General features: G+C 59.6%; 49 protein-coding genes. 10 read left to right on the top strand and 39 right to left on the bottom strand.

What is annotated here, in order from left to right; genetic code table 11:
- Window positions 1–198: 198 nt before the first annotated feature.
- From B9Z47_RS17820 to B9Z47_RS17690, 28 genes are all read right to left on the bottom strand, one after another.
- A protein-coding gene (locus B9Z47_RS17820; protein WP_108332555.1) for an IS5 family transposase occupies window positions 199–1,066 on the bottom strand; the annotation gives its coding sequence in 2 pieces (ribosomal slippage) (window positions 199–646 and window positions 645–1,066; 870 coding nt in all).
- Between the two features lie 134 nt (window positions 1,067–1,200).
- Window positions 1,201–1,950, bottom strand: a complete 750-nt coding sequence (locus B9Z47_RS17815) for a hypothetical protein (RefSeq protein ID WP_108332554.1) — start codon at window positions 1,948–1,950, stop codon at window positions 1,201–1,203.
- A 131-nt stretch (window positions 1,951–2,081) separates the two neighbouring features.
- On the bottom strand, window positions 2,082–2,510 hold the full coding sequence (locus B9Z47_RS19240) for a surface-adhesin E family protein (RefSeq protein WP_369912600.1): 429 nt from the start codon (window positions 2,508–2,510) through the stop codon (window positions 2,082–2,084).
- A gap of 82 nt (window positions 2,511–2,592) precedes the next feature.
- Entirely contained in the window at window positions 2,593–3,045 is a 453-nt protein-coding gene (locus tag B9Z47_RS17810; protein ID WP_108332553.1) for a hypothetical protein, read from the bottom strand.
- 350 nt (window positions 3,046–3,395) lie between these two features.
- A complete protein-coding gene (locus B9Z47_RS17805) occupies window positions 3,396–4,850 on the bottom strand; it encodes a transposase (RefSeq protein ID WP_233253871.1) in 1,455 nt (484 codons plus the stop codon).
- A gap of 408 nt (window positions 4,851–5,258) precedes the next feature.
- The gene (gene hisF, locus B9Z47_RS17800) at window positions 5,259–6,059 is read right to left on the bottom strand and encodes an imidazole glycerol phosphate synthase subunit HisF (protein WP_108332552.1); all 801 of its coding nucleotides are present in this window, start codon (window positions 6,057–6,059) and stop codon (window positions 5,259–5,261) included.
- 20 nt (window positions 6,060–6,079) lie between these two features.
- Complete coding sequence (locus B9Z47_RS17795; protein ID WP_108332551.1) at window positions 6,080–6,949, bottom strand: D-hexose-6-phosphate mutarotase; 870 nt, start codon at window positions 6,947–6,949, stop codon at window positions 6,080–6,082.
- Window positions 6,950–6,968: 19 nt separating this feature from the next.
- Complete coding sequence (gene hisA, locus B9Z47_RS17790) at window positions 6,969–7,709, bottom strand: 1-(5-phosphoribosyl)-5-[(5-phosphoribosylamino)methylideneamino]imidazole-4-carboxamide isomerase (protein WP_108332550.1); 741 nt, start codon at window positions 7,707–7,709, stop codon at window positions 6,969–6,971.
- A gap of 48 nt (window positions 7,710–7,757) precedes the next feature.
- A complete protein-coding gene (gene hisH, locus B9Z47_RS17785) occupies window positions 7,758–8,414 on the bottom strand; it encodes an imidazole glycerol phosphate synthase subunit HisH (RefSeq protein ID WP_369912596.1) in 657 nt (218 codons plus the stop codon).
- A 2-nt stretch (window positions 8,415–8,416) separates the two neighbouring features.
- Window positions 8,417–9,007, bottom strand: a complete 591-nt coding sequence (hisB, locus tag B9Z47_RS17780) for an imidazoleglycerol-phosphate dehydratase HisB (RefSeq protein WP_108332548.1) — start codon at window positions 9,005–9,007, stop codon at window positions 8,417–8,419.
- On the bottom strand, window positions 9,004–10,086 hold the full coding sequence (hisC, locus tag B9Z47_RS17775; protein ID WP_108332547.1) for a histidinol-phosphate transaminase: 1,083 nt from the start codon (window positions 10,084–10,086) through the stop codon (window positions 9,004–9,006). The genes hisB and hisC overlap by 4 nt, the downstream gene beginning before the upstream one ends.
- Window positions 10,083–11,435, bottom strand: a complete 1,353-nt coding sequence (gene hisD, locus B9Z47_RS17770; RefSeq protein WP_108332546.1) for a histidinol dehydrogenase — start codon at window positions 11,433–11,435, stop codon at window positions 10,083–10,085. The genes hisC and hisD overlap by 4 nt, the downstream gene beginning before the upstream one ends.
- Window positions 11,436–11,440: 5 nt before the next feature.
- Window positions 11,441–12,082 (bottom strand): ATP phosphoribosyltransferase, encoded by a 642-nt coding sequence (gene hisG, locus B9Z47_RS17765; protein WP_108332545.1) that lies wholly within the window; start codon window positions 12,080–12,082, stop codon window positions 11,441–11,443.
- 33 nt (window positions 12,083–12,115) lie between these two features.
- Window positions 12,116–13,381 carry a UDP-N-acetylglucosamine 1-carboxyvinyltransferase gene (gene murA / locus B9Z47_RS17760; protein WP_108332544.1) on the bottom strand — a complete coding sequence of 422 codons (1,266 nt, stop codon included), beginning with the start codon at window positions 13,379–13,381 and terminating at the stop codon, window positions 12,116–12,118.
- Between the two features lie 48 nt (window positions 13,382–13,429).
- Complete coding sequence (locus B9Z47_RS17755; RefSeq protein WP_108332543.1) at window positions 13,430–13,672, bottom strand: BolA family protein; 243 nt, start codon at window positions 13,670–13,672, stop codon at window positions 13,430–13,432.
- Window positions 13,673–13,678: 6 nt separating this feature from the next.
- Window positions 13,679–14,434, bottom strand: coding sequence for an ABC transporter permease (locus B9Z47_RS17750; protein WP_108332542.1), 756 nt, complete (start codon window positions 14,432–14,434; stop codon window positions 13,679–13,681).
- Complete coding sequence (locus B9Z47_RS17745) at window positions 14,431–15,366, bottom strand: ABC transporter ATP-binding protein (RefSeq protein ID WP_108332541.1); 936 nt, start codon at window positions 15,364–15,366, stop codon at window positions 14,431–14,433. The genes B9Z47_RS17750 and B9Z47_RS17745 overlap by 4 nt, the downstream gene beginning before the upstream one ends.
- Window positions 15,367–15,449: 83 nt before the next feature.
- On the bottom strand, window positions 15,450–15,725 hold the full coding sequence (locus B9Z47_RS17740; RefSeq protein ID WP_108332558.1) for a lipid asymmetry maintenance protein MlaB: 276 nt from the start codon (window positions 15,723–15,725) through the stop codon (window positions 15,450–15,452).
- A gap of 11 nt (window positions 15,726–15,736) precedes the next feature.
- Entirely contained in the window at window positions 15,737–16,381 is a 645-nt protein-coding gene (locus B9Z47_RS17735; protein WP_369912591.1) for a phospholipid-binding protein MlaC, read from the bottom strand.
- A 63-nt stretch (window positions 16,382–16,444) separates the two neighbouring features.
- On the bottom strand, window positions 16,445–17,182 hold the full coding sequence (locus tag B9Z47_RS17730; RefSeq protein WP_108332539.1) for a VacJ family lipoprotein: 738 nt from the start codon (window positions 17,180–17,182) through the stop codon (window positions 16,445–16,447).
- Entirely contained in the window at window positions 17,179–17,658 is a 480-nt protein-coding gene (gene mlaD, locus B9Z47_RS17725; protein WP_108332538.1) for an outer membrane lipid asymmetry maintenance protein MlaD, read from the bottom strand. The genes B9Z47_RS17730 and mlaD overlap by 4 nt, the downstream gene beginning before the upstream one ends.
- A 10-nt stretch (window positions 17,659–17,668) precedes the next feature.
- Entirely contained in the window at window positions 17,669–18,451 is a 783-nt protein-coding gene (gene mlaE, locus B9Z47_RS17720) for a lipid asymmetry maintenance ABC transporter permease subunit MlaE (protein WP_108332537.1), read from the bottom strand.
- Window positions 18,448–19,263: an ABC transporter ATP-binding protein gene (locus B9Z47_RS17715; RefSeq protein WP_108332557.1), complete on the bottom strand. Its 816-nt coding sequence runs from the start codon at window positions 19,261–19,263 to the stop codon at window positions 18,448–18,450. Before B9Z47_RS17715 ends, mlaE begins: the two co-directional genes overlap by 4 nt.
- A 105-nt stretch (window positions 19,264–19,368) precedes the next feature.
- Window positions 19,369–20,850: a glutamate synthase subunit beta gene (locus tag B9Z47_RS17710; protein ID WP_108332536.1), complete on the bottom strand. Its 1,482-nt coding sequence runs from the start codon at window positions 20,848–20,850 to the stop codon at window positions 19,369–19,371.
- Window positions 20,851–20,879: 29 nt separating this feature from the next.
- Window positions 20,880–25,625 (bottom strand): glutamate synthase-related protein, encoded by a 4,746-nt coding sequence (locus tag B9Z47_RS17705; RefSeq protein ID WP_108332535.1) that lies wholly within the window; start codon window positions 25,623–25,625, stop codon window positions 20,880–20,882.
- A gap of 133 nt (window positions 25,626–25,758) precedes the next feature.
- Window positions 25,759–26,466, bottom strand: coding sequence for a transposase (locus B9Z47_RS17700; protein ID WP_108332534.1), 708 nt, complete (start codon window positions 26,464–26,466; stop codon window positions 25,759–25,761).
- A gap of 50 nt (window positions 26,467–26,516) precedes the next feature.
- Window positions 26,517–27,383, bottom strand: coding sequence for an SAM-dependent methyltransferase (locus B9Z47_RS17695; protein WP_108332533.1), 867 nt, complete (start codon window positions 27,381–27,383; stop codon window positions 26,517–26,519).
- Window positions 27,380–27,934, bottom strand: a complete 555-nt coding sequence (locus B9Z47_RS17690) for a DUF1415 domain-containing protein (protein WP_108332532.1) — start codon at window positions 27,932–27,934, stop codon at window positions 27,380–27,382. Before B9Z47_RS17690 ends, B9Z47_RS17695 begins: the two co-directional genes overlap by 4 nt.
- Window positions 27,935–28,003: 69 nt before the next feature.
- On the opposite strand from B9Z47_RS17690, the gene B9Z47_RS17685 reads away from it, so the two are divergent.
- On the top strand, window positions 28,004–29,821 hold the full coding sequence (locus B9Z47_RS17685) for an NAD(P)/FAD-dependent oxidoreductase (RefSeq protein ID WP_108332531.1): 1,818 nt from the start codon (window positions 28,004–28,006) through the stop codon (window positions 29,819–29,821).
- Here the strand turns inward: B9Z47_RS17685 and B9Z47_RS17680 are convergent.
- Window positions 29,795–30,535 carry a Crp/Fnr family transcriptional regulator gene (locus tag B9Z47_RS17680; RefSeq protein WP_108332530.1) on the bottom strand — a complete coding sequence of 247 codons (741 nt, stop codon included), beginning with the start codon at window positions 30,533–30,535 and terminating at the stop codon, window positions 29,795–29,797. The genes B9Z47_RS17685 and B9Z47_RS17680 overlap by 27 nt on opposite strands.
- Before the next feature lie 226 nt (window positions 30,536–30,761).
- Here B9Z47_RS17680 and B9Z47_RS17675 point away from each other — a divergent pair, with 226 nt between their 5' ends.
- Both B9Z47_RS17675 and B9Z47_RS17670 read left to right on the top strand, forming a co-directional pair.
- Window positions 30,762–31,418 (top strand): Crp/Fnr family transcriptional regulator, encoded by a 657-nt coding sequence (locus B9Z47_RS17675; RefSeq protein ID WP_158271708.1) that lies wholly within the window; start codon window positions 30,762–30,764, stop codon window positions 31,416–31,418.
- Between the two features lie 153 nt (window positions 31,419–31,571).
- Window positions 31,572–32,315 (top strand): Crp/Fnr family transcriptional regulator, encoded by a 744-nt coding sequence (locus B9Z47_RS17670; protein ID WP_108332528.1) that lies wholly within the window; start codon window positions 31,572–31,574, stop codon window positions 32,313–32,315.
- On the opposite strand, the gene B9Z47_RS17665 is transcribed toward B9Z47_RS17670, so the two are convergent.
- From B9Z47_RS17665 to B9Z47_RS17645, 5 genes are all read right to left on the bottom strand, one after another.
- A complete protein-coding gene (locus B9Z47_RS17665) occupies window positions 32,297–32,941 on the bottom strand; it encodes a response regulator transcription factor (RefSeq protein WP_108332527.1) in 645 nt (214 codons plus the stop codon). The two genes, B9Z47_RS17670 and B9Z47_RS17665, sit on opposite strands and share 19 nt — an antisense overlap.
- Window positions 32,942–33,122: 181 nt before the next feature.
- Window positions 33,123–33,416, bottom strand: a complete 294-nt coding sequence (locus tag B9Z47_RS17660) for a hypothetical protein (RefSeq protein WP_108332526.1) — start codon at window positions 33,414–33,416, stop codon at window positions 33,123–33,125.
- Between the two features lie 30 nt (window positions 33,417–33,446).
- Entirely contained in the window at window positions 33,447–34,082 is a 636-nt protein-coding gene (locus tag B9Z47_RS17655) for a LuxR C-terminal-related transcriptional regulator (RefSeq protein WP_108332525.1), read from the bottom strand.
- 176 nt (window positions 34,083–34,258) lie between these two features.
- Complete coding sequence (locus B9Z47_RS17650; RefSeq protein WP_108332524.1) at window positions 34,259–36,682, bottom strand: Lon protease family protein; 2,424 nt, start codon at window positions 36,680–36,682, stop codon at window positions 34,259–34,261.
- A gap of 114 nt (window positions 36,683–36,796) precedes the next feature.
- Entirely contained in the window at window positions 36,797–37,528 is a 732-nt protein-coding gene (locus B9Z47_RS17645; protein ID WP_108332523.1) for a Crp/Fnr family transcriptional regulator, read from the bottom strand.
- A gap of 336 nt (window positions 37,529–37,864) precedes the next feature.
- Here B9Z47_RS17645 and B9Z47_RS17640 point away from each other — a divergent pair, with 336 nt between their 5' ends.
- Genes B9Z47_RS17640 through B9Z47_RS17630 form a run of 4 tightly spaced genes read left to right on the top strand, consistent with a single transcriptional unit; the run spans window position 37,865 to window position 39,045 of the window.
- A complete protein-coding gene (locus B9Z47_RS17640) occupies window positions 37,865–38,191 on the top strand; it encodes a DUF883 family protein (protein WP_108332522.1) in 327 nt (108 codons plus the stop codon).
- 13 nt (window positions 38,192–38,204) lie between these two features.
- A complete protein-coding gene (locus B9Z47_RS17635; RefSeq protein ID WP_108332521.1) occupies window positions 38,205–38,588 on the top strand; it encodes a hypothetical protein in 384 nt (127 codons plus the stop codon).
- Complete coding sequence (locus tag B9Z47_RS18605; protein WP_158271707.1) at window positions 38,585–38,755, top strand: hypothetical protein; 171 nt, start codon at window positions 38,585–38,587, stop codon at window positions 38,753–38,755. The genes B9Z47_RS17635 and B9Z47_RS18605 overlap by 4 nt, the downstream gene beginning before the upstream one ends.
- A gap of 11 nt (window positions 38,756–38,766) precedes the next feature.
- Entirely contained in the window at window positions 38,767–39,045 is a 279-nt protein-coding gene (locus B9Z47_RS17630) for a VF530 family DNA-binding protein (protein WP_108332520.1), read from the top strand.
- A 24-nt stretch (window positions 39,046–39,069) separates the two neighbouring features.
- Here B9Z47_RS17630 and B9Z47_RS17625 read toward each other — a convergent pair whose 3' ends face one another.
- From B9Z47_RS17625 to B9Z47_RS17615, 3 genes are all read right to left on the bottom strand, one after another.
- Complete coding sequence (locus tag B9Z47_RS17625) at window positions 39,070–39,540, bottom strand: SET domain-containing protein (RefSeq protein ID WP_108332519.1); 471 nt, start codon at window positions 39,538–39,540, stop codon at window positions 39,070–39,072.
- Window positions 39,541–39,548: 8 nt separating this feature from the next.
- Window positions 39,549–40,250: an amidotransferase gene (locus tag B9Z47_RS17620; RefSeq protein WP_108332518.1), complete on the bottom strand. Its 702-nt coding sequence runs from the start codon at window positions 40,248–40,250 to the stop codon at window positions 39,549–39,551.
- A gap of 139 nt (window positions 40,251–40,389) precedes the next feature.
- Entirely contained in the window at window positions 40,390–40,704 is a 315-nt protein-coding gene (locus B9Z47_RS17615; protein WP_108332517.1) for a BON domain-containing protein, read from the bottom strand.
- A 297-nt stretch (window positions 40,705–41,001) separates the two neighbouring features.
- Between B9Z47_RS17615 and B9Z47_RS17610 the strand changes: the two genes are divergently transcribed.
- Window positions 41,002–42,462 (top strand): amidase, encoded by a 1,461-nt coding sequence (locus B9Z47_RS17610; protein WP_233253870.1) that lies wholly within the window; start codon window positions 41,002–41,004, stop codon window positions 42,460–42,462.
- A gap of 176 nt (window positions 42,463–42,638) precedes the next feature.
- Here B9Z47_RS17610 and glmS read toward each other — a convergent pair whose 3' ends face one another.
- A complete protein-coding gene (gene glmS, locus B9Z47_RS17605) occupies window positions 42,639–44,501 on the bottom strand; it encodes a glutamine--fructose-6-phosphate transaminase (isomerizing) (RefSeq protein ID WP_108332515.1) in 1,863 nt (620 codons plus the stop codon).
- A gap of 147 nt (window positions 44,502–44,648) precedes the next feature.
- Here glmS and B9Z47_RS17600 point away from each other — a divergent pair, with 147 nt between their 5' ends.
- Window positions 44,649–45,146: an Lrp/AsnC family transcriptional regulator gene (locus tag B9Z47_RS17600; RefSeq protein ID WP_108332514.1), complete on the top strand. Its 498-nt coding sequence runs from the start codon at window positions 44,649–44,651 to the stop codon at window positions 45,144–45,146.
- Between the two features lie 135 nt (window positions 45,147–45,281).
- On the opposite strand, the gene glmU is transcribed toward B9Z47_RS17600, so the two are convergent.
- Entirely contained in the window at window positions 45,282–46,652 is a 1,371-nt protein-coding gene (glmU, locus tag B9Z47_RS17595) for a bifunctional UDP-N-acetylglucosamine diphosphorylase/glucosamine-1-phosphate N-acetyltransferase GlmU (protein ID WP_233253869.1), read from the bottom strand.
- Between the two features lie 264 nt (window positions 46,653–46,916).
- On the opposite strand from glmU, the gene B9Z47_RS17590 reads away from it, so the two are divergent.
- Window positions 46,917–47,744 (top strand): DUF6279 family lipoprotein, encoded by an 828-nt coding sequence (locus B9Z47_RS17590; RefSeq protein WP_233253868.1) that lies wholly within the window; start codon window positions 46,917–46,919, stop codon window positions 47,742–47,744.
- The last annotated feature ends 168 nt before the right edge of the window (window positions 47,745–47,912 follow it).

Genomic DNA, 47,912 nt, shown 5'->3' with positions numbered 1-47,912 from the left:
CCAAAGTGTAGCAAATGGCAGGTCGCATGACAACGTAACTTGCCAGCACGTATTGCACTCAATATTGCCACTACAAAAAAATCAGAAGATCAGTTGCAAGTGCTTGATTTTGTTGAGGCCGGAGGCGAAAAAGGGCGAAAAATCGGGATTTGGTGTCGAACTCGGGTGATCGGATTCTCTGCAGCAGTTGCTAAGAACTTATCCGTAAATAATATTGACGCGTAGAGAAACTTTGCGGAACGCGATGATGGCGGCGGCTAGGTGGTTGAGTGCGAGGAAACTGCGCTCAAGCTTTTCGTACCTCACGAGCAATTTGCGGAAGCGGTTGAACCAGCTATGGCAAACCTCGACCACCCAGCGCCGAGCCTTCTTCTCTGGGGTGAGTCGTTTGGCATCCGCCTCCTTACCTCGGTCGACGACGTGCGCAATATAGCCATGGCTCAAGATGATTTTCATCGCCGGCTTTCCTCGATAGCCCGCGTCGGCGCACAGATGCTTGTTGCGCCTGTGTGGCGGCGTCTTGCGCTTGACCATAATGGACTCAAGCACTGCACTGATCTGGGTGACGTCGTGCTCATTGGCCCCGGTCACGACGAGCGACAACGGGACGCCACGTCCGTCCACCAGAAGGTGTCGCTTGCTCCCTTTTTTTTCCCCGATCTGTCGGATTGCGGCCGACCGCTTCTTGCGCCAAAGGCGCCTTGAACATGGCTCCGTCTATGCTCTGCCAGCGCCACGCGATGCCTTCCATTTGGTCATACTCAGCAAGTCCGGCTTTCCAGATCGCCTCGAATACGCCAGCTTTCTCCCATTCGAGAAATCGCTTGTGGACCGCGCTGGCACTGCCGAATCGCTCCTTGGGCAAGGCCTTCCATTGGCAACCCGTTCGCAGCACATACACGACTGCCTCGAACACTTGTCGCGCAGGCTTGGGTGGGCGACCAGCGCCAGGCTTGCGCGCATACTCTTTATCAGCAGAGCGCTCACGTACAGGAATCAGCGGCTCCACCCTCTGCCAAAAATCATCAGTCACTACCCATGAGTCCACACGCTTCTTTGTGACCATCGTCTTGCCTTGCGCCGCGTCAACTAAGGCTCAGGGCAGTATTTTACTATTTACGGATAAGTTTTAAGTATTTTTTTGAAATGCTGTGGATGACGACTTCGTAACCGTGGCCTCTCAACAGGTCATGCGATGTTTCAGATTTGATGACCGCCAAGTTCAGGACTTGCTGGTTTTCGACGCAAATAGTACAGGCATACTAACGAAATTCCAGTACCAATAAGTGCAATGGCAGTCGGAACAAAGTGGATTGCTACTCCGATAGGGCTGTCGCTTGCGATCGCCTCGGATCGCCAGCCTTCCATCTCCAGCATAATTAATGTGAATAGCAGTGCAATGAGTAACGTGCAAGCCAAGTTAACGTGAAGCAGCGATCTCATTACGTCTATGGCGGGGCGATCCGCTATTGAGTAGAGCAGCGCCACAATTGGAAGCACCCACCAAAATAAGAGAATGCTACTGACGGGCACTGCGCAGATTGCAACAAACCCAGCAATCGCCAACCTGCCTGCAAGATTATCCGAAATTGCTTTGCGCGGGTTCAATCGAATTGTCGAGAGAAGGCGGCCACTTTTGCGTACTGCGGTTGATTCGGTAAGCTGCTGTGCAGCGCTTACGGCGGCTTGCTTGGCGGTGGATATTACGGCACGCCTTGCAGCGACTTCTGCAGCCTCCTGATCCGGCGTTTGCTTTAACTTTAGTACGGCAATGAGAACGACGCCAGCAAACGCCATGAAGCATCCTAGGATCAGAAATAGCTGCCGATCTGCCTGAAGTCCAAGATTGTGGATGCGGCCATAGCCAGATGAAACTGTCGTATCCATAAAAATGGCATAGAGGATCGCGAAACAGCCGATCACAATCAAAATTTTGGACACTGACTTCATTAGATAATCTTTCCGAGATGTTCGCTGTAGGACGTGTTGAAGGAATCGAATTTCGGCGGCGTGGCAGCCAACTGTGGCTTCTGCGGCCTGCAGGGACGATAAGTACCAGACAATCTTTAATTAACCCGACATTATCGACAAGCGATCTTCCACAATTCCTCTATGGAACCCAAGTTGCGGTTACGAGGTAGCCAAAAGTCTGGGCGGACTGAATTCACATTGGAGCCCTGCCCCATAGAACCATCAAAAAAATCCATTTTCAGTGAACGCGACTTGTGTTCAGCACAATCGTATTGCTCTATTGATATAGATGATAGATATGTGAATTTACTGACTACGCCGATGGTTCTTGGCGATGAAAGGTCGAGCATGTGCGTGACGGTTGTTCTGGTGCCAGCCTTCTCAGTCTTTGAGTGGTCAACATACAAAGTTCCGCTAGATTCAGTTGCTACCCGCGTCCAATTTGAGTTGCCACACGCCGTTATTAAGGACAATAGGATCGGAAGAGTCGCAAATATAAACGTGTTTTTTGCGTATCGTGAAATGCGAAATTTATACATCAAGTTTTTCATATTGAAAGGCCTAACGTTAGAGTTAACCGGAGCAGTGGGGCATGCCCCACTGCTCCGGTTGAATGAATCGTTAAGCCTCGTCTTTGGCGACTTTGGGCGAACGGTATTTCTTGTACAACGAGGCACCCGCCGAAATAGAGGCTGCACCCGCTGCAACACCCAACAAGACGGGGGCGGCCGTGACAATTGCCGGTGCGGAAACCAAACCTACTGTGACACCAAGCGCGGTTAGTCCGGTTGGAGCTGCGACAACTGCACCGGCGGCGGCAACCGTGGCCACCACCCGAGTAGCTTTAGCAGCAATATCAAGTTGCTCGGTTATCTCATCGGTCTTGGCATCCGCTCTACGTAGAAGCTCACAGGCCTTATCGCTTGCTTCCGTCATCGATTCGCCTGCGCTGCGCTGCAGCTCCTCCGCAGTTCGTTGTACGCGGGTCAACCCGGAGGCCGCCAAACCATAAATTCGCTTTGCGTGGGTTTGCCAACTCTCTTCCGATTGCTTTGGTATGTTTTTATCCTGCATATTTCTCCCTTCTTTGCAATGTACGAGCGTTGCTGCATGTGGTGCGGAACGATGCTTAACGTAATGTAAACCGCAGAACCCAGTAGATACATCCGGGCACAGTATATAAATCTTTTATATTAAAAAATGCAATACGATTAATTTATAATTTACATTTTCATGAACTTGGTTTCATACAGTTATAAATTTGCCATGAAACCCGGTGCCCCTTCCTTGCAGTCCACCCGCTTGCTTGATCAGATGCGTGAGCGGGTCAAGTCTCTCCACTATAGTCTCAAAACCGATAAAAATTACATCTATTGAATTCTTTTTTCCATTCACCGGAGTGCTATTCAGCCTAAATCCGGCAGTTACCCCACCGCCATGAGCTGATTTGGCGGTAACCCCGCAGGCGCATGTAGCGTGATTCGCGCCACAACATAGTCCAAGAACGTCTTCCAACGCTCTGTCCTCGGCAACTGCTCCGCAACAGCCCTGACATGACCCAATGCCGCTCGGATATTGGCGATCAACGCCAGCAGCTTGCCCTTGGCCCCATGCATGGGCGTCAGATACAGCGTGGTCTGTCCCGCATGTTTGACCGCCCGGCCCACACCGGCCAGCAATAACGCTCGGCTGGTGATGGCCTCCATTCGTGCCCCCGGCTTGGCCGCCCTGCAGTACCAGCTCCACCAGTTGTAGACCAATGCAACAGCGCGCGCGCTGCTCTGGCAGCGCTCAATGTCCTGGGTCGTAAAGCCTCCCCATCCCCACTGATTCTTCAGCTCGTCAAACCCGTTCTCGCAGTCGGCACGGTCACGGTAGAGTTGACCCAAGGCGTCCAGCGCGTAGGCGCTGTTGGTCACCAGCACCGCGTACTCCCAAGCCTGCACGCCCTTGTCTGGCATCAGCAACTCGATCTGCTCGCCTGGCTCATTCTTGGCCTTGCGACTCAGTGCCAAATCCGTTTTGACGGCGCGACGCAAGACAACGACCCGACGCGATTTGTACCAGCCCGAGAGTTTGAGGGTGTCTTCGACCGCGCTCCAACCTTGGTCGCTGGGGCCGGGCGTACTCCAGTCGTCACGCGCGAACTGGCGTGTCAACAACTTCTTGACCCCTACGCTTTGGCGCAGCTTGAACAGGTAGGGCTGGGCGCGATCCTCCAACTCAGCGATAAAAGGCTCGTTGCCAAAGCCGCAGTCTCCTCGGACCAAGGCAGGGCGCTGCTCGGGCGTGAGTTTGTCCAGCACGCCGATGAGACCCGGTCGCGCTTTGGCCGCGCTGTGCTCCTTGCCGGGTGAGACCACAACGTCCAGCACCAAGCGCAGGCTGCCAACCCAGTACGTGTGCAGCGCGTGGCTGGGGCGCCCGGGTTTATGGGGGTTGTAGCTGACCTGTGCGCCGCTTTGTTTGCCATACAGCGGTTTGATGGTGGTGTCGATGTCCAGTATCCACGGGGTGCTCAATGCAGCTTGCACGCTGCCCATGAGCTGGGGCCCAAGCCACTCTTGGCTTTGCTGGGCGCTCATGCGCGAGAGCGAGCGGCGCAGCGCGTCTTCACTGATGATTTTCTTCATCCCCAGAATCTGCGCACTCACCGCATCGCCTCGCAAAGCGGTAATGTGGGCGTAGCGGTTATGGCCTGCCAGTATCGCCAGTAGCCATGTACCCAGCACATCCCGTTTGCTTGGGGCGTTGGGGCTGGTGTAACTTAATGGGCAGCTATCGAGCCAGGAGTCGTACACGCCCGTGGTGGTCAAAAACTCGGCGAAGAACGCCAGTTGTGCATTGGGCGTGGCGCTGGCACCGTGGTCCCAATGCACGTGAATTCGCCCCCCCCGGGGTGTCCACCGCCATCGCCTCCAGGGCCTGCGCTTGAAGCGCAAGCTGCCGCCTTTTTGCTTCACCCATTTGGTGACCTCGCTAAGTCCGTTGAAACTGGCTCCGAGTCTAGCTTTGCGCCGATTTACGCACTGTCAACTGCCGGAAATAGGTTCAGTCCAGTGGCATGCGTCACCCACGCGAGATGGGTGTGGGCGATTTGGAAGCGTTTTTGTTCATACTGGCCAATGAGCGCAGGGTATCGACCTGCACTCACAACCAAGGGTTCAGTACTGTACTGACGGAAGACGAAGTGGTTAACCTGCTGGCACAAATGAAGGGAATGGCCGCGCTGCTGGCGGGTGGCATCGCCAGCCCTTTGAATTCACTGCATCAAGCCTTAGCAGTCCTCACAAACGCACAGGAATGCCCCGCTCGCGCATCCGAGCTTTAGCTTGCTTCACCGTGTATTCACCGTAGTGAAAAATGCTCGCCGCCAGCACCGCGTCCGCCCCGCCGATGCTCACGCCGTCGGCCAGGTGGTCGAGGTTGCCCACGCCACCCGATGCGATCACAGGCACGCTCACGGCGTCGCTCACAGCGCGGGTCAGTTGCAGGTCAAAGCCGCTTTTGGTGCCGTCGCGGTCCATGCTGGTCAGCAGGATTTCGCCCGCGCCGTATTCGGCCATTTGGGTGGCCCAGGCCACCGCGTCCAGGCCCACGTTTTTGCGGCCACCGTGGCTGTACACATCCCAGCCCGGGCCCATGGGCAGACCGTGGGTGCCGATGCGCTGCTCGTCTTCGGCGGTGCGGCGTTTGGCGTCGATGGCCACCACGATGCATTGCGCACCGTATTTGGCAGAGGCTTCGCGGATGACTTGCGGGTTGGCAATGGCGGCCGAGTTGAAGCTGGTTTTGTCGGCCCCGGCATTGAGCAAGCGGCGCACGTCTTCCACGGTGCGCACACCACCGCCTACGGTGAGCGGAATGAACACTTGCGAAGCCACGGCCTCGATGATGTGCAGGATCACGTCGCGCCCGTCGCTGGTGGCGGTGATGTCGAGGAAGGTGAGTTCGTCTGCGCCTTGCTCGTTGTAGCGGGCCGCGATTTCGACCGGGTCGCCCGCGTCACGCAGTTCGACAAAGTTGACGCCTTTGACCACGCGACCGCCGGTCACGTCAAGGCAAGGAATGATGCGTTTGGCGAGCATGGAGGTTCTCTTTTCTTATCTCAGTGGTCCAGCGCCTGCAAGCGCTGCCAGCCTTCCCACCGCCCGCCCACGGGCAAGGTGATGGGGTCATAGACTTGCGCGGCTTCGACGCACAGCATGTGCCGCCAGCCGTCGTCGGGCATGTCGGTCAGGCGCTTGCACAGGTCTTGTGCGGGGTTCCAGACCACGGTGTTGGCCCAGCTGGGGCTTTGGCTGATGCGCAGGCTCTGGTTCAGCGTCATGGGCTGCCGGGGGGTGTGGGCATCGGCGGCATAAACCCGGTCAAATTCGGCGGCAAAGCGAAGCGTGTCGGGGGCTTGTGCGTGGGTGTCGGTCAATGAATCCCATTCGGCCAGCCCGCCCATCCCTTGCAGGGTGGCCTGGGTCACATCGGGCACGGCGAAATAAGTGTGCAGCGCGCCTGAAAACGCCAGCGGCTGCGTGTCGGTGTTGTGCACGCGCAGGCTAAGGCGCAAATCGCCGGGCGTCAAATCGATCTGCAACTGCGCTTCAAAAGCCTGTGGCCACCAGCTGCGGGTCTGGGCGTTGTCGGTCAGGCACAGCGTCAGGCTGGCCGCTTGTGCGGACAACACCGGCGCATCGGCCTGCCAGGCCACGTTGCGGGCAAAGCCATGTTTGGGCAAACGGTCGGCCATCGGACCGCGCTGGTTAAACTGCGGAAAGCACACCGGCACACCGCCGCGAATGGCCCCCTGCCCGTCCATCACGCTGGTCGGGCTCAGGTACAGGCGCTCACGCCCACTGGTTTGCCAAGACAGCACATGCGCGCCGTGCAAGGCCACCACCAGGCGGTCACCTTGCGGCAAAGCCAGCTCACAAGCGGGCAAACCGGCGAACACGGTGTCGCGACAAGTCGCCTGCGCGGTCATCTGTGGGGCCCTGCGAAGTTCAGCCGTTGAGTTCGTCGGCGCGTTGCTGCGCCAGCGCAAAGTCAAGATCGCCCGAATACACAGCGCGACCGCAGATCACGCCTTCCACGCCTTCGTCTTCGACAGCGCACAGCTGCTCGATGTCGGCCATGTTGGACAGGCCGCCCGAGGCGATCACGGGAATGGTGAGGGCTTGGGCCAGCTTGACGGTGGCGTCGATGTTGATGCCGCTGAGCATGCCGTCGCGGCCGATGTCGGTGTAGATGATGGACTCGACGCCCCAGTCTTCGAACTTCTTGGCCAGGTCCACCACTTCGTGGCCGGTGAGCTTGCTCCAGCCGTCGGTGGCGACTTTGCCGTCTTTGGCGTCAAGGCCCACGATGATGTGGCCGCCAAAGGCGGTGCAGGCGTCTTTCAAGAAACCCGGATTCTTGACGGCTGCCGTGCCAATGATCACGTAACGCAGGCCGCTGTCGATGTATTTTTCGATCGTGTCCAGATCGCGGATACCGCCACCCAGCTGCACCGGGATGTCGTCGCCCACGGCCTTGAGGATGGATTTGATCGCGCCGAAGTTTTGCGGTTTGCCAGCGAAAGCGCCGTTCAGATCGACCAAGTGCAGGCGGCGTGCGCCTTTTTCGAGCCAGGTGCGGGCCATGGCAGCGGGGTCTTCACCGAAGGTCGTGGCTTGGTCCATATCGCCCTGTTTGAGGCGAACGCAGTGGCCGTCTTTGAGGTCAATGGCGGGGATCAGAATCATGGCGAATTTAAAAGAGCAGGAGGGCTAAAAAACGGCAGTGAAAACTTCTCAAGGCTGCCAGTGGAGGAAATTGCGGAACAGCGCCAGGCCTTGGGCCGCGCTCTTCTCAGGGTGAAACTGGGTGGCAAAAATGTTGTCACGGGCAATGGCGCAGGCAAAGCGGCCGCCGTAATCGGTCTGGGCCGCGCTGTGCGCCGGGTGGGCCACCTGGGCATAAAAGCTGTGCACGAAGTAATACCAGCTGCCGTCGGCAATGCCGTTCCAAAGCGGGTGCGCTGGGGCGTCTTGCCAGACTTGGTTCCAGCCCATTTGTGGCACTTTGTAGCGGGTGCCGTCGGGCTGAATTTGCCCAGCCAGCTCGAACTTGACCACGCGGCCCGGGATCAGGCCCAGGCCGGGCGTGTCGCCTTCGGCGCTGTGGTCCAGCAGCATTTGCATGCCCACACACACGCCAAACAGCGGTTTGCTGGCGGCGGCTTCGAGCACGGCGTCCATCAGGCCCGACTCGCGCAGCTCGCGCATGCAGTCGGGCATGGCGCCCTGCCCCGGCAAGACCACACGGTGCGCATTGCGCACCACTTGCGGGTCAGATGTGACGGTGACTTCGGCATGGTCCACGCTGGAGGCGGCGTGCATCACCGCCTGCGCCACGCTGCGCAGATTGCCCATGCCGTAATCGACGACAGCAACGCGGTTGGTGCTCATGTTCAGAGACTGCCTTTGGTGGAAGGGATCACACCCGCCGAGCGCGGATCAAGCTCAAGCGCGGCACGCACGGCGCGGGCGAAGGCCTTGAAAATGGTCTCGCACTGGTGGTGCGCGTTCACGCCCTTGAGGTTGTCGATGTGCAGCGTGCACAGGGCGTGGTTCACAAAGCCCTGGAAGAACTCATAAACCAGTTGCGTGTCGAGCGCGCCCAGCGAACCAGAAGTGAACTTCACGTCCATGTGCAGGCCGGGGCGGCCCGAAAAATCCACCACCACGCGGCTCAGGGCTTCGTCGAGTGGCACATAGGCGTGGCCATAACGGCGGATGCCTTTTTTGTCGCCAATGGCTTGGGCAAACGCCTGACCCAGGGTGATGCCGATGTCTTCGACGGTGTGGTGGCCGTCGATGTGCAGGTCACCTTCACAGGCTATGTCCAAGTCGATCAGACCGTGGCGGGCGATCTGATCCAGCATGTGGTCCAGAAAACCGATGCCGCTGGCCAGTTTGGCTTGGCCTGTGCCGTCCAGGTTGATGGCGACGCGGATGTTGGTCTCGGCCGTCTTGCGGGTGACTTCAGCGGTACGGTTCATAGCGATTCTTTCAGAGCGGCCAGCATCAGGTCGTTTTCTTGCGCGGTGCCCACGGTCAGGCGCAGGCAGTTGGCCAGCAATGGGTGTATTTTAGAAACGTTCTTAATCAGCACGCCGTGGGCCTTCAGGCCGTCAAAGGTTTTGGCCGCATCGGGCACGCGGGCCAGGACCATGTTGGCCTCGCTTGGGAACGGGGTCACACCGGGCAAGGCGGCCAGTGCTTGCAGCAAACGGGCACGCTGCTCACGCAGGTCTTTGGCCTGGGCGGCAAACACCTCGGCATGCTCCAGCGCAAACAGAGCACACTCGTAATTCAACACGCTGATGTTGTAGGGCGGGCGCACTTTGTCGATCTCGGCCACCAAGGCCTTGGGGCCCACCATGTAGCCCAAACGCACACCGGCCAGGCCAAACTTGCTGAGCGTGCGCATCAAGAGCACATGCGTGTGGCGCGTGATGCGGTCCATGTAGCTCTTGCTGGCAAAGGGCTGGTAGGCCTCATCCATGACCACCAAGCCGCCTTGAGCGCCTTGTGCCAGCACGATCTTTTCGATGGTGTCGTCGTTCCACAGGTTGCCCGTGGGGTTGTTGGGGTAAGCCAGGTACACGATGGACGGCTTGCGCTCGGCAATGGCGGCCAGCATAGCGGCTTCGTCGAGTTCAAAGTCGGTGGTGAGTGGCACCCCATGGAAAGCCAGACCTTGGAGCTGGGCGCTCATGGCGTACATCACGAAGCCCGGCAGCGGGGCCAGGATGCTTGCGCCGGGCACATCGCAGGCCATGGCCAGGAGCGAGATCAGCTCGTCCGAGCCATTGCCCAACATGATGTCAAAGCCTTCGGGCATGCCCGCGTGCTGGGCCAACGCAGCGCGCAGGTCGTTCACACGGCCATCGGGGTAACGGTTGAACGCCAACGCGCCCAGGCGCTCGCCCAAAGCCTTTTGCAAATCAGCGGGCAGGCGGTGCGGGTTTTCCATTGCGTCGAGCTTGACCATGCCGACCGAATCCTGGATGGCGTAAGCGTGCATGGACTGCACGTCCTGGCGGATGCGTTGCATCAGTTGTGGACTCACCGTCATTTGGACTCTCGCATAGGGGGAACAGGGTTCAAACGGAACTCGGCAGCACGGGCGTGCGCTTGCAGGCCTTCGCCATAGGCCAGCTCGGCAGCGATGCGGCCCAAGGGCTGGGCACCCGCTTCGCTGACCTCGATCAGGCTGGAGCGTTTCTGGAAGTCGTACACGCCCAAGGGCGAGGAGAAACGCGCCGTGCCGCTGGTGGGCAACACATGGTTGGGGCCTGCGCAGTAGTCGCCCAACGACTCGCTGGTGAAAGCGCCCAAAAAGATCGCGCCTGCGTGACGCAGCAATGGCTCCCAGCGGTGCGGGTCGCGGCTCGACACCTCCAGGTGCTCGGGCGCGATGCGGTTGCTGATGGCGCAGGCTTCTTCCATGTTGCGCGTGAGGATCAGCGCACCCCGGTCGTTCAGGCTCTTGGCAATGATCTCGCGACGCGGCATCTCGGGCAGCAGGCGGTCAATGGCGGCCTGCACTTCAGCGATGTAAGCCGCATCGGGGCACAGCAAAATACTTTGCGCCAGTTCGTCGTGTTCGGCCTGGCTGAACAGGTCCATCGCCACCCATTCGGCGGGCGTGGTGCCGTCGGCCAGCACCAAAATTTCTGAGGGGCCCGCGATCATGTCGATGCCCACGGTGCCGAACACGCGCTTTTTGGCGCTGGCCACATAGGCGTTGCCCGGGCCGGTGATCTTGTCCACCTTGGGGATGGTGGCGGTGCCATAAGCCAAGGCGGCCACGGCCTGCGCGCCGCCCACGGTGAAGGCGCGGCTCACACCGGCCACACAGGCAGCGGCCAACACCAGCGGGTTGCGCACGCCTTGCGGTGTGGGCACGACCATGATGATCTCTTGCACACCCGCCACATGGGCGGGGATAGCGTTCATCAGCACCGAAGAGGGGTAAGCGGCTTTGCCACCGGGCACGTAAATGCCCACGCGGTCGAGCGGCGTGACTTTTTGGCCCAGCAGCGTGCCGTCTTCGTCGCGGTAGCTCCAGCTCTCGCCAGACGCTTTTTTCTGCGCTTCGTGGTATTTGCGCACACGGGCAGCGGCGGCTTGCAGGGCTTCGCGTTGCACGGCGGGCAAGCTGTCCAGCGCCGCTTGCAACTCGGCCTGGGTGATCTCGAGTGCCTTCACGTCGGGCGCTTGCAGGCCGTCAAAACGCTGGGTGTAGTCGAGTACAGCGGCATCGCCACGCTTTTGCACATCGGCCAGGATGTCGGCCACACGCTGCTCGATGGCGGCGTCGGTGTCGGCAGACCAATGCAGGCGGGCCGCGAAGGCCGCTTCAAAACCGGCGTCTGCCGTGTTCAGTTGCAATGGTTTGGCGTGCAGGCCGATGGCGGTCATATGGGTCAGTCTTTCTTCACCGCACCGGCAAAGGCGTCGATGATGGCGCGGATCGGCGCTTGTTTGAGCTTGAGCGCGGCCTGGTTCACCACCAAGCGCGAGCTGATGTCCATGATGCGCTCCACCTCGACCAAGTGGTTGGCCTTGAGGGTGTTGCCTGTCGACACCAAATCGACGATGGCGTCGGCCAGGCCCGTGAGCGGGGCCAGCTCCATGCTGCCGTAGAGCTTGATCAGGTCGACGTGCACGCCCTTGGTGGCGAAAAAGTCACGCGCTATTGATGTGTATTTGGTCGCCACTTTCAAACGCGCACCCGTGCGCACCTGTGCGGCGTAATCGTAGTCGGCGCGCACCGCCACGCTCATGCGGCATTTGGCGATGTTCAGATCCAGCGGCTGATAGAGGCCCTGGCCGCCGTGCTCAATCAGGGTGTCCAGACCGGTCACACCCAAATCGGCACCGCCGTATTCCACATAGGTGGGCACATCGCTGGCGCGCACCAGCACCACGCGCACATTGGGCTGGTTGGTGGGCAAGATCAGCTTGCGCGATTTTTCGGGGTCTTCGAGCACCTCGATGCCTGCGGCTTTGAGCAGCGGCAGGGTTTCGTCAAAGATGCGTCCTTTGGACAGGGCCAGTGTGATCATGTGCTTTGCACCCGGGGCTTGCGCCCCCGGCTTTCAGTGAATTCGTTCGATGTCCGCGCCCACAGAGCGCAGCTTGGCTTCCATGCGGTCGTAGCCCCGGTCCAGGTGGTAGATGCGGTCCACGATGGTTTCACCATCGGCCACCAGACCGGCAATCACCAGACTGGCCGAAGCGCGCAAGTCGGTCGCCATCACGGTCGCGCCGGAGAGCTTTTCCACGCCCTCGATCACCGACACCTTGCCATCGATCTGAATGTGCGCACCCAGGCGCACCAGTTCGTTGACGTGCATGAAGCGGTTTTCAAAAATCGTTTCGGTCACTTTGCTGGCACCTTGCGAGATGCAGTTGAGCGCCATGAACTGGGCCTGCATGTCGGTCGGGAAACCCGGGTATTCGGTGGTGCGAAAACTTTGGGCCTTCAAGCGGCCTTCGGATTTGACGCGGATAAAGCCTTCTCCCGCTTCGATGGTGGCACCGGCATCGCGCAGTTTTTCGATGACCACTTCCAGATGGTCAGCGCGGCCATGGCGCAGGACCACGTCACCGCCTGTCGCAGCCACCGCGCACAAGAAAGTGCCCGCCTCGATGCGGTCAGCCACCACCTGATGTTGGCCCCCGTGCAGGCGCTCCACACCCTGGATGCGAATGCGGCGCGTGCCCTGGCCTTCGATCTTGGCACCCATCTTGATGAGCATTTCAGCCAAGTCACCAATTTCGGGCTCTTGGGCGGCGTTTTCGAGCACCGTCTCGCCTTCGGCCAGCGCAGCAGCCATCATGAAGTTTTCGGTGCCCGTCACCGTGACCATGTCGGTCGTGATGTGCGCCCCCTTCAAGCGCGTGCGGCCTGCGGGCAAGCTGGCCAACATGTAGCCGTGCTCCACCGTGATCTCGGCACCCATGGCCTGCAGACCTTTGATGTGCTGATCCACCGGACGCGAACCGATGGCGCAGCCGCCGGGCAATGAGACTTTGGCGTGGCCAAAGCGGGCCAACAAAGGGCCCAGCGCCAGCACCGAGGCGCGCATGGTTTTCACCAGCTCATAAGGGGCTTCGGGATTGTTCAGTGCGCCCGCATCGAGCGTGACGCTGCCGTCTTCGTGGTGCTCGGCCGTCACGCCCATGTTGCGGATCAGCTTGAGCATGGTCGAGACGTCTTGCAGGCGCGGCACATTGGCCAGCGTGACAGGCTCGGCGCTCAGCAAAGCAGCGCACAACTCGGGCAAAGCCGCGTTTTTGGCACCCGCCACATCCAGCGTGCCTTGCAGGCGCTTGCCGCCGCGAATTTTCAGTTTGTCCATGGGTCAGCTCAGTGTGCTTTTTGGCGAAGGCTCAAATGGGCGAAGCGTTCAGTTCACTTGCGCAGACCATTCGGCAGGCGTGTAGGTTTTCATCGACAAGGCATGCACTTCGTCGGTGTGCATTTTTTGGCCCAGCGTGGCGTACACCCGCTGATGACGCGCAATGGGGCGCATGCCAGCAAAGGCCTCTGACACCACCACGGCGCTCCAGTGGCGGCCATCGCCCTCCACGGTGAGGTGGGTGCAGTCGAGGCCTGCGGCAATGATGGCTTGAAGTTGCTCTGCGTTCATGGGGGGTCAGCTCCGAATTTTGTAGCCGGTGCGCAAAAGGTGAAGGGTCAGGCTGCTGATGAGTGCCAAAGCAGTGCCCACCACGGCCAGACTGATCCAGGGTGAGACGTCGCTTTGGCCAAAGAAACCATAACGGAACCCGTCGATCATGTAGAAAAACGGATTCAGGTGGCTGAGCTTTTGCCAAAAGGGTGGCAGCGAATGGATGGAATAGAACACACCCGACAAAAAGGTCATCGGCATGATGATGAAGTTCTGGAAAGCGGCCATCTGGTCAAACTTTTCAGCCCACAGACCGGCGATCACGCCCAACGCACCCATCATGGCCGCCCCCATGAAGGCAAAGGCCAAAATCCACAGCGGATAGACAAAGCCGATGTTGACCATCCAGCCCGTGATGACAAACACGCCCAGGCCCACGGCCAAACCCCGCACGATGGACGAGCCCACATAGGCCACAAACCAGCTGCGGTGAGACAAAGGCGTGAGGAGCAAAAACACCAAACTGCCCATGATCTTGCTTTGCACCAGGCTCGACGAGCTGTTGGCAAAAGCGTTTTGCAACACCCCCATCATGATCAGGCCAGGCAGCAAGAACGAGGTGTAAGGCACTTGGTCATACACCTTGACATGGTCTTCGAGCACATGGCCGAAGATGAGCATGTAAAGCACCGATGTGAGCACGGGCGCGGCCACGGTCTGGAAAGCCACTTTCCAAAAACGCAGGACTTCCTTGTAGAGCAGGGTTTGCCAACCGGTCATGCCGTGGCTCCATTCTGGGGTTGCTTGCGGTTCATGACTTCGAGGAACACGTCTTCCAGATCAGCCTGACGGATTTCAACGTCTTCAGCCACCAAGCCCGCCGAGCGGATGGTGGCCAAATGGTTTTCGATTTCGAGCGCGTTGTGCACCGGCAATTGCACGATGCGGCCCGTCACGCGAGCGATGGCCGCCACGGCAGGCGGCAAGTCGCCGTCGAGCTTGAAGCGAAGCACCTGGCTGGTGGCCGATCGCAGCAAATCGGATGTGCGCTCCAGCGCCAGCAACTGACCTCGCTTGAGCATGGCGATGCGGCCACAGAGGGCTTCGGCCTCTTCGAGGTAATGGGTCGTCAGCAAAACGGTGTGGCCTTGCTTGTTGAGTTTGGCGATGAACTGCCACAGGGTCTGGCGCAATTCAACATCGACCCCGGCCGTGGGCTCGTCGAGCACGATCACGCGCGGCTTGTGCACCAGGGCTTGCGCCACCAGCACACGGCGCTTCATGCCACCCGAAAGCTGACGCATGTTGGCATTGGCTTTGTCAGCCAAACCCAAGCTGTCCAGCAACTCGTCGATCCAGGCGTCGTTTTTCTTGACGCCGAAATAGCCGGACTGAATGCGCAGCGATTCGCGCACGGTGAAAAACGGGTCAAACACCAGCTCTTGCGGCACCACGCCCAACAATCGGCGGGCGGTGGCGTAATCGGTCTGCACATCGTGGCCATGCACCAGCACACGACCCTCGCTCGCACGCGTCAAGCCTGCCAACGTGCTGATCAAAGTGGTTTTGCCTGCGCCGTTGGGCCCCAGCAAGCCAAAAAACTCGCCCTCCTCCACATCAAAGCTGACTTGGTCGAGGGCTTTGAACGCGGCTGCGCCGGCCTGTTTGGCCGGGTAGGTCTTGGAAACGGATTGGAAAGAGAGCGCTGGCATGGAGGGGTCTATTTTAAGTGCTGGACCGCAGACCCCAGGGCACTGCAGGGGGATCAGGACGAAAAGACCTTGAAACCCGGTTTTCAGGCCTGTTCAAGCAAGCCCAGCACCCCGTACAAACTGGCCAGTTCACGCAAACGCGGCGTCATGCCCGTGATTTGCAGTGCACTGCCTTGCACCGAAAGTGCCCGACGCAAACCCAACAAAACGGCCAAAGCGGAAGAGTCGAACTCGACCAGTGCCGAGGCATCCAGCACCACCGAGGGCTGCGCATTCGTACGGCAATGCGTCACCCACTGTGCCAAGCAGGCATCTGCCTGCTCATGGAGCAAGGTGTGAGGCAATTTCAGAACGCTCATCTCAGCGACCATCAGGAGGCTTTGGCATTGGTTTTGTTGCGTGCCGCCAAGCTGGCGATCAGCGCATCAATGCCCCCGGCATTGATCTCCTTGGTGAACTGGGTGCGGTAGTTTTCGATGAGCCAAACGCCCAGCACATTCAGGTCAAAAATCATCCAGCCAGCACCTTGTCCGGGTGTTTTTTCAAGCCGGTAATCCAGCTGGATCGGGTCGCCCTTGCCCCGCACTTCGGTGTTGACCACCAAATTTTTGTCTTCTTGACCGGCACGCAAGGGTTTGACGAGCACCACCTGGTCGGACACTTGGCTCAGAGCACCGGCATAAGTGCGCACTAGCAAAATCTTGAATTCGTCTTGCAAACGGGTTTGCTGTTCGGGCGTGGCCTTGCGCCAGGCTGGGCCAGTGGCCAAAGCAGTCATGCGCCGAAAATTCACATGGGGCATCAGTTTGACGTCCACCAATTGCATGATCTTGCCAACGTCACCATTGCGCAGCGCCTTGTCCGCTTTGATGGTGTCCAGGGTGTCATTGGTGATGCGCTTAATGAAGACCTCAGGCGCTTCATCTGAGGCCCATACGGGCCCTGCAGCCAGGGCCAAGGCCGCGCCCACACCGAGCAACCAATGGCGGCGTTTCAGGAAGAGGTCTGTGAACATTTTTTTCATCGGATAACTATAGAGCCAGCCAGTAAAGGGCTTGTGAACAACTGTAACGAGCGGTCATTTGCCATTGGGCTCGGACTCGCCGTAATCAAAATTAGAAGGCGGGTTGCCGTCGTAAATGTCATTTCTGCGCTTTTGCAAATAGCCGTCACGCACAAACGTATAAGGGTCCAGTGAAGCGGCCTTGATGACATCCACCGTCTGCAGCAAACCCGAACGCACGTCCAGCAGCCGCATGGCGGACAAACTGTTGCGCGAGGCATCGTCTGCAACAATTTGAGAAGGGTCGCCCTTGAAATCCAGCGGCAAAGCCACCGTATCGCGCAAAGTCGATGGACCCAGCAAAGGCAGGACCAGATAAGGCCCCGGTTTGACGCCCCAACGGCCCAGCGTTTGTCCAAAGTCCTCTTTGCGCTTTTCAATGCGCATTTCGCTGGCCACATCCAGCAAGCCCCCCAAGCCCAGGAACGTGTTGACGTTGATGCGCATGAAGGTCTCCGCCGTGGCCTGGCCTTTGAGCTGCATGGCACTGTTGGCCATGGACCAAACATCGCTCAGATTACCCAGGAAATTGTGAACACCCGTGCGAACAAAGCTGGGCAACACCTTCACATAAACCTCTGCCGCAGGCTTGATGGCCACGGTATCCACCGCATCATTGAATTGATAAATGCTGCGATTCATCGACTCCCAAGGGTCACGCGGATCGGCCGTTTTCACGCTCGCGCAGCCCTGCAAGACCAGGACCGCTGCGGCGATGACCCACACTGAACAGCGTTGGATGACTTTGCTCATGGTTTTTTACCTTCTGCCGCAGGTTTTTCTGCCTGGCTGTACAAAAACTGGCTGATCAGGTTTTCCAGAATCACCGCCGACTGGGTGGACCCAATCTTGTCGCCTGCCACCAGATTTTTTCCATCGGCCCCGGGTGACACATCCAGATACTGCTCACCGAGCAAACCACTGGTCAAGATTTTCAGCGAACTGTCTTGTGGAAATGCCAGGCCGGACTGCAACGCCAGCGTCACTTTGGCCTGAAACGACTCGCCATCGAATTCAATTTTTTTCACGCGGCCGACCACGACACCCGCACTTTTGACTGCGGCACCGGGCTTGAGGCCGCCGATGTTGTCGAATTTGGCTGTGACGGCGTAGTCTGAACTGAAGTTCAGCGTCAACAAATTGGCCGACTTGAGCGCCAAGAACAGCACCGCCAAGGCACCGACCAACACAAACAAACCCACCCACACATCATTTTTTGAACGTTGCATGCCGTCCTCCTCAAATGCTGAACATCATCGCGGTCAGGATGAAATCCAGCCCCAACACCGACAAAGAAGAAACCACCACACTGCGGGTGGTGGCACTGGCCACACCCTCAGGCGTGGGCTTGGCCACATACCCCTGCAGCAAGGCAATGAAAGTCACCGCAACGGCAAACACCACACTCTTGATGATGCCGTTGCCCACGTCCTTGAAGACATCAACCCCGCCTTGCATCTGGCTCCAGAATGAACCTGCATCCACGCCAATGAGCAAGACGCCCACCACATAGCCGCCAAAAATTCCCACCGCACTGAACACCGCCGCCAGCAAGGGCAAGGCAATGATGCCGCCCCAAAAGCGCGGAGCCAAAATGCGCTGCACCGGGTCGACCGCCATCATCTCCAGGGCCGTGAGCTGCTCGCCCGCTCGCATGAGGCCGATCTCGGCCGTGAGCGACGCGCCGGCACGACCGGCATACAGCAAAGCCGCCACCACCGGCCCCAACTCGCGCACCAAGCTGAGCGCCACCAACAGGCCCAGTGCTTCAGCGGAGCCATAACGCTGCAAGGTGTAGTAGCCCTGCAAACTCAGCACAAAACCCACAAACAGGCCAGACACGGTGATGATGGCCAGCGAATAATTGCCCAGGAAATGCACCTGGTCGCGCACCAAGCCAAAGCGCCTGAGCGCGGCCCCCGACATGCCCAGAAGCTTGAAAAACAAACGGGCACCAAAGCCCCAATCGGCCAGCATCTGGCGAGTGGATGCACCCAAAGCACCCAACAAGGCGGTGATCATGCCGACCTCCGGTCATAGTCCTGTACAGCCGTAGGTGCCGGGTAGTGGAAAGGTACTGGGCCGTCGCTCAAGGCATGCACAAATTGGTGGATCAGTGGATCGGAGCTGGCGCGCAGCTCGGCGGGGGTGCCTTGTGCAGCCACGCCACCGTTGGCCAGGATGACCACATGGTCGGCAATTTCAAAGGTCTCGGTCACATCGTGCGACACCACCACACTGGTGATGCCCAGACTGTCGTTCAGTCGGCGAATCAGGCGCGCCGCCGTGCCCAGCGAGATCGGGTCCAGTCCGGCAAAGGGCTCGTCGTACATGATGAGGTCCGGGTCCAGCGCAATGGCGCGGGCCAAAGCCACGCGGCGGCTCATGCCACCTGAAATTTCAGAGGGTTTCAAATCACGCGCACCCCGCAACCCCACCGCATCGAGCTTCATCAGCACGATGTCGCGAATCAGGTCATTCGACAAATGTGTGTGTTCGCGCAAAGGAAACGCCACGTTGTCGAACACACTCATGTCGGTGAACAGTGCGCCGAACTGGAACAGCATGCCCATGCGGCGACGGGCTGCGTAAAGCTCGGCCTGGCGCATGGAGGTGATGTCCTGGCCATCAAACAGCAATTGCCCCTGGCTGGCCCGGATCTGTCCGCCAATCAGGCGCAGTACCGTGGTTTTACCGCCACCGGACACGCCCATCAGGGCCGTGACTTGTCCTCGCGGCACATTGAAGCTCAAGTTCTTCAAGATGACACGGTCGCCATACCCGAAGGTCAGGTTGCGCAATTCAACAAGGGAGGGCGTGGTTTGGGTAGTCATGAAAAACAAGAGCCGGACAAACCGGCTCTTGCAATGTTAAAGGCCTCAGGTCAAGCGTGTGTGAACCTGCAACGGTCTAGGGATTCTACCTAGAACCCAGTAGCCTCAGCGTGGCAGGTCGCTTTGCCCCATCAGGAACTCGTCCACAGCGCGTGCAGCCTGACGGCCTTCGCGGATCGCCCACACGACGAGCGATTGGCCACGGCGCATGTCACCGGCGGCGAACACCTTGTTCACATTGGTGGCATAGCCGCCGGTGAAGTCGGTTGTGGCCTTGGCGTTGCCACGGGCGTCCTTGTCGATGCCGAAGGCGTCGAGCACGGTGGCGACCGGGTTGGTGAAGCCCATGGCCAGCAGGACCATGTCGGCTTTGTATTCCTGCTCGGTGCCGGGCACTTCGACCATCTTGCCGTCTTTGAACTCGACGTGCACAGTCTTCAAGCCCGTGACTTTGCCTTTTTCACCGATGAACTCTTTGGTGGAGATGGCAAATTCGCGCTTGAGCAGGCCTTTTTCGGCGCTTTCGTCGTGGCTGGAGCTGGTGCGCAGCTTCATGGGCCAGTAAGGCCAGACCATCAACTTGTTTTCTTTTTCGGGTGGCTCGGGCATCACCTCGAACTGGGTCACGCTCACAGCGCCATGGCGTGTACTGGTGCCCACGCAGTCGCTGCCGGTGTCGCCGCCGCCGATCACGATGACGTTTTTGCCATCAGCGCGCAGTTGGCCTTTGAGCTTGTCACCCGCATTGACCTTGTTTTGCTGGGGCAGGAACTCCATGGCGAAATGGATGCCGTCCAGATCGCGGCCGGGCACGGGCAGGTCACGCGACTGCTCGGAGCCGCCCGTGAGCAGCACGGCGTCAAAGTCTTTCTTGAGCTGTTCGGCACTGATGGTTTCTTTGGCCCAGTTGGTGACCTTGGAATCCTTGGGCCACTCACCGACCAGCACGCTGGTACGGATGTGGACGCCTTCGGCTTCGAGCTGTTTGACGCGGCGGTCGATGTGCGACTTGTCCATCTTGAAGTCAGGGATGCCATAGCGCAGCAAACCACCCACGCGGTCGTTCTTTTCGAACAAGGTCACGTCGTGACCGGCGCGGGCCAGCTGCTGGGCAGCGGCCAGGCCTGCGGGGCCTGCACCGATCACGGCAACTTTTTTGCCGGTCTTGACCTTGGCAGGACGGGGTGTGACCCAGCCTTCGGCCCAAGCGCGGTCGATGATGGCGTGCTCGATCGACTTGATGCCCACGGCGTCGTCGTTGAAGTTGACCACGCAAGCCGCCTCGCAAGGTGCGGGGCAGATGCGGCCGGTGAACTCGGGGAAGTTGTTGGTGCTGTGCAGCACCTCAATGGCGTTTTGCCAGTCGCCCTTGTAGACCAGGTCGTTGAAGTCCGGAATGATGTTGTTGACCGGGCAGCCGTTGTTGCAAAACGGTGTGCCGCAGTCCATGCAACGCGCCGCTTGTGTTTTCGACTGCTCGGGTGTCAAGCCGATCACGAATTCGCCGTAGTTTTTCAGGCGCTCGGCAACAGGCTGGTAGCCCTCTTCGATGCGCTCAAATTCCATGAAACCGGTGATTTTTCCCATGATGTTTCCTTCGATTCTTGACTTGGGGCTCAGGCGGCCACAGGCTTGGCGGCCTTGGCTGCTTTGCGGGCGTTGATTTCGCCCAGAGCACGCTTGTATTCGTTCGGGAACACCTTCACGAACTTGGCACGGGCCGTGGCCCAGTTGTCCAGCAACTCGCGGGCGCGCTGGCTGCCGGTCCACTTGTGGTGGTCTTCCAGCAGTTTCTTCAGCTGCGCTTCGTCGCTCTGGTCGCGGTGCCACACCTTGCGGTCAATTTGCGCTTCCTGCTCGGCGGCAGACAACACCTTTTCCATGCTGACCATGGCGGTGTTGCAGCGCGAGGCGAATTCGCCGTCTTCGTCATACACATAGGCGATACCGCCGCTCATGCCTGCGCCAAAGTTGCGGCCGGTTTTACCCAAGACCGCGACCGTGCCGCCGGTCATGTATTCGCAACCGTGGTCGCCTGTGCCTTCGACCACCGCAGTCGCGCCCGACAAACGAACGGCAAAGCGCTCACCGGCCACGCCGGCAAAGAAAGCCTCACCGGTGGTCGCACCGTACATGACGGTGTTGCCCACAATGATGTTTTGCGCGGCCACGCCACGGAACTCCAGGCTCGGACGCACCACCACGCGACCGCCCGACAAGCCTTTGCCGGTGTAGTCGTTGGCTTCGCCGATCAGGTACAGCGTGATGCCCTTGGCCAGGAACGCACCAAACGACTGACCGCCTGTGCCTTCCAGTTGAATGCGCAGGGTGTCGTCAGGCAAACCTTCGGGGTGCACTTTGGTCACGGCACCAGACAACATGGCACCGACCGAGCGGTTCACGTTGCGGGCGACTTCCATGAACTGCACTTTTTCGCCCTTGTCGATGGCAGCGCGGCTCTTGGCGATCAGCACGTTGTCCAAAGCCTTTTCCAGACCATGGTCCTGGGTTTGCACATGGCGCACGTCGGCGTCCATCGTGACTTGGGGCACGGCCAGCAGGCGGCCGAAGTCCAGACCACGGGCCTTCCAATGGCTCACACCAGCGCGCATGTCGAGCAGGTCGGCGCGGCCCACCAGGTCGTCGAACTTGGCGATGCCCAGCTGGGCCATGATCTGGCGCACTTCTTCCGCGATGAAGAAGAAGTAGTTCACGACGTGCTCTGGCTTGCCGGTGAACTTGGCGCGCAGTGTGGGGTCTTGCGTGGCCACTCCCACCGGGCAGGTGTTCAGGTGGCACTTGCGCATCATGATGCAACCCTCAACCACCAGCGGTGCGGTGGCGAAGCCGAACTCGTCAGCACCCAACAAAGCGCCAATCGCCACGTCGCGGCCGGTCTTCATCTGGCCATCGGCCTGCACACGGATGCGACCACGCAAGCCGTTGAGCACCAGGGTCTGCTGGGTTTCGGCCAGACCGATTTCCCAGGGCGAGCCCGCATGCTTGACAGACGACCAGGGCGAAGCGCCTGTGCCGCCGTCGTGGCCAGCGATCACCACGTGGTCGGCCTTGCACTTGGCCACACCGGCGGCAATCGTGCCGACGCCGATTTCGGACACGAGCTTGACGCTGATGTCGCTGTGCGGCGCCACGTTCTTCAGGTCGTGGATCAGCTGGGCCAAATCCTCGATGGAATAGATGTCGTGGTGTGGGGGTGGCGAAATCAGGCCGACACCGGGCACCGAGTGGCGCAGCTTGCCGATGTACTCGGACACTTTGCCGCCAGGCAACTGACCGCCTTCGCCGGGCTTGGCGCCCTGGGCCATCTTGATCTGGATCTGGTCGGCGCTCGACAGGTATTCGGCGGTGACACCGAAACGGCCCGAAGCGACCTGCTTGATGCGCGAACGCAGCGAGTCTCCAGCTTGCAAAGGCAAATCGACTTCGACGTTTTCTTCACCGATCACGCTCTTGAGTGAATCGCCCAACTTGATCGGGATGCCTTTGAGTTCGTTGCGGTAACGCGCCGAGTCTTCGCCGCCTTCACCGGTGTTGCTCTTGCCGCCAATGCGGTTCATGGCCACAGCCAAGGTGGCGTGCGCTTCGGTCGAAATCGATCCCAAAGACATCGCGCCCGTGGCGAAACGCTTGACGATCTCGGCCGCAGGTTCGACCTGCTCCAGCGGAATGGCTTTGGACGGGTCGATCTTGAACTCGAACAGACCGCGCAGCGTCATGTGGCGCTTGCTTTGGTCGTTGATGATCTGCGCGTATTCCTTGTAGGTGCTGAAGTTGTTGGCACGGGTGGAGTGCTGCAACTTGGCAATCGCGTCGGGCGTCCACATGTGCTCTTCGCCACGGGCGCGCCAGGCGTATTCGCCGCCAGCGTCCAGCATGGTGGCCAGCACAGGATCGTCGCCAAAGGCGGCTGTGTGCATGCGCAAGGCTTCTTCGGCGATTTCGAACACGCCGATGCCGCCCACGCGGCTGGCGGTGCCGGTGAAGTACTTGTTGATGGTTTCGCTGTTGATGCCGATGGCTTCAAACAGTTGCGCACCGCAGTACGACATGTAGGTGCTCACGCCCATCTTGGACATGATCTTGGACAGACCCTTGCCAATCGCCTTGACGTAGTTGTAGATGGCTTTGTCGGCCGACAAATCACCGGGCAGCTCTTTGTGCAGCGCAGCCAACGTTTCCATCGCCAGGTAGGGATGCACGGCTTCTGCGCCGTAACCGGCCAGCACGGCGAAGTGGTGCACTTCGCGGGCGGTGCCGGTCTCGACCACCAGACCGGCCGTGGTACGCAGGCCTTCGGTCACCAGGTGCTGGTGGATGGCCGACAGCGCCAGCAACGCAGGCACGGCCACTTGGGTGGCGCTCACGCCACGGTCGCTGATGATCAGGATGTTGTGGCCGCCCTTGATGGCGTCCACGGCTTCAGCGCAAAGCGAGGCCAGCTTGGCTTCCACGCCTTCGCGGCCCCACAGCGCGGGGTAGGTGATGTCCAGCGTCGCGCTCTTGAACTTGCCCTTGGTGGCTTGCTCGATGTTGCGCAGCTTGGCCATGTCGGCGAAGTCCAGGATCGGCTGGCTTACTTCCAGGCGCATGGGCGGGTTGACCTGGTTGATGTCCAGCAGGTTCGGCTTGGGGCCGATGAAGGACACCAGCGACATCACGATGGCTTCGCGGATCGGGTCGATCGGCGGGTTGGTCACTTGCGCGAACAACTGCTTGAAGTAGTTGTACAGCGGCTTGTTCTTGTCAGACAGCACGGCCAGCGGGCTGTCGTTGCCCATGGAGCCAATGGCTTCTTCACCGGCAGAGGCCATCGGGGCCAGCAAGAACTTGATGTCTTCCTGGGTGGTGCCAAAGGCTTGCTGCAGGTCGAGCAATTCGGGCGATGCGGCACTGGTGCCCACCGACTGTGGTTCGGTTTGGCTGATGGGCAGCTCTTGCGCGCCTTCACCGGCCACGGCGTGCTCCACATCGTCGAGGCGGATGCGCAGGTTCTCGATCCACTGCTTGTAAGGCTTGGCGCTGGCCAGACCGGCCTTCAACTCTTCGTCGTTGATCATGCGGCCTTGTTCCAGATCGATCAGGAACATCTTGCCGGGCTGCAGACGCCACTTGCGCACGATCTTGCTTTCGGGGATCGGCAGCACGCCGGTTTCCGAACCCATGATGACCATGTCGTCGTCGGTGATGATGTAGCGCGATGGGCGCAGGCCGTTGCGGTCCAGCGTGGCGCCAATCTGGCGGCCATCGGTGAACACGATCGAGGCCGGGCCGTCCCATGGCTCCAGCATGGCGGCGTGGTATTCATAGAAGGCCTTGCGGCGCTCGTCCATGGTGGTGTGCTGTTCCCAAGGCTCGGGGATCATCATCATCACGGCCTGGCTGATGGGGTAGCCCGCCATGGTCAGCAGTTCCAGGCAGTTGTCGAAGGTGGCGGTGTCGGACTGACCGGCAAAGCTGATGGGGTAGAGCTTTTGCAGGTCGGCGGCCAGCACGGGCGAAGACATCACGCCTTCTCGCGCCTTCATCCAGTTGTAGTTGCCCTTGACGGTGTTGATCTCGCCGTTGTGCGCCACATAGCGGTAGGGGTGAGCCAATGGCCACTCGGGGAAAGTGTTGGTGGAGAAACGCTGGTGCACCAGGCCCAGGGCCGAGACGCAACGCTCGTCTTGCAGGTCGAGGTAATAGGTACCGACCTGGTCGGCCAACAGCAAGCCCTTGTAGACCGCGGTGCGGCTGGACATGCTGGGGATGTAGTACTCGTTGCTGTGCGTGAGGTTCAGGGCCTGGATCGCGGCGCTGGCGGTCTTGCGGATCACGTACAGCTTGCGCTCAAGGGCGTCCTGCACGATCACGTCGGCACCACGGCCGATGAAGATCTGGCGCATGACCGGCTCTTTTTCGCGCACGCGAGGCGACATGGGCATCTCACGGTTCACGGGCACATCGCGCCAGCCGAGCACCACCTGGCCTTCGGCCTTGACAGCACGCTCCAGCTCCTGCTCGCAAGCCATGCGCGAGGCGTGCTCTTTGGGCAAGAAGACCATGCCCACACCGTATTCGCCAAACGGTGGCAAGGCCACACCTTGCTTGGCCATCTCGTCGCGGTACAGCGCATCGGGCAGCTGGATCAGGATACCGGCACCGTCGCCCATGAGCGCGTCCGCACCCACAGCACCCCGGTGGTCCAGGTTTTCAAGGATCTTGAGCGCCTGCGTCACGATGGCATGGGTCTTGTGACCCTTGATGTGGGCCACAAAGCCGACACCGCAAGCATCGTGCTCATTGGCCGGGTCGTACAGACCGGTGGTTTGGAAATGTTCTTTATCGGCTGCCGTGGACATGGCGCACTCCTAAGGGTTTTTACGCAGATCGAGGAGTGTAGTGCACAGCAGCAACCATGCCAATCTTTTTAATTGGGGTCAGATCCCAATTAATTTTCATTTTCAACGAATTCTGAATTAATTGGGGACGGATTCAATTCACCACAGGTCCGGCTGTCTTTTTGAACGGCCGTCCGGCCTTGCCAGGGACCAGTCGCCTCGCCGTGGACTGCTGCAACTGCCCCACAAAATCATCCGAACCCAGCGCCCAACCCGACAAGGCCGTTTGGGTCAACCGGTCTTTTTCGGACTGCGCCAAACCGGTCTGAACGAGTTCGGCATAGGCCGCCTCGCGCGCAAACGGGGTGTTGCCCAAGCCCCAAAAAAGGGCATGCGGGGTCACCCATTTGTCGCTCACCTGCCCAATACAGTGCCTGTGGGTTGACCATTTGTAGTCGGCAGCTTGCGCCACCATGCCCGCCCGCACCGGGTTGAGGTCGATGTAAACCATGCAGGCCAAAAGATAACGCTCACTCTCAATCAGGTTGCTGCGGTAGCGCCCTTCCCACAGCGTGCCGGTGCGCTGGTGCCGCAAATTGAAATAGCGCACATAGGCCCGGCCCACCGCCTGCATCATCTGCGGCAGGCCCTCATCGGTTTCGGGCGTGACCAGCAAATGGAAGTGGTTGTCCATGATCACCCAGGCATGGATAGCCACCTTGAAAGTCCTGGCGTGCTCTTGCCACAACGCCAGCAAACGCTCCCGGTCGGCATCGTCGCGCACGATGGCCTGGCGGTCGTTGCCACGCTGGATGACGTGGTGCGGATAACCGGCAACGGTGAGGCGGGGCTGGCGGGCCATGGCGAATCTCCTTGAAAGAGATGGCCAGTTTAATGGGGATCTGACCCCGATTAATTCACCACCAGCGGATACCGCCCACCCATCAGCCCCTCCACCCCAAACTCCTTCAACAACGCCAGCAACCGCTCGCCGGAGGCGCGTTTTTTCTGGCCAGTGTATTTGGCCAGGATCAGCTCGTTCTTCATGCTGTGCTCCCAGCCCACCAGCTCGGTCACTGTGACCTGGTAGCCCTGTGACTCCAAATACAGGCAACGGAGCACATTGGTCAGTTGGCTGCCCACTTCGCGGGTGTGCAGAGGGTGACGCCACAGCTCGGCCAGGGGGGTGCGCTGCAAATTGAGCGCCTTGTTCTGGTTGAGCGCTCGGGCCAGTTCGGCTTGGCAGCAGGGCACCAGCACCATGAACTTGGCTTTCTTTTGCAGGCCAAAAGCGATGGCATCGTCGGTGGCGGTGTCGCAGGCGTGCAGGGCCGTCACCACGTCGATCTGCGCGGGCATTTCATCGCTTTGGGTGGACTCGGCCACGCTCACGTTCAAAAAGCGCATGCGCTCAAAACCCAGCCGCCCAGCCAGCGCTTTGGACGATTCGACCAGCTCGCTGCGCGTTTCGATGCCGTAGATCGTGCCTTGGCCCAGCGCTTTGAAAAACAGGTCGTAAATGATGAAACCCAGATACGACTTGCCTGCACCGTGGTCGGCGAGCGTGGGGCCGCTGTCGCTGGCGGGCAATTCGAGCAGCAGCTTTTCGATGAACTGGAACAGGTGGTAGACCTGCTTGAGCTTGCGGCGCGAGTCCTGGTTGAGCTTGCCGTCGCGGGTCAGGATGTGCAGTTGCTTGAGCAACTCGACCGATTGACCCGGGCGCACTTCGGGCGGCAGCTCGGTTGTGGCTGCAACGGCAGGCGTGCGTTTTTTCATGGCGTCGGTCCCACGTCCAATGCCTTCCAGCCCTCGGCACCCAACTTCTCCATCGTGGCGATGTTGGTCTCGTAAATCATCTCGGCCTCGGGAAAAGCCTCCACCGCCCGGTCAATGCTTTCCTCTCGCAGCAGGTGCAGCGTGGGGTAAGGCGAGCGGTTGGTGAAATTGGTGATGTCGTCCGGCTCGGTGTCGGCGAACTGAAACTCGGGGTGGAAACTCGCCACCTGGAACACGCCTTCCATGTCCAGCTCTTGCAGCACCGCATCGGCTTCGTCCAGAAAGTCGTTGAACTCCAGAAAGTCCCGCAGCATCTGCGGAACGATCAGCAACACCGTCTCGCGCTCTTCGGCAGACGTGGCGGCCAGCGCCTGCAACTGCTCGATCAGCTCATCACGCAGGCCTTCAAGGCCTTTGGCCTCGCTCAGCACGTAATGGATCTGGCCTTTGACATGCGGGGCTTTGGCAAAGGGGCACAGGTTCAGGCCGATCACGGCGCGTTCAAGCCAGCGCACGGTGTCGGCAATTTCGGGGGCATTCATTTCGGTCATGCCGTGATTGTGCCGTGTTGGGGGCGGCGATAATCACGGCTTCTTGCTTGATAACCACAAGCCACGACCATGATCCGAATTTCCGAACTCAAACTCCCCCTCTCGGCACTGCCCGTTGAAGTGCGCCGCGCTGCCGATGCGCCGTCTGAAACCGACGAAGACCGCTTGCCGACACCGCACCCCGAGGCGGCACTGCGTCAACTGGTCGCCAAGACCTTGGGCACAGCCGAACAAGACATTGCCACACTCCAAGTGTTCAAGCGCAGCTTTGACGCCCGCAAGGCCGACTTGCTGGCGGTGTACATCGTGGACGTTGCACTGCTTGATGCCCAGGCCGAAAGTGCACTGCTGCAAAAGCTGGCGCAGCACCCGCACGTCCAGCCCACACCCGACATGACCTGGCATGCGCCTTGCCATGCGCCCCAAGACTTCGGTCAGCGCGAAGACGAACGCCCGGTGGTCGTGGGCTTCGGGCCTTGCGGCATGTTTGCAGCACTGGCCCTGGCGCAAATGGGCTTCAAACCCATCGTGCTCGAACGGGGCAAACCCGTGCGCGAACGCACCAAGGACACCTGGGGCCTGTGGCGCAAGAAAGTGCTCCATCCCGAAAGCAATGTGCAGTTTGGCGAAGGTGGTGCAGGCACGTTTTCAGACGGCAAACTTTACAGCCAGATCAAGGACCCGCGACACCTGGGTCGCAAGGTGATTCATGAGTTCGTCAAGGCCGGCGCACCGGCCGACATCCTGTATGCCGCACACCCGCACATCGGCACGTTCAAGCTGGTCAAGGTGGTCGAGAACATTCGCGAGCAGATCATGGCACTCGGTGGCGAAATCCGTTTCGAGCAGCGCGTGAGCGACCTCTTGCTGTCCACGGGTACCAACGGCCTCCAATTGACAGGCCTTCAGGTGCAGGATCTGCGAACGGGCAAGCTCCAAACCTTGCACACCCAACACGCCGTGCTGGCCCTGGGCCACAGCGCACGCGACACCTTTGTCATGCTGCACCGCCGTGGTGTGGCCATGCAAGCCAAAGCGTTTTCGATTGGCGTGCGCATTGAGCACCCGCAAAGCGTGATCGACCAAGCCCGCTGGGGCCGCCACGCAGGCCACCCGCTGCTGGGTGCGGCCGACTACAAGCTGGTGCACCACGCGCAAAACGGCCGTGCCGTCTACAGCTTTTGCATGTGCCCCGGCGGCACGGTGGTGGCGGCCACCAGCGAGCCAGGCCGCGTGGTCACCAACGGCATGAGCCAGTACTCGCGCAACGAACGCAATGCCAACGCCGGCATGGTGGTGGCCATCGACCCACCCGACTACCCGCTGGACACCGCCGCCTGGCAAGCCGCTTTTGGCGACGTGGACGGCACGCAACTCGCGCTAGAGGCCCAGCAACTCGCCGCGCAGCAGCCCCCTGCTCCGCACCCCCTGTCGGGCATCGTGCTGCAGAGGCAACTGGAAACACGGGCCTTTGAAGTGGGCGGCAGCAACTACGAAGCGCCCGGCCAACTGGTGGGCGACTTTCTGGCCCAGCGCCCCTCCACCACCTGGGGCAACGTGCAGCCGTCCTACAAACCCGGCGTGAAGTTGACCGACCTGGCCACCGTGCTGCCCGACTACGCGGTCGCCGCCATGCGCGAAGCCCTGCCGGTGTTCGGCCGCAAGATCAAAGGCTACGACATGCACGACGCGGTCATGACCGGGGTGGAAACGCGCACGTCATCGCCCCTGAAAATACCGCGTGGTGAGAATCTTGAGAGCGTCAACACGCAAGGCGTGTTCCCTGCGGGAGAGGGTGCCAGTTACGCAGGGGGCATTTTGTCGGCAGGGGTCGACGGCATCAAAGTGGCCGAAGCCCTGTCACGGTCCATCATGGGCTTGCGCTGAATCACCCCCTTGCACCTGCAGATGGCACGAGCAAGCCAGTTGCTCCAAACGTGCAGGCGCTGACGTGTGCAGCAACGTCGACGCCATCGCTTCATGCTCAGGCAGCAGGTCGGCAGACGAGGGGGATTCCAGCCGGATGGCCGCATGCGCCTGCAACGTGACCAAGGCGCTCTGGAACTGCTCAGGTGACACACACAACCAGTGCTTGAGTTCGGCCAGCTGAATTTGCAGACTGGGCTGCGGATTCTGGTTCAGGCAAATCAACAACCAGCTCGCCATGCGCTGCGCCACACCATGGTGCTGGACGCAATACGTCATTTGAGCCACCTGGCGAATCAATTGCTGCGAGGCTTTTGCAGTTTCCAACAGCCAGTCGGCATAGCGCTGCGAATCGCTTTGCACCAGCGACCAATTGAACCGATGTGCGTGCCCCGGCACCAAAACATGCGCCTGAAAAGGCCCGGGTTGCCAATACCCGGGCAGCAAGCAACTGTGGCGGCCCGCAACGGCCAGCACTGTGGCGGCCCCCTGGGGTCCAGGTCGCCACAAGCTGACCAGGCCTTCTTCCGGGAAGTACACATGGGCGTTGCTGTCGGTGCCTTCAAGCGGCCAGGCACCTGGCGTCAACGGCACCCGTTCCAGGCTGGCCGCAGCATCCGGAACGGCCCGCAGCAAACGGCTGAGCAGCGTGTTGTTGGATTTTTCGAGGGTCACGGTGGAGGCCTTACATGCGGTGACAAACGGGTCGTGCCCTGCATGTCGTCTGCGTTGGTTTTAACTTGATTTTATGTTCTCTATCGAACATTCAAACCTGACCGAAACCGTTAGATTGACGATGACAGGAACTTATACTAGCCCTCCATGCCCACCGGACAACACGCATCCTCTTTCAGCCCGTGACCTCGCAAGCTTCGGCCAACCCACCGTGGGGGTGTTTTCTGTGACTCTTTCCCAGAACAGCCTGTTCACCCAACTGACCGACATAGAGCAGACCCTGTTGCAAGCCCTTTGCGAGCCCGTGGCATTGAAGGCGGGGCAAATGCTCAACCCTCAGGCTTCAGACACTGCAGCTCAGGTTTATTTTCTGACCGGTGCCACCGTGGCCCTGATGGTCCAAGGGGGACCTCGCAGCAGTTTGGCGGTGGGCCTGCTGGGCTCAGACAGTGCCGCAGGTCTGGAATACGCACTCAACGCCTCCACACCACAACTGCAATTTCGTGTGCAAACAACCGGCCATGCCTGGGGTGTGAAAGCCTCCGTCTTTCGTGCGCTCATGCTGCAAAACCCGCACATGCTGGGAATTGTCTCGCACCACCTGTGGCAGCTGGTGGAACATGTTGCAGCAGTGGCGGCCTGCATGCAAACGTTGGACATCCGTGCACGCCTGGCCGCGTGGCTGGTGCTGTCTGCAGAAAAAGCACAAACCACCACCTTGCATCTGACCCATGAACACCTGGCGCACATGCTGGGCGTCAGGCGCGTCAGCATCACCCTGGCGGCTGGTGAATTGCGTGACATGGGCTTGCTGCGCTACACCCGCGGACAACTGCACATTCTCGATCTGTCCGGATTGAAAAAGGCTCACCAACCCCACTGAGGGCCTCGCCCAGACGTCCCCACCGACAGCTTGCAAAAAGTCGCCTGCGCAACAACTTGGACTTTGCTATGTACGGTACCGCACAAATAATCATGGAAAACCCTGATAAATTATGGTTTGAATTTGGCGTTTTTAACAAAAAAACATTAAAAAATGAATTTGAGACAAGCTTGCGGCAATCACATCCTGTCCTCGATTCCCGAATCGGTTTACGAAACATGGCAAGCCCATTTTGAGCACGTCCACTTACCCCAAGGCAAGGTGCTGCACGAGCCCGGTAAAAGCGTTGCCCATGTCTACTTTCCCACGTCGGCCATCGTGTCCTGGATTTATGTGCTGGAAAACGGTGCAACGACAGAAGTAGCCATGACGGGGCGCGAAGGCGTCGTGGGCTTGTACCTGCTGCTGGGCAACGACCCCACACCCAACCAAGCGGTGGTGCAGACCGCAGGCATGGCCATACGCATTCGACTGAGCGTGGTGCTCAACAGTTTCAATGAAGGCCAAGCAGTACAGCGGTTGTTTCTTCGCTTCGCCTACGCGCTGATCAACCAGATGGGCCAAGGCAATGTCTGCAGGCAACACCACAGCGTGGAACAGCAACTTTGCCGCATGTTGCTGATGATCATGGACCGGCAAGACAGCTTGCATGTGCACAAAACCCATGAAGCTTTCAGCAACCTGCTGGGGGTGCGACGAGAGGCCGTCAGCCTGGCTGCTGCCAGGCTGATGCAAGACGGTCTGATCAGTTATTCACGAGGCCGTATGGAAGTGTTGAACCGCCAAGGCCTGCAACAGCAGGCCTGCGAATGCTATGGCGTTCTGAGGCAGCAATATCTGCCCATGCTGCAAAAAAGTCCTCCCAACGACACCGCCACTCAAACCGAAACCATCTGATTGCGGATCGCATAGCGCGTCAGATCAGCGACCTTGTGCAAACCCACTTTGCGCATGATGTTGCGACGATGCACCTCGACGGTGCTGGGTGCAATTTGCAAATCCCGTGCAATTTCCTTGGACGAGAAGCCATCGGCAATCAAGCGCAAAACCTGCTCCTCACGTCCACCCAATTGACCTTTGGCGTGACCATCACCCGAGCGCGACTTGCGCACACTTTCCATCATTTCGGTCGCTGCCGTTTGGCACAAATACATCCGTCCGGCGGCAGCGGCCCGAATGGCCGACATCAAATCATCGATGCTGCTCGTGGTGGACACATAGCCCTTGGCACCAGCGTCCAGGATCTCCATGATCGAGTTGCGGTCCGAGTCGCCCGAAAAAGCCACCATGTTTTTGCAACCCGGGTGCGAATGTATTTGCTGCATCAAAGACAAGTCCTGATGCCCATGGGCATGCATCCCGATCAAGATCACGTCCGGGTCCACCTCGTCGCACAAGCTGTGTGTTTTTTCATCGGTATCGGCCATGCCGACCAAATTGATGTCATGGTGAGTTCTCAAAATGGCGGCGATGCCCTCAGACACCACCTTGTGACGGGAAGACAACAAAACTCGAATCGACATGAGATGCTCCTTCAATCAAACAATCAACCAAAGACCGCAGGGTTTCCAGGTTGCCCTGCGGGATACCCGGGCGAATTCAACATCCGCCATAGGCATCACATGAAGCTTCAGTCTAGAAAGGAAATGATTTTTTGACTGTTCGAATCAACACATATACACCCATACAACATCGCGTTTTGCTTCACTGAATCCCGCAACTGCCTGGCGGCGTGCGCGACACCTCACAAGAGGGTTTCACGGCGTCAATCTTTTCAGCCAAGGCCATCACATCTTTCAGATGCTCATGTGCATTGAAACTGTGGTGCTTGGACAGCTTGGCATGGTGCAACGCCGCCCTGAAGGCACCCGCCTCATGGTGCCGCGCAGCCTCCTTGTTGCGCTGATAGGCATACAGCAACTCCTCCGAGGCGCGCCGATAGTGATCGGTCATGTGCTCCGCATAAGCCATACCGATGAGTTTGTTTTCGTCCACCATGGGTGCTCCTGAAATAAGTGAAAGCAAAGGTCAGATCAAGCCGTTTTCCTGCATGTAGCGCTGCAAGGACATGCGGCCGGGACAGTTGAGTTTTTGGTAAATGTGGTGCAAGTGCAGCTTGGCCGTCCCCTCGCTGATGAACAGCTTGCTGGCTATTTTTTTATTGGGCCAGCCTTCGGTGACCATGCGCGCGACCATCATTTCCCGGGGTGTCAGCAAACTGGATGCGTTGGCATTTTTCTTCTGCTGCTCCAGCAACAAGGACATGGTTTTCATGGTCAGATCACGGTCAAGCCATTTGTTGCCGCAGTGGACCGACTTGATGCACCGAGCCAAGATCTGCTTGGATTTGTCCTTGGACACCAAACCGGGAATCCCCATGTCGATGACACGCATCACCTCACCAATCGGCGCGCCAGTGAAGACCACGGTGTGTGTCGGAATTTTTTGAAGCTGAATTTCTTCAATCAGGGACACGCCGCTTCTTTGGGTCAGCGACAGGTCCATCACCAGAATGTCCGGCCTGAATTTCTGCACGGCCTCCAGTGCATCGTCACCATTGTTCACACACGCTTTGACTGAAAAGTCCGCAGACTGCTGAAAATCATGCGACAGACCATCCAACATCACGGGGTGAGGATCTGCCAGAACCAGGTCAATACTCATGGATTTTTCTTTCTCTGTGAAAACCACAACGCCCGCGCCGAATCTCGGACAGATTCGACATGAGGCTGATCGTCTTCACCACAATAAGCAGCCCATGAGGCCGTCGAAATCCTCTGAAACAGTGAGCCGCCTACTACGTAACCAGTACAGGGCGCAATGCACGCTGGCGCATGCCGTCAATGCGGGTGTTTGCGCACACGCGGTTGGGGCCGGTTCAGCGCCAACGCTTCACAAGCCAAGCGAAAACGTTGCAATGTTTTTTGCGCCCGGCCCAAGACCGAATCCAGCGGATACCCACCCGCGCGAAGTTCACCAAACGGCAAGCCCGTGAGCAAGCTCAAACCGTCCCCCACCTGGTCAGCGACATGGATGTGAAACTGCCCTTGTGACACCGCGCGGACCACGCGTTCATCCAACATCAGATGCCTGCGGTTGCGCGCAGGCATCAAGACACCTTGCTGGCCATCCAGTCCCAAAACTTCACAGCATCTGAAATAGCCTTCAATCTTTTCATTGATACCGCCCACAGGCAGCAAATCGCCATGCTGATTGACCGCACCGGTCACCGCGATACCCTGGCGCAATGGCAGCCCCGACAGGCTGGACAACAGGGCATACAACTCGGCACAGGAAGCCGAATCGCCTTCGACACCTTCATACTCTTGCTCAAACACCACCGCGGCATCCATCGACAAAGGCGCGATGTGCGCAAATAGGCCTGCCAGGTAACTGTGCAAAATCAACACCCCCTTGTCATGAATGGGCCCGGACATGTCCACCTCTCGCTCGATGTTGAGCAAGCCCTCATCTCCGGCATAGGAACGAGCGGTCACGCGCACAGGCACCCCGAACCTGTAGTCACCCAAATCCATCACCGTCAGACCATTGATCTGCGCCACGCGCTCACCACGGACCTCCAGCACCCGATCACCATCGGCAACGGCTTCCAGAATGCGTTGCTCGGGATAGGACAAACGCGATACGCGTGCCTGCATGGCCATCTGAACATCGCCAGCCTCGACGCAACGGGCTGACCGATGCCGGGCCACCGCGTGGCTTTCAATGACCAGGGTTTCCGACAAACCGAACAAAGCACTTTGCCGCGCCTGATCCCCGGCATGCCGGTGGCTGTCTTCAATGACCCTGGCCACCGCTGCGGCCGAAAAGTGCAACAGGCCCAAGCGCTGGCAGGTGTGTGCCACAAAAATGGCCGTGGCGTGCGCAGTGTGTGCGGTGGCCTTGAAACTCTCCGCAAAATCCACCTTGCAACGAAAACGCCGTGCAAATTCCGGGTCGACCTCCTGCACAGCGTAATACTCCTGAACCGAAGCGATCAGCACAATTTTCACATCCACCTCGACCGCCTCGGGCTCCAAAGAAACGGCGGCCATGGGCGCAAGCGACATCCCCGGCTCCTCTATTTGCACACGACCACTGCGCATGAAGCGTCGCAATTTTTCCCAAACCGGCGCATCGCTCAAAAGATCCCGCAAATGCAACATCAAAAAACCGCCGTGCGCCTTGAGCAAACTGCCGGCCCTGATTTGCGAAAAATCGGTCACCAACTCATTGCCGTCCGATTCGTACTCAATGCTGCCAAACAGACTTCTGAAAACCGGGTTGTCTTCCACCATCACAGGCGCGCCCGACTGGGCGTGGTTGTCCACCGCCACATTCACACGGTAGAGGGACAAGACCGCATCCAGTGCTTCGAGTCGCACCATCTCGTCATCCCCTGGCTCGAACAAAGCCAGGTTGTCCAGCACGCTTTGCTGCACCTGTTGAAGGTATCGATTGAGCTGGGTGCTCGCTGACGGTGTCAAGGTCATTTGCTGGCGAACCACATCCAGCTCGCGTTCCAGCACAGGGTGCAGGGTCTGCCTGCGCAAGGCCGACAAACCCTCGTTCATCACACGCTCCAGTGAGCGGGTCTTCTCCAGATAGCGCCCGATCTCGGTCCTCAGCGCCTCTTCAGCGGCATCCATTTCGGCACGTTGCTGCGGGCTGAGCAGCAGCGCCTTGCCGGCCGTCACGGGCTCGCCTTGCGCGTCCTTGAGCGTGAAGACCATGTGCCCCTCGTCACGCATCAAGGCAAAGTGATGCGCCTCGGCATACGCACTCAGCGCGCTGTAACCCGCATCCACCTCGGACTTGCAGGCCAGCTCAATGCGTTTGCGCTCACTCAGAAAACCATCCTGCATCAAGCGCTTGGGCACTTCCGATTGCAAATTTTTGACACACTGCGCCATCGTCAGGCGCAAACGTCGGCCTTGCCCTGCGTGCACCCGCAAAGCCATCGGGTGGTCGGGCTCTTCAAAGTTGTTCAAAAAACACAAATCGGGTGGCACCGGGCGCTGCGCGGCTTGCGCCTGCATCATCAAGCCCAGCAAGGTCGAGCGGCCACTGCCCACCTCGCCCAAGACAAACAAGTTGTAATCTCGCTGCGACATTTCCATGCCAAAACGTGCAGCCGCCTCGGCCCGCTCCTGACCAATCCAGGGCAACGCATGCTGAACCAGCTCAGAGGTATCGGTCAAACCCAAGGTCAGCGGATTCACATTCAGCCGCAACGCATCTGCAGCCAGTTCAAGTGAGGTCATGGGTCATCCGGTTCGCAGCGAGAACTTCAGCCTACGGCCCGCCATGCCACCTGTCTGTGCGAATGAACACACTGACCCTGCCTGTGCGCGTTGTTTGTCCCCAGTGACTTGGGTTCAATGCAACCCCGGCCAAATGGGCTGATGATCCAGCAGCCTTTCATATTCACTTTTGACCACCTGATAACACTCGCAACCGCCCCGCGCGAGGCTGTCCCGGTCCGTCACTGTGATGCGTCCTCGGGCGTAGCGTATCAACCCTTGGTGTTGCAGGCGCGCAGCCGCTTCGGTGATGCCCTCGCGCCGTACACCCAATAAGCGCGCCATCAATTCGTGGGTCATGTGCAAGGACTCCCCCCCGACCCGATCCAGACTCATCAGCAGCCACCGCCTCAAGGCCTGGTCAATCGAATGGTGCCGGTTGCACACCCCTGTTTGCGCAATGTGCGTGACCAAAGCCTGGGTGTAGCGCAAAGCACACATCAGCATGTGCTGTGAGTTTTGAACTTCGCGGCGCAAGTCCACCGCCGAGATGCGCAACATCGGCCCCCCTTTGAGCACGATGGCACGGCTGAAAAAAGAGCCCCCGCCCATGAAGCCCGAGATACCCACCATGCCCTCCCTGCCCACCACGGCCAACTCGGAATACGCCCCCTCCTCGGTGATCGCATGCAGCGCCACCACCGCTCCCAGCGGAAAGTACACACAAGCCGTGGCCCCCGAACCCTGGTCCATGGACTGTCCCGGCTCCAACGCCAGCACATCCGACATGTGTCGCCACCTGGCCCAGGCTTCGTCACTCAAACAGGCCAACAGTGCGTTGTTCAGACGGTCATCTCGGTTGTGCATGTCTTGTCTCTTGTTGCCATGTCAAGGCGCCGGGGTTCCCATCCGGCGGATTCACAGGCTTTTTTTAAACGTGAATGTGTTCAAGTGAATGACCCATTTGACACCACCACAACCCTAACGGCAGTTCTGTCACCAGGTCAATCCCCGTGAGACCTGGTCATTTTTTCAGCCTCGGCTCGGCCACGTTCATCAGGCCTCAGAAAGACCTTGTTGCCCTATGCCCCACCGACTTGGGTGAACTTGCGCACGGACCTTCTGTTGGCCTCTGCGTAGAGTCCAACATCTCTTCCCTGTTCCCTGTTCCCTGTCCCCTTGAACCTTGAAAGGCCACACCACATGTCCGACATCAAAAGCCCCACCGACACCATTGCCGCCATGGGCAGCGACATCACGCAAACCATGCAAACAGCCTACGAACAGACCAAACCGGTCATCGGCCAGATGGCTGAGCGCATGAACGAGCGACTTCACGATCTGGCCCATCAAAGCCAAGAAACCACCCGAGAGGCCAAACTCAAAATCGAAAACCAGGCCAAACACATGACCACCACCGCCGAACATCACATTCAAAATGCGCCCTTCAAATCGATCATGATCGCTGCAGGCGCAGGTCTGCTGACAGGCGTGATCGCCACCTGGCTGATGCGCGAACGCAGTCACTGAGCTGTCCCGGACCATGTCCAGTCTTTGGCTGAAAATTTTCTTGCTGCCGCCCGGCCTGCTGAAAAACCATCTGCAAGGCTACGCCGACCTGGCGGCACAAGAACTGGCTGACCATGTTCGCAGGCTCAAATGCTTCTGGCTTCTTGGGGCCTTGAGCGCGGTGTGCTTGCTGTTGGGCCTGGCTCTGGGTGGGGTGGCTGCGCTGCTTTGGAGCGCGCTCCCCCGCGCGGGCATGCCACAGCCATGGGTCTTGCCGACATTGCCCTTTGGCCTTTGCCTGCTGGGTGTGGCTTTGGGTGCCTGGGCTTGCCGGTTGCGCACGAACGCGCTGTTTCCCAAACTTCGTCACCAAGTCCAGCTGGACATCTTGACCTTGAAACAGGTGGCCAAGACATGAACGTCCCCCCACACGACCCCTTGCCGCCGCCACTTTGGAGTCCCGAGCAGCGCTTGGCCATGTCCCGCATTCAGCTGGCCCAGGCACTGCAAGAACATGCCGGCTTGCTGTTGCTGCGGAAAATACTGGCGCATGTGAACGCTGCTTGCCCAAGCCCTTTTGCGTAGACAATCGGTGCATGCACGATGCCGAATCCCCCCCACCGCATGAACCCGACCGCCAGACCACACAAGCACGCAACCCCCTGCATGGCCTGACCTTGGAGGCCATCGTCACCCGACTGGCCGACTTTTACGGCTGGGACGATCTGGGCCAACGCATCCCGATACGGTGCTTCACGCACGACCCCAGCATCGGCTCCAGTTTGAAGTTCTTGCGCAAAACCCCTTGGGCCCGCGACAAAGTGGAAAGCCTTTATCTCTTTATGCTGCGGGAGCAAAAACGCCAGGGCTTTTGAGGGCCGCACACCGCCAGAAGACCGCTACCCAGAAAAAGAAGAACTCAACATGGTGCCCCTGCATTTGCGCGCACCGCACCGGCAGGCATAAGCGGCTTTGAGCGCATCGGTCAAAGGCTCATCGCTGACCAGGTCATAGTCAAAGCTCAGTTCTTCACCCGGAAAAACAGGCCGACGCGCCTTGATGAAAATCCGGCCCTTCACCTCGTCCGGCTCGCAATTGGGCTGGCATGAGTGGTTGATCCAGCGCGAGTCATTCCCACCATGCAAACCGTCGATGACCCGATCATCGTGGATGTGAAAGTAAAACGTGTGATGGGGGTCTTGCGGATTGTGCGGATGACGCCGCAAAGCCTCTTGTAGGGTGATGATTTCCCCCACATATTCCAAAATGGTTTCACCAGGGGCAAAAACGCGCAGTGCAAAAACACCTTGGCCATGCACGCTGGAGCGGCGCACTTCAATGCCCGGCTTGACCGGGCTGGCACGGGGCATGGACCGCTTCACACCTGCCCCATGAAGCGCAGCATCAGCCGACCCATGCGTGGACCGTCATGCCCGCCCTGCAAGGCCGCCAATTTTTCCTGGATCACCACCTCCCCATGACGCACAAGCTGCTTGTTCATCAGAAAAGCGCTGTACGCCGGTTCAAATTCCGGATGCGGCTGAATGCACAGCACCTGCTGACCGATGGCATAGGCGGCAATCGGGCAATGTGCGTTGCTGGCCAACAAACGAGCGCCCTGCGGCAACTCCAGCACCTGATCCTGGTGGCTGGCCAGCAAGCACACCTGCTGCACCCCATCGCTGAAATGCGAAGGTTCATGCCATGTGTAATGCGTGCGCCCCAAGCCCCAGCCTTGCGGGGCCCGGCCCACCTTGGCCCCCAGACAATGGGCAATCAACTGGTGGCCAAAGCAAACACCCACGAGCTTTTTCTGCTGCGCCAGCAAGGCACTCACACGCCCGCGCAATTCAACCACCCAGGCGTCGTCCGAAAACGCGTCAGACCGACTGCCGGTCAACAGCACCGCATCGTAAGCATCAAACGAGTCGGGATAACTCCCCTGGCGCGCACTGTAAGCATCGATCTCACCCTCAAAGCCTGCCCCGCGCAACAAACGCTCAAACATGGCGGCATAGCTGCCCCAAATGGGCACGGCTGCCGGGTCCAAAACATCGTTGTCCAGGATGCACAGTTTCATGCGAGGCGACTTCGTCCATTCAAAAACCAACAGAAACCACGCACAGAAGGCGTGTTCAACATTGGTCATTTTCGCATGAAGTCCCTCGCCATTGACCCCAGGCATCTGGCCCCGATCAGCCCTGAAAACCCCTTTCAGTTCAAGGGCGTACAGCAATCTCGTTGCGCACCGAGGTCACGCCTTTGACGCCTCGCGCAATGCTTTCTGCCTTGTTGCGCTCCAGCGCATTTTTGGCAAAACCCGACAACAACACGGTGCCCTTCAGGGTTTCCACACTGATGGCAGAACCGGCCACATCCTTGTCCTCGAAGAAGCGCGACTTGACCATGGCCGTGATGCCCGCATCGTCCACATAAGCCCCGACAGACTCCTGTCCGCGTGACACGGCACAACCCGAAGCCGCCAGAACCAGCACGGCGGCGGCCAAAGCGGCCCAGAAAGTTTTGACATTCATGGCGCAATCCCATCATGGAAGAATTAAAAACGACCAAGCCTGAACTTGGCCACCTGCCGGCCACAGCGCCACACTCTGCGCAACATTCAGCATCACACTCAGCACCAAGCCGGACATCTTCACCATAGGTCAGCTTGCTGCCTGTGTCCGTGCGCCAAAACACGCTGCCCCAAGACACGCCGCCCCACGGTCAGCAGGCGACAAGACTGCGACAGGCCACTGCACCTGACTCTGTTTTAATTTGACAGGTGCTGCAACGCACACAACGCACAAAGGTGGATCCATATGTCATGTGTCATGAGTTGGGATGAGTGGGCCAAGCACGATGCCCTTGGCTTGGCTGAACGGGTCCAGCGCGGCGAAGTGACCCCCGCTGAGCTGGCCCGACAAACCGCAGCGGGCATCGCCAAAGTCAACCCGCAATTGAGTGCCGTGGTCGAAGTGTTTGATGACCTGGTCAACGAGCCCACACGCGACGGCATGAACCCCGATGGCCCCTTTGCGGGCGTGCCCTACCTGATGAAAGACCTGGGGCCCACCCTCAAAGGCCGCTTGCAGGAAATGGGCTCACTCTTGATGAAGGGCCACCGTGCCACCGCCGACAGCTACCTGACCGGGCGCATCAAGCATGCCGGGCTGAACATCATCGGCCGCACCACCACACCCGAATTTGGCGTGTGCAGCTCGGCAGAGAACCCGGCCGTGTATGTGACGCGCAACCCCTGGGACCTGAACTACACCACCTGCGGCTCATCGGCGGGCACTGCAGCCGCGTTGGCGGCGGGCGTTTTGCCCTTGTCGCACGCCACCGACGGGGGCGGCTCGATCCGGATCCCCGCCGGGTTCAACGGCAACATCGGCCTCAAAGCCTCACGCGGCGTGTTCTCGATCGCGCCTGCCGCGTCCGACATCACGGGACTCGTCTCGACCCAAGGCTGCCAAAGCCGCACTGTTCGTGACACGGCCGCCTTTGTGGACCACTGCCGGGGCGGCGCACCAGGCGAGTTCATGCCCTACTGGTCACCCGCCGAGCCCTACAGCACACTCATCCAGCGCGACCCGGCGCGCTTGCGCATCGCCTTGTCGCACGAATGGGGCCACTACCGCGCCGTGCCGCACTTTGTGGCCGAGTTAGAGCGAGTGGGCCGTTTTTTGCAAGGCCTGGGCCACCACGTCGAATGGGCGCTGCCCGAGGTGGACCTGGAGGCCGCGTTTGCTGCGCAAACCACCTGCTACATCAGCAACTTTGCGCAAACCATCACCAACCTGCTCAAACCCCTCGGGCTGGAGCGGCCACCGGCCGATCGGGTCGAACCGATCAACATCAAAATCTGGGAAGAAGGTCTGAAAACCAGCTATGCCGAACGCGCCCGCATGCAGGCCGTGTTCAACACCACCTCGCGTGGCTTTGGCGAGTTTTTTGAACGCTGGGACATCATCCTCACGCCCATCACCGCCTTGCCCACACCCAAGCTGGGCACCACCGAATACCTGACGATCAGCGACAACCCCTCGGTGTACGACTGGTTCGAAAACCTCTGGCAAAACTTCGCCTACACCCCACTGTCGAACCTGTGCGGCATCCCGGGCATCTCACTGCCCATGGCCACGCAAGACAACGGCCTGCCTTTGGGCATCCAGGCCCAAGCCCGCCAGGCCAACGACGGCTTGCTGCTGCAACTGGCCGCGCAGATCGAGCGGGCGCTGGGGGGGAATTGGAACGACGGGCGACGGCCGGGGGTGCATGTGGGCATGTGAATCAAAGAGCGCGTGCCAACACCAACGCGTCCGCATGCCCACGGTCACTGATCCCAGGCCCTTTTACACAAAACTCTGTACACCCTCCAAGTAGGGTCCAATGAAAAGCGCCCTACTTTTCACTTTGACGACCATGACCACTTCTGTCAGATCGTCAAAATTACTCACTAGCTGAACTACTCCACGGTCACCGACTTCGCCAAATTCCTCGGCTTGTCCACATCCGTCCCCCGCGCACAGGCCGTGTGATAGCTGAGCAGCTGCAGCGGCACCACATGCAAGATGGGTGACAGCACGCCGTAGTGCTCGGGCATGCGAATCACGTTCACGCCTTCACTGCTTTCTATTTTTGTGTCGCCATCGGCCAGCACATAGAGCACGCCGCCACGGGCACGCACTTCTTGCATGTTGCTCTTGAGTTTTTCCAGCAACTGGTCATTGGGCGCCACGGTCACCACCGGCATGGCGCTGGTCACCAGGGCCAGCGGGCCGTGTTTCAGTTCGCCCGCTGCATAGGCTTCGGCGTGGATGTAGGTGATCTCTTTGAGTTTGAGCGCGCCTTCCAGCGCAATGGGGTAATGCGTGCCCCGCCCCAAGAACAGCGCGTTTTCTTTGCTCGCGAATTCTTCGGACCAGCTGATGATTTGCGGCTCCAGCGCCAGCACGGCTTGCAGCGCGGCGGGCAGGTGGCGCATGGCTTTGATGTGCCCGGCCTCTTCTTCGTCTGACAGTCGCCCCTTGGTCTGCGCCAGCGCCAGCGTGAGCAAGAACAGCCCAGCCAGTTGCGTGGTGAAGGCTTTGGTGGAGGCCACGCCGATCTCGGCCCCAGCGCGGGTCACGTAAGCGTGTTTGCATTCGCGCACCATGGCGCTGGTGGCCACGTTGCAAATGGTGAGCGTGTGCGTCATGCCCAGGCTTTGCGCGTGGCGCAGCGCGGCCAGGGTGTCGGCGGTTTCGCCGCTTTGGGTGATGGTGACGATGAGGGTGTTGGGGTTGGGCACCGATTCGCGGTAGCGGTATTCGCTGGCGATCTCGACCTGGCAAGGCACTTTGGCAATGGCTTCGATCCAGTACTTGGCCACGCAGCCGCTGTAGTAGCTGGTGCCGCAGGCCAGGATCAGCACGTTGTCAATCGCTTTGAAAGTGGAATACGCGCCATCGCCAAACAGCTCGGGCGTGATGCCTTCCACGCCTTCGAGCGTGTCGGCAATGGCTCGGGGCTGCTCGAAGATTTCTTTTTGCATGTAGTGGCGATAAGGGCCCAGCTCGGCCGCGCCGCTGTGGGCGTGCACGGTTTTCACGGCGCGGGTCACGGCTTTGTGATCGCGGTCCACCACCCAGTATTTGCCCAGCTGGATGTCGACCACATCGCCCTCTTCCAGGTACACGATCTGGTCGGTCACGCCCGCCAGCGCCATCGCGTCGCTGGCGAGGAATGTTTCGCCCTGGCCCACGCCGAGGATGAGGGGCGAACCCGCACGCGCACCGATCACGCGCTGCGGCTCGTCTTTGTGGAACACGGCAATCGCGTACGCGCCGTGCAGTTGGCGAATGGCGGTTTTGACGGCTTCAAAAATATCGCCGTCGTACACGCTGTCCACCAAGTGCGAAATGACTTCGGTGTCGGTTTGGCTCAAAAACACATAGCCCTTGGCTTGCAGGGCGGCGCGCAGTTCTTCGTGGTTTTCGATGATGCCGTTGTGCACCAGCGCCACCTTGCCCGGCTTGGCGTCTGCTGCGCCTGTGCCGTGGCTAAAGTGCGGGTGCGCATTGTGCACCGCCGGCGCACCGTGCGTGGCCCAGCGGGTGTGGGCAATGCCCGTGCCGCCTTCGATGTGGTCGGCGCTGACTTGGTCCATCAGCTCGGCCACCCGCGAAGTGCTGCGGGCGCGCTGAAGGCCACCGGTCTTGCCGTTCAGGCTGGCCGCGTGCACGGCCACGCCGCACGAGTCATAACCCCGGTATTCGAGCCGTTGCAGGCCCTGAACCAGCACGGGAACGATGTTGCGGGAAGAAACGGCGCCGACGATGCCACACATAGGAGGACTCCAATCAAAAGAATGAATGCAATGGTATGCTCAGTTGAGTAAAATTTCTGATCATTATTTGATGATTAATTGCCGTATATTTCACATCAAGTTGATATCAGTTTGATATCAAAATAATATTTCATTGATATCAATTTAATGGAACAAAACACACTCGACACCATAGACCTGCAACTGCTGGACAGCTTGCAGCACGATGCCAGCCTGAGCAATGTGGCGCTGGCCGAAAAAGTCAATATCTCGCCCCCGACTTGCCTGCGCCGCGTCAAGCGCCTGATGGAGGGGGGCTGGATCGAGCGACAAGTGGCTGTACTCAGCACCGACCGGCTCGGCTCCACGCTGGGCCACGGGCTGACAGCGCTGGTTGAAGTGTCTTTGGACAAACAAGGCAGCGAACACCTGGACGCGTTCGAAGCCCGTGCCATCGCTCAAGACGCGGTGCAGCAGTGCTGGCGCGTCTCGCCAGGGCCTGACTTCATGCTGGTGGTGCAGGCCTGCGACATGCCGCATTACCTGGTCATCAGCCAAGCGCTGTTCACGCAAGACGCCAATGTGCGCAATATGAAGGCGTTCTTCTCAACCAAACGGGCGAAATTCACAACGACTTGGCCTTTGACGAAACCGCCTGTTGTTTAAAAACCCGTTCACAGCCGTCCACGAGTCGAGCTTCGTGGGAGCGAGCCCCTGCTCGCGAATGTTTGCGGGCCGCTTCAGGCGTTCAAACCAAACAACTCTTCGGCCGCAGGGGCGGCCTCCCACAAACAGGCGAGCTCAGGCTTTGGGCTTTTTGGCAGGCCGCGCCCAATTGGCGATGCTGATCTGCTTGCCCCGCGCCACGCTCAGAGCGCCAGGTTCAGTGCTCTTGGTGATGGTGGAGCCGCCGCCCACAGTGCCACCTGCGCCAATCGTTACCGGGGCCACCAACACGCAGTTGCTGCCGATGTGCGCGTCGGCCTCGATCACGGTGCGGTGTTTGTTGGCCCCGTCGTAGTTGGCGGTGATGCTGCCCGCGCCGTAGTTCACGCGCTCGCCCACCGTGGCATCACCCAGATAAGCCAAGTGGTTGGCTTTGGCACCCTTGGCCATCGTGGAATTTTTCACCTCGACAAAGTTGCCGATGTGCACTTCAGCCCCCAGCTGTGCGCCGGGGCGCAGGCGGGCGAACGGCCCGATCAGAGCTCCCTCGCCCACGGACACGCCCAATTTTTCGCCGTCGATGTGGGTGAAGGGGTGGATCACCACGCCTGCCGCAAGGGTGCAGTTGGCGATGACGCAGTTCGCACCGATCTTCACGCCTTCACCCAAGGACACGCGGCCTTCAAAAATGCAGTTCACGTCGATCTCGACGTCTTGCGCGCAGTCGAGCTGGCCACGCAGGTCAAAGCGGGCCGGGTCTTGCAGGCGCACACCCTGCTCCATCAGGCGGTGCGCCTGGCGCAGCTGGTGGGCACGCTCCAGCTCGGCCAGTTGCACCGGGCTGTTGATGCCCGCCACCTGCAGCGGGTCGGTGATCTTGTGCGCCACCACGGGCACGCCATCGGCCACGGCGAACTTGACCACGTCGGTCAGGTAGTACTCGCCCTGGGCGTTCTGGTTGTCCAGCCGGGCCAGCCAGGCCTTGAGCCAGCGTGCGGGCACGGCCATGATGCCGCTGTAAACCTCTTTGATCTGGCGCTGTGCGTCGGTCGCGTCTTTGTGTTCGACGATGGCCTGCACCGCATCACCCTCCCGCACAATGCGCCCATAACCGGTGGGGTCGGCAAAGTCGATGGTGAGCAGCGCCAGTTGGTCACCGCCGCATTGGGCGATCAGCGCTTGCAAGGTATCGGCCTGCGTCAGCGGCACGTCGCCCGACAAAACCACCACCACGCCGTCATCGGCCAGCGCGGGCACCGCTTGCTGCACGGCATGGCCTGTGCCCAACTGGGGCTCCTGGCGCACGCATTGCACCGCCAGCACCTGCCCGGGGGCCAGCAAAACCGGCTCCACCTGGTCGGCACCATGGCCGGTGATGACCACCGCCGAGCGGGCGTTCAGCTGCGCCGCAGTGTTCAGCACATGTTGCACCAGCGGCACCCCGGCCAGACGCTGCAACACCTTGGGCAGGCGGCTTTTCATGCGGGTGCCTTTGCCGGCGGCCATCACAACAACATCAATGGGGAGCAAGAGCGTTGTAGTCATTTGGTATTTACTTTCTCAAGTGGCCACAGCAGGGCGACGGTTTTTAGATACAAATCAATTATCGCTGCCCCCTATCGGGCATATGATCGCCGCAACCAAGGCGCTACAAAAATGGGTATTTCAAATTCTTTGTTCCATGGCACCACCCTCGCAGGGTCCCGCATGACTTGGCAACCCTGGCGCAGATGGCCCAATCTGTCCCAGTCGCGTTGGTTGGTCATCGCTGTGACACTCCCCCTCTTGCAAGCTTGCAGCGCCATCAAACTGGGCTACCAACAACTGCCCACTTTGTCTTATTGGTGGCTCGACAGCGCGGTCTCGTTCAACGATGCGCAGACCGAACGGGCCAAGGAAGGTCTGGCCAACCTGTACCAATGGCACCGCAGCCAGGAGTTGGCCACCTACAGTGATTTGCTGCAACGCGCCACAGAATTGAGCCAAGGCAAGCTGCAAGCCGACCAAGTGTGCAGCGCTTGGGGTGAAGCGCGAAGCATGATGGACAGGTCCATGCGGGTCGCCATCACGCAGGCTGTTCCTGTGGTCCAAATGCTCGGCCCGCGCCAGCTGAGCCACCTGGCCAGGCACCAGGACAGCAAGAACGAAGACTGGGACAAAGAATGGCTACAAGGCAGTGCCACCGAGCGGCTGGAACGTCGGGTGGACAAGACACTGGAACGCTACCGCTCGTTTTACGGCGAACTGAGCGCAGCACAGATCGCCTTGGTCAAAACCCAGGTCAGTCAATCCAGCTGGCACCCGGAGTGGGGTCGGCAAGAGCGCTTGAGACGCGAGCAGGATTTGCTCTCCACGTTGAGACAGTCGGCCTTGGGCAATGTGCCCGCCGCCCAGATTGAAGCCAACCTGTTTGGTGTGTGGATGCGCTGGTTCACGCCCCCGGACGACGCAGGACGAGCCATGGTGCAAAAGATGACCCGACAGGCCTGCGACAACCTGGCGCAACTGCACAACACCACCAGCCCGGAACAGCGCCAACGCCTGGCACGCACGCTGCGCAACTATGAGCGGGACATCCGTGAGTTGACCAGACCCTGAACCCGTTTTGTCCTCAGGCCAAGCACTGAACGTGCGAGCCTATCGGCATAGGGGGCCTCCCTGATGGGAGGCACCCCTGCCACACCACCCGGCATGCGGGTCCGCACCGGGCGGTTCGAGCGCTTGAGGTCAGGACAGCCTTGGCACCCCCAGCCGATCAAAGTACGC

The organism is Limnohabitans sp. 2KL-1 (assembly GCF_003063435.1).
Classification (GTDB): Bacteria; Pseudomonadota; Gammaproteobacteria; order Burkholderiales; family Burkholderiaceae_C; genus Limnohabitans_A.
Note: the sequence above shows the minus strand (reverse complement) of the source record. Positions and strands in the feature narration are given on the sequence as shown.

Bases quoted from the DNA above. Each gene is read 5' to 3' on its own strand.
- B9Z47_RS17815 (WP_108332554.1), bottom strand. From the start codon at position 1,950: ATGAAGTCAGTGTCCAAAATTTTGATTGTGATCGGCTGTTTCGCGATC.
- B9Z47_RS19240 (WP_369912600.1), bottom strand. From the start codon at position 2,510: ATGTATAAATTTCGCATTTCACGATACGCAAAAAACACGTTTATATTT.
- B9Z47_RS17810 (WP_108332553.1), bottom strand. From the start codon at position 3,045: ATGCAGGATAAAAACATACCAAAGCAATCGGAAGAGAGTTGGCAAACC.
- hisF (WP_108332552.1), bottom strand. From the start codon at position 6,059: ATGCTCGCCAAACGCATCATTCCTTGCCTTGACGTGACCGGCGGTCGC.
- B9Z47_RS17795 (WP_108332551.1), bottom strand. From the start codon at position 6,949: ATGACCGCGCAGGCGACTTGTCGCGACACCGTGTTCGCCGGTTTGCCC.
- hisA (WP_108332550.1), bottom strand. From the start codon at position 7,709: ATGATTCTGATCCCCGCCATTGACCTCAAAGACGGCCACTGCGTTCGC.
- hisH (WP_369912596.1), bottom strand. From the start codon at position 8,414: ATGAGCACCAACCGCGTTGCTGTCGTCGATTACGGCATGGGCAATCTG.
- hisB (WP_108332548.1), bottom strand. From the start codon at position 9,007: ATGAACCGTACCGCTGAAGTCACCCGCAAGACGGCCGAGACCAACATC.
- hisC (WP_108332547.1), bottom strand. From the start codon at position 10,086: ATGACGGTGAGTCCACAACTGATGCAACGCATCCGCCAGGACGTGCAG.
- hisD (WP_108332546.1), bottom strand. From the start codon at position 11,435: ATGACCGCCATCGGCCTGCACGCCAAACCATTGCAACTGAACACGGCA.
- hisG (WP_108332545.1), bottom strand. From the start codon at position 12,082: ATGATCACACTGGCCCTGTCCAAAGGACGCATCTTTGACGAAACCCTG.
- murA (WP_108332544.1), bottom strand. From the start codon at position 13,381: ATGGACAAACTGAAAATTCGCGGCGGCAAGCGCCTGCAAGGCACGCTG.
- B9Z47_RS17755 (WP_108332543.1), bottom strand. From the start codon at position 13,672: ATGAACGCAGAGCAACTTCAAGCCATCATTGCCGCAGGCCTCGACTGC.
- B9Z47_RS17750 (WP_108332542.1), bottom strand. From the start codon at position 14,434: ATGACCGGTTGGCAAACCCTGCTCTACAAGGAAGTCCTGCGTTTTTGG.
- B9Z47_RS17745 (WP_108332541.1), bottom strand. From the start codon at position 15,366: ATGCCAGCGCTCTCTTTCCAATCCGTTTCCAAGACCTACCCGGCCAAA.
- B9Z47_RS17740 (WP_108332558.1), bottom strand. From the start codon at position 15,725: ATGAGCGTTCTGAAATTGCCTCACACCTTGCTCCATGAGCAGGCAGAT.
- B9Z47_RS17735 (WP_369912591.1), bottom strand. From the start codon at position 16,381: ATGTTCACAGACCTCTTCCTGAAACGCCGCCATTGGTTGCTCGGTGTG.
- B9Z47_RS17730 (WP_108332539.1), bottom strand. From the start codon at position 17,182: ATGAGCAAAGTCATCCAACGCTGTTCAGTGTGGGTCATCGCCGCAGCG.
- mlaD (WP_108332538.1), bottom strand. From the start codon at position 17,658: ATGCAACGTTCAAAAAATGATGTGTGGGTGGGTTTGTTTGTGTTGGTC.
- mlaE (WP_108332537.1), bottom strand. From the start codon at position 18,451: ATGATCACCGCCTTGTTGGGTGCTTTGGGTGCATCCACTCGCCAGATG.
- B9Z47_RS17715 (WP_108332557.1), bottom strand. From the start codon at position 19,263: ATGACTACCCAAACCACGCCCTCCCTTGTTGAATTGCGCAACCTGACC.
- B9Z47_RS17710 (WP_108332536.1), bottom strand. From the start codon at position 20,850: ATGGGAAAAATCACCGGTTTCATGGAATTTGAGCGCATCGAAGAGGGC.
- B9Z47_RS17705 (WP_108332535.1), bottom strand. From the start codon at position 25,625: ATGTCCACGGCAGCCGATAAAGAACATTTCCAAACCACCGGTCTGTAC.
- B9Z47_RS17700 (WP_108332534.1), bottom strand. From the start codon at position 26,466: ATGGCCCGCCAGCCCCGCCTCACCGTTGCCGGTTATCCGCACCACGTC.
- B9Z47_RS17695 (WP_108332533.1), bottom strand. From the start codon at position 27,383: ATGAAAAAACGCACGCCTGCCGTTGCAGCCACAACCGAGCTGCCGCCC.
- B9Z47_RS17690 (WP_108332532.1), bottom strand. From the start codon at position 27,934: ATGACCGAAATGAATGCCCCCGAAATTGCCGACACCGTGCGCTGGCTT.
- B9Z47_RS17685 (WP_108332531.1), top strand. From the start codon at position 28,004: ATGATCCGAATTTCCGAACTCAAACTCCCCCTCTCGGCACTGCCCGTT.
- B9Z47_RS17670 (WP_108332528.1), top strand. From the start codon at position 31,572: ATGAATTTGAGACAAGCTTGCGGCAATCACATCCTGTCCTCGATTCCC.
- B9Z47_RS17665 (WP_108332527.1), bottom strand. From the start codon at position 32,941: ATGTCGATTCGAGTTTTGTTGTCTTCCCGTCACAAGGTGGTGTCTGAG.
- B9Z47_RS17660 (WP_108332526.1), bottom strand. From the start codon at position 33,416: ATGGTGGACGAAAACAAACTCATCGGTATGGCTTATGCGGAGCACATG.
- B9Z47_RS17655 (WP_108332525.1), bottom strand. From the start codon at position 34,082: ATGAGTATTGACCTGGTTCTGGCAGATCCTCACCCCGTGATGTTGGAT.
- B9Z47_RS17650 (WP_108332524.1), bottom strand. From the start codon at position 36,682: ATGACCTCACTTGAACTGGCTGCAGATGCGTTGCGGCTGAATGTGAAT.
- B9Z47_RS17645 (WP_108332523.1), bottom strand. From the start codon at position 37,528: ATGCACAACCGAGATGACCGTCTGAACAACGCACTGTTGGCCTGTTTG.
- B9Z47_RS17640 (WP_108332522.1), top strand. From the start codon at position 37,865: ATGTCCGACATCAAAAGCCCCACCGACACCATTGCCGCCATGGGCAGC.
- B9Z47_RS17635 (WP_108332521.1), top strand. From the start codon at position 38,205: ATGTCCAGTCTTTGGCTGAAAATTTTCTTGCTGCCGCCCGGCCTGCTG.
- B9Z47_RS18605 (WP_158271707.1), top strand. From the start codon at position 38,585: ATGAACGTCCCCCCACACGACCCCTTGCCGCCGCCACTTTGGAGTCCC.
- B9Z47_RS17630 (WP_108332520.1), top strand. From the start codon at position 38,767: ATGCACGATGCCGAATCCCCCCCACCGCATGAACCCGACCGCCAGACC.
- B9Z47_RS17625 (WP_108332519.1), bottom strand. From the start codon at position 39,540: ATGCCCCGTGCCAGCCCGGTCAAGCCGGGCATTGAAGTGCGCCGCTCC.
- B9Z47_RS17620 (WP_108332518.1), bottom strand. From the start codon at position 40,250: ATGAAACTGTGCATCCTGGACAACGATGTTTTGGACCCGGCAGCCGTG.
- B9Z47_RS17615 (WP_108332517.1), bottom strand. From the start codon at position 40,704: ATGAATGTCAAAACTTTCTGGGCCGCTTTGGCCGCCGCCGTGCTGGTT.
- B9Z47_RS17610 (WP_233253870.1), top strand. From the start codon at position 41,002: ATGAGTTGGGATGAGTGGGCCAAGCACGATGCCCTTGGCTTGGCTGAA.
- glmS (WP_108332515.1), bottom strand. From the start codon at position 44,501: ATGTGTGGCATCGTCGGCGCCGTTTCTTCCCGCAACATCGTTCCCGTG.
- B9Z47_RS17600 (WP_108332514.1), top strand. From the start codon at position 44,649: ATGGAACAAAACACACTCGACACCATAGACCTGCAACTGCTGGACAGC.
- glmU (WP_233253869.1), bottom strand. From the start codon at position 46,652: ATGGCCGCCGGCAAAGGCACCCGCATGAAAAGCCGCCTGCCCAAGGTG.